Raw genomic sequence first — 56,551 nt, forward strand, 5'->3', positions numbered from 1 at the left:
GGCGTTGACTTTTGGCACGCTGTTGAGTTCTCAAGGAACGGTCGCTTCCTTCGTACTCACCCTCTCGGGCTTTCCTCCGGGCGCTTCCCTTCGGTGTTCCAAACTCTATCAGGGTTTTTCCGCCTCTCTGACCACCCCCCTGCGAGCATGCAGAAGGAGATCCAGAGTTAGGATCTGACAAGTTTGGGTGCTGCCGGAGCAAGGGCGCTGTTGCACACCGAGTCACCCCCAGCAGGAGTACGACTGTACACGGAGCCGTGAACGCGGTGCAAATCCGTCGGGGTGGTGGTCTAGACCACTAGCTGGTAGCTTCCATACGGAACCGCCACTTCACATGACATACGCTGCTGCTCAGTGCGCCGTCCGGGACTGCCGATGACGGCCCGTCATCAGCTTCACTCCTTGGGAGGCTTCCCATGACCACCGTGTCGTCCCCGCTCGCCGGGCGTGCCATCGGCCTGGCCGCCGTGCCGGATCCGGTCTTCTCCGGGGCCATGGTCGGCCCGGGCACCGCGATCGACCCCGTGCGTGAGGCCTCCGAAGCCGTGGCGCCCGTGGACGGCGTCATCGTCTCCCTGCACCCGCACGCGTTCGTCGTGGTCGACGACAGCGGCCACGGTGTGCTCACCCACCTCGGTATCGACACGGTCCAGCTCAACGGCGAGGGCTTCGAGCTGCTCGTCAACAAGGGCGACACCGTGACCCGCGGTCAGGCCGTCGTGCGCTGGAACCCCGCTGCCGTGGAGGCCGCCGGCAAGTCCCCCGTGTGCCCGGTCGTCGCGCTCGAAGCCACTGCCGAGTCCCTCGCCGATCTCCGTGACAGCGGTGACGTGAAGGCTGGCGACACCCTTTTCTCCTGGAACTGACAGCAGGGCCGCCGTGCGGCGGCGAACAGGACGACCATCGCGGCGGCGGGGCCCGCCGCACTAGCGGAGACGGTGAGATGGAGACAACGCTGCGAGGCGTCGGCGTGAGCCACGGGGTGGCGATCGGCGAGGTTCGGCACATGGGCACGGCGGTCCTGGAGCCGCCCGCGAAGCAGATCCCGGCCGAGGAGGCTGAGCGGGAGCAGGGGCGTGCCCGCCAGGCCGTGGACGCCGTCGCCGCCGACCTGATGGCGCGCGGCAACCTGGCGGGGGGCGAGGCCCAGGCCGTGCTGGAAGCGCAGGCCATGATGGCTCAGGACCCGGAGCTGATGGCGGACGTGGACCGGCGGATCGCCGTCGGCAGCACCGCCGAGCGCGCCGTGTACGACGCCTTCGCGGCGTACCGGGAGCTGCTGGCCGGCGCCGGGGAGTACCTCGCCGGGCGCGTGGCCGACCTCGATGACGTGCGGAATCGTATCGTCGCCCGGCTGCTGGGCGTTCCGATGCCGGGCGTGCCGGACAGCGACCAGCCCTATGTGCTCGTGGCCCGGGACCTGGCTCCGGCGGACACGGCGCTGCTGGATCCGTCCCTGGTTCTCGGTTTCGTGACCGAGGAAGGCGGTCCGACCAGTCACAGCGCCATCCTGGCGCGGGCGCTGGGCGTGCCCGCCGTGGTGGCCCTGCCGGGCGCCGGTGAGCTGGCCGAGGGCGCGGTGATCGCTGTCGACGGCAGCACCGGCGCTGTGTTCGTGAACCCCACCGAGGAGAAGAAGGCGGAGCTGGAGGCCGCGGCTGCCGAGCGCAAGGCGGCGCTGGCCGCTTCGACGGGTCCCGGTGTGACCGCGGACGGCCACAAGATGCCGCTGCTGGCCAACGTGGGTGGGCCGGCGGACGTGCCCGCGGCCGTGGAGGCCGGGGCCGAGGGCGTCGGTCTGTTCCGTACCGAGTTCCTCTTCCTGGACGACAGCAAGAACGCTCCTTCCGAGGAGAAGCAGGTGGAGGCCTACCGGCAGGTGCTGGAGGCGTTCCCCGAGGGTCGTGTGGTGGTGCGTGTACTGGACGCGGGCGCGGACAAGCCGCTCGACTTCCTGACGCCCGCCGACGAGCCGAACCCGGCGCTGGGCGTGCGGGGGCTGCGGACGCTGCTCGACCACCCCGACGTGCTGCGCACCCAGCTGACGGCGCTGGCGAAGGCAGCCGAGGGGCTGCCCGTCTACCTTGAGGTCATGGCGCCCATGGTGGCGGACCGCCAGGACGCGAAGGCCTTCGCGGACGCCTGCCGGGAGGCGGGGCTGCGGGCCAAGTTCGGTGCGATGGTCGAGATTCCGTCGGCCGCGCTGCGGGCGCGTTCGATCCTGCAGGAGGTCGAGTTCCTCTCGTTGGGGACCAACGACCTCGCCCAGTACACGTTCGCGGCCGACCGGCAGGTGGGTGCGGTGTCGCGTCTGCAGGACCCGTGGCAGCCGGCGCTGCTCGACCTGGTCGCGCTGTCCGCCGAGGCGGCCAAGGCCGAGGGCAAGAGCTGCGGGGTGTGCGGTGAGGCCGCGTCCGATCCGCTGCTGGCGTGTGTGCTGACCGGTCTGGGTGTCACCTCCCTGTCCATGGGTTCGGCGTCGATTCCGTACGTGCGGGCCACGCTGGCGAAGTACACGCTGGCGCAGTGCGAGCGGGCCGCGGCCGCGGCGCGTGCGGCGGACAGCGCCGAGGAGGCGCGCGGCGCGGCTCAGGCGGTGCTGTCCGGCGAGTAGGCCGCAGCGGCGCCCGGGGGGTGCCGGGTCTCAGGGGCGTCCTGCCTTCGGGTGGGACGCCCCTGGCGTTTTCGTACCCCGGCCGGCCTCAGTGGCGGTGGTCCTGTGTCGTGGTCTCCTCTCCGAGGGCGGGGGGCTCGCCGTAGTCGACGCCGGACTCGGGTGGGATGGGATCGCCGGATTCGACGTCGGTGCAGTAGGCGTCGAACACTTCCGACGCCGTCAGCGGTTCCAGGGCGCCGCCGCGCAGTCGCCAGCCGTAGACGCGGTCGGCCGTGCCGGCGGCGCTGGTGCGCATGACGAGCCCTCCGGGGCTGCGGGTCGCGAGGCCAAGGGCGAGGACGCTGGTGAATTCCAGGGCCTCGGCCTCGTCCAAGCGGGTCGCGCCGTGGGGGTCCTGGTCGCCGTGCAGGACGGAGACGAGGGTGTCCGGTGGTCCGGCGACGGTGCAGACGAGGTGGTGGTCGCCGGGTGGTGCGGTGTCGAGGATGCGGACCAGGAGTTCGGAGGCGCGGGTGAAAGCTGCCCTGCCGATGTCCTCGCCGCAGGTCGGGCAGGGGCCGAGGCGGGTCAGGAGCGTGGTGGCGTACTCCCAGGTGGCCTGGCGGACGGCTTCGTCGACGAGGGCGGGCAGGAGGGCGGCGAGTGGGCGGCCGTCGTAGGGGATGGTGGGGCCGGTGGCCGCGAGTTCCGCGGTGAACCGGCCGCGGCTGGCCGGGGCGTCGGGGTCGAGGCCGGTGTCGGCGCAGTACGCGGCGTAGTCCTCGGGGTCGAACAGGGCGAGGGTGGTGTGGGTGCCCTGGGCGGCGCGGGCCTTGAGCACGGCTTCCAGTTGCCTGAGGTAGGCCGCGTGGTCGTCGAAGGTGAAGCTGCGGTAGCGCCGCATGGCGCGGAAGTCGTGGTCGTCGGTGAGTACGCCGATGGTGCCGGCGATCTCGCGGCGCAGGACGCGTCGCATGGTCTGGTGGTCGGTGTGCGCCATGATTCCCCCAATGCGCAGTCGATCAGTGCTCACTCACCGTAACCGGCGGCACTGACAACGGCAGTGCCGCCGGTGGTCGCGGACCGGGTGGCGGGGGTGTTTGGGCAGGTCCGGCGCGTGTGACCGCTCGGGGGGCGGGTTGCGGAGGGTGATGCTCCGCTGGGGTCAGGCGCGCTTGCGGGCGAGTTCCTCGTAGAAGCCGAGCAGGGCGAGGTTGTCGATGGAGCCCGGGTTGACCGCCTTTTCCAGGGGGGTGCCCTGGAGCAGGCGCTTGACCGGGACCTCGATGCGTTTGCCGGTGAGGGTGTGCGGGATGCCGGGCACCTCGATGATCTCGTCGGGGATGTGGCGCGGTGAGAGCTGTTCGCGGATGGCCTGCTTGACGCGGTTCAGGAGCGCCTCGTCCAGGGCGGCGCCCGGCGCGAGGTGCACGAACAGCGGCATCCAGTAGCCGCCGTCGGGTTGTTCGATGCCGATGACGAGGGATTCCCTGATCTCGGGCAGGCGCTCGACGACCTCGTAGATGTCGGCCGAGCCCATGCGGACGCCCTGCCGGTTGAGGGTGGAGTCGGAGCGGCCGTGGATGATCACGGTGCCGCGTGAGGTGAGGGTGATCCAGTCGCCGTGGCGCCAGACGCCGGGGTAGGTGTCGAAGTAGCTGTCGTGGTAGCGGCGGCCGTCGGGGTCGTTCCAGAAGTGGATCGGCATGGACGGCATGGGGTTGGTGACGACCAGCTCGCCGACCTCGTCCACCAGGGGTTTGCCGCTCGGGTCCCAGGACTGCAGGTCGGTGCCGAGGCCGGGGGCCTGGAGTTCGCCGGTGTACACCGGGAGGGTGGGTACGGCGCCGGCGAAGCAGGAGCAGACGTCCGTGCCGCCGCTGACGGAGGCGATCCACAGGTCGTCGCGCACTTCGTCGTGCAGCCAGCGGAAGCCGTCCGGCGGCAGCGGGGAACCGGTGGTGGCGACGCACTTGACCGTGGAGAGGTCGTGGTCGCGGGCGGGGTGGACGCCGGCCTTGCGGCAGGCCATGACGTAGGCTGCGGAGGTGCCGTAGAGGGTGGCGCCGGTGCGTTCGGCGACCCGCCACTGGGCGCCGGTGTCCGGATAGCCGGGGCTGCCGTCGTACAGGACGATCGTGGTGCCCGTGAGCAGGCCGGAGACGAGGAAGTTCCACATCATCCAGCCGGTCGAGGTGTACCAGAAGAAACGGTCCTCTGGGCCGAGGTCGCAGTGCAGGCCCAGCTGCTTGAGGTGTTCCACCAGGATGCCGCCCTGCGACTGGACGATGGCCTTGGGCAGGCCGGTCGTGCCGGAGGAGTACAGCACCCACAGCGGGTGGTCGAACGGGACCTGCTCGAAGACCGGCTCGGCGTCCCCCGCCGTCAGTGCCGACCATTCCAGGGCGCCCTCGGGGGCCTCGGTGTCCAGCAGCGGGATGTGGACGACGGCGCGCAGAGTGGGCAGCTCGCGGCGCAGTTCGGCGACGGTCTCGCGGCGGTCGTGCTCCTTGCCGCCGTAGCGGTAGCCGTCGACGGTGAACAGGACGACGGGTTCGACCTGCTGGAAGCGGTCGAGGACGCTGCGGGCGCCGAAGTCGGGGGCGCACGAGGTCCAGACGGCGCCCACGGCGGCCGTGGCGAGGAGGGCGACGACGGCCTGGGGGATGTTCGGGAGGTAGCCGCTGACGCGGTCGCCGGGGTGTACGCCGAGGGCGCGGAGTTCGGCGGCGAGGGAGCCCACCTGGCGGCGCAGTTCGGACCAGGTGACCGGGCGCGGTTCGTGCGTCTCGTCCACGTGGAGGAGGGCGGGTTCGTCCGCGCGGTCGGCCGCGGCGCGCAGGGCGTGTTCGGCGTAGTTGAGGGTGGCTCCGGGGAACCACTGGGCGCCGGGCATGGCGCGGTCGCCGAGCACGCGCGCGTAGGGGGTCGAAAACCGCACGTCGAACCACTCCGTGACGGCTTTCCAGAAGGTCTCCAGCTGGTCGACGGACCACCGGTGCAGGGCCGGGTACCCGCCTTCGGCCGGGGCGCCGTGGTGTTCGGCGGCCCATGCCTGGAACCGGGTGATGCGGGCCTGGGCGATCCGCTGGGGATCGGGCTGCCAGAGCGGCTGGGGGTTCGCGGTCGACATGGGTGCGGCTCCCGGACTGTGCGCGTCGTGTGCGTCGGTCCGCGCACGGGCTGGGGTGTGCGCGTGACGCGGCTGACAGGGACGATGCCATGTGATCGACTTCTACACCAGGGTGCGCCCCACATAGTCCATGTCATGAAGATGTGGCGAGGGCACGGGTGAACGGCAGTTGAACGACACGCGCGCGTGGGGCGCGCAGTGGCAGGGTGAGCAGCATGGACGGTCGTGACCTGGTGCGTTCGGTGAGTGTGGTCGGTTCGGGGCGGGCGGCCTACGGGTTGCGTACCGTGCGGGCGGCGTGGCGCAGGCGGCGTATCGACGCCGCCGGGCTGCCGCGGCGGGGGCCCGAGCGGGCCCGGGTGCCGGGTCGGGTGGAGGGTGTGGAGCCGGGTCCCGGGGGTGGTCTGATCCGGTTCAGCCGTTCCGAGCTGCGGATCGTCGTGGCGGCGAACGGGGCGGTCTTCTGGGGGTGGGACGGGGCGGGTCCGCAGCCGTCGTACGCGCTCGCGGGGAGCGGCCCGGAGCCGGATCAGCGGGCGGTGCTGGAGCCGGACAAGGACGGCGGCTGGCGGGTGGTGGCCGAGCGCGTGACGGTCGTCGTGTCGCGGCACGGCGCGATCGACGTGTGCACGCCGGGCGGGGTGACGCTGCGGCGGCAGCTTCCGCCGCGCTGGTGGGAGCCGGTCGGCGGGGGCGTGGCGCGGTGGATGCAGCGGTCCGAGGTGGCGGCGGACGCCCGGTTCTTCGGTCTGGGCGGGCGCGCGTCCGGGCCCCGGCTGAGGGACGGCTGGTACCGGCTGTGGAACACCGATCCGGGCCGGGCGTTCGGGCCCGGCGAGGATCCGCTGTACGTGACGATGCCGGTGCAGCTGGTGGTGGCGGACGCCGGCACGCATCTGGTGTTCCACGACACCACGTGGGACGGCACGGTCGTCCTGCGGGAGGGCGAGGAGGGCGCCGGGTCCGGGCACGACCGGGCGGGGAGCTGCGAGGTGCGGATGGACGGTGGTCCGCTGCGCTGCTGGGTGATGGTGGGTACGCCCGCGCGCGTGCTGCTGACGTGGGCCGCGCTGACGGGCGCGCCCGCGCTGCCGCCCGCGTGGGCGCTGGGGCACCATCACGCGCGGTGGGGCTTCGGCAGCGAGCAGGAGGTGCGCCGGATCGTCGCGGGCTACCAGGATCGCGGGTTGCCGCTGGACGCCGTGCACCTCGGCATCGATCACCACGACGACCACCGGGTGTTCACGGTCGACCAGGAGCGTTTCCCCAAGCTGCCGGTGCTGGCGGAGGAGTTGCGCCGGGACGGGATCCGGCTGGTGTCGATCGTCGACCCCGCGGTGCGGGCGGAGCCGGGCGACGCCGTGTACGAGAGCGGTGCGGCCGTGGACGCGTTCGTGCGGGACGGGCAGGGCCGCACGGTCGGGGGTGTCGCGTGGGCCGGCGATTCGGTGTTCCCGGATTTCTCGCGCGCGCGCGTGCGCGCGTGGTGGGGCGGGCTGTACGAGGAGCGGCTGGGGCAGGGCTTCGCCGGGTTCTGGCACGACATGAACGAGCCGACGTCGTTCGGCGCCTTCGGTGAGCCCACGCTGCCGCGTTCGGCGCGGCACTCCTTGGAGGGGCGCGGCGGCGACCATCGGGAGGCGCACAACGTGTACGCGCTGTGCATGGCCCGGGCCGCCTACGAGGGGCTGCGCGGCCTTTCGCCCGAGGAGCGGCCCTTCCTGTTCTCCCGTTCGGGCTGGGCGGGGCTGCAGCGGTACGGGGGCGCGTGGTCGGGGGACGTGGCGACGGGCTGGCCGGGGCTGCGGGCGTCGCTGTCGCTGGTGCTGGGGCTGGGGCTGTGCGGGGTGCCGTACTCGGGCCCGGATGTGGGCGGGTTCGACGGCACTCCCTCGCCGGAGCTGTATCTGCGGTGGTTCCAGCTGGGCGCGTACCTGCCGCTGTTCCGCACGCACGCGGGTCTGCGGGCGGGGCGCCGCGAGCCGTGGGAGTTCGGTGCCGAGGTGCTGGAGCACGCGCGCGTGGCGCTGCTGGAACGCCGGCGGCTGCTGCCGTACTTCCTGACGCTGGCGCATCTGGCCCGGCGCACCGGCGCGCCCTATGTCCGGCCGCTGTGGTGGGGGGCGCCGGAGGACCGGGCGCTGCGCGACTGCGAGGACACGTTTCTGCTGGGTGACGGCCTCCTGGTGGCGCCCGTTCTGGAGCCGGGTGCCGAGCGGCGCGCGGTGCGGCTGCCGAGGGGCCGCTGGTACGACACGGTGACGGAGGAGGCCTACGAGGGGCCGGCCCAGGTGGTCCTGGAGGCTCCCCTGTCCCGGATACCGGTGCTGGCGCGCGCGGGAGCGGTGATTCCGGTGCGGGGTGCCGACGGTGGGCTGGAGCTGGAGGTGTGGGCGCCCGCGCGCGGGCGCACGGGGGGTGGCCTGGTGGTGCCGGACGCGGGCGACGGCTGGGAGGAACCGGAGATCGAACGCTACGTCGCCCGTCGGCAGGGCGGCCGGGTGGTGGTCACCCGGGACCGGGAGGACGGCGTGACCGAGCCGCCCTGTCCGGTGCGCGTGCGGGGGCTGGGGTGAGCCGTCCGGCTCACACGTAGCGGCCCTCGAACCATGCCTTGACGGCCACGGTGTGCAGCGGGAAGGCGAGTTCCTCGGGCCTGCGCAGCAGCTGCCAGCCGTCGGACTCGTCCGTGGGAGCGGACGGGGGCAGGCCGTCGGCAGGGCGTTCCGGCAGCAGCCCGAACAGCAGCAGGTGTCCGTCGGGTGAGCTCATGGCGTCCACGAGCCGCACGTCGCGGGAGGCCGCGTCGATGCCGGTCTCTTCCTTGAGTTCGCGTACGACGGCCAGCTTCCAGTCCTCGCGGTCGTCGACGTACCCGCCGGGCAGGGCCGTGCCTCCGCGCGCGGGGGCGACGGTCCGGGTGATGACGACCAGGGCCGTGCCCTTGGTGTCGTACACAGGCTGGAGCGCGATCGCCACCGGCAGCGGGTTGCGGTAGGCGACGGTCCGGCAGGCCGGACAGGTGCGCGGCCATCCGGAAACGCCCTCTCCATAGGGCGCTCCGCAGCTCGAACAGTGGGAGTTCGGCGCGGAATTGGCAGTCGGGTGCTGAGTTTCGGACACGCGCGGACTGTATCCGATCAGAGGAGGGGCGTGTTCCGGCAGCGGCCGCCAGGAACGGACGAACCAGGAAGGGTGGCCGGAATCACCCCCGTCGATCCCGGCCACCCTTCCTGTACCACGACGCCGTGCGGGGCCGTTCGGTTCACAGGAACGCCCTGCCCATTTCCGGTGGCCCGTGGCACACTCCTGACGGCTCGTCAGATCGCGTACGCGAGGAGGGCTCGTGCCGTACACACGCAAGCCGGTGGTCGCCGGCTGGTTCACCGGTGTGGCTGATGAGTTCCGCCTCCTGGGCACCCGCTGCGCGGCCTGCGCCTCGGTCTTCTTCCCGCGCGAGGACCTCCACTGCCGCAACCCGCACTGTGCGGGCGGCGCCCTGGAGGAGATCCCCCTGTCACCCAGGGGGCGGATCTGGTCGTACACCGACAGCCGGTACCGTCCGCCGTCACCCTATGTGAGCAACCGGGAACTTCCGTGGGAGCCGTACGCGTTGATCGCGGTGGAGCTGGAGGCCGAGCGGATCGTGGTGCTGGGCCAGGCGGCTCCCGGGGTCGCCGTCGCCGATCTGGCGGTGGGGATGGAGGTGGAGGTCGTACCCGGCGTGCTCAACGAGGACGAGGACACGGGAACGGCCTGGACGATCTGGCACTGGCGGCCGACGGGGGTGGCGGCATGACGCGGGACGTGGCGGTGCTCGGCGCGGGCATGCACCCGTGGGGGAAGTGGGGCCGTGGCTTCGTGGAGTACGGGACGGCGGCGGCCCGCGCGGCGCTCGCGGACGCCGGCCTCGAATGGCGGGACGTCGATTCCGTCGTGGGCGCGGACACGGTGCGCGGCGGGTATCCGGGACATGTCGCGGGAGCCACGTTCGCCAAGGCCCTGGGCTGGCAGGGCGCCAGGGTGACCAGCGTGTACGCGGCGTGCGCGTCCGGGTCCCAGGCCCTCGCCGTGGCGCGGGCGCAGATCCTCGCCGGTCTCGCGGACGTCGTCCTCGTGGTGGGTGCGGACGCCGCGCCCAAGGGATTCTTCCGGCCGGCGGGCGGGGACCGCCCCGACGATCCGGACTGGCTGCGGTTCCGCCTGCTCGGCGCGACGAACCCGGCCTACTTCGGGCTGTACGCGCGCCGGCGGATGGCGGTCCACGGGGACACCCTGGAGGACTTCGCGCGGGTCAAGGTGAAGAACGCCGCGCTGGGAGCAGTCAACCCGAACGCCCGGTACCGCAAGCGGGTCACCGCCGAGGAGGTGGCCGCCTCCGCCGTGGTCGCGGATCCGCTGCGGCTGCTGGACATCTGCGCCACCTCCGACGGCGGGGCCGCACTGGTGCTGTCCAGCACGGACTTCGCGCGCCGGCGCGGTGTCGCCCGTCCGGTGCGGATCCGGGCGGTGTCCACGGTGACCCCCCGCTTCCCGAACACGGTGCTGGACCTGCCGGACCTCGCCACGGACTCCGCGGTCGCGGTGGCTCCCCCGGCGGAAACCTTCCGGGCGTCCGTCGCCAGAGCCGCCTACGAGGAGGCGGGCATCGGCCCCGAGGACCTGTCCCTGGCCGAGGTGTACGACCTGTCCACCGCGCTGGAGCTGCAGTGGTACGAGGATCTGGGACTGTGCGGCGAGGGCGAGGGAGCGAAGTTGCTCCGGGAGGGTGCGACCGCCCTCGGCGGCCGGATACCCGTGAACACCAGCGGCGGTCTCGCCTCCTTCGGTGAGGCGGTGCCGGCCCAGGCCATCGCCCAGGTCTGCGAGCTGACCCAGCAGTTGAGAGGCCTGGCAGGTGACCGGCAGGTGACCGGCGCGCGGGTGGGCATCACCGCCAACCAGGGGCTGTTCGGACACGGTTCCTCGGTGGTCGCCGTGCGGTGAGCGGAGCCGGACCGGTGACCACGCGGGGTGGAGGCGCTGGACTTCCACGCTGAGTGATCACCCGGGAATCCTGTGTGAACGTCTCATGAACTGCGCCTGGGCGTGCGCGGGCAGCGCCATCATGCTCCCGTGCACTCCTGGACGGATACTCTCCGCTTCGCCTTCCAGCCGGTGGTCAACCTGAGGACGGGCGCGGTCGCCGCACTGGAGACACTCGCCCGCCCGGAGGCCGGCGACGTGCTGGCCGAGGCCCGCCGGGATCCCGAGGTGGACGCCAGGCTGGCCGTGCTGGCGCTCCGCGCGGCGGCCCGCAAGGAGACGCTGCTGCCGCTGCACCTGAACGTGTTCGCGGCCACGCTCGCCGACCTCGGCGGCCTCACACCGCTGCACGACGCGGTGCGCGCGGCGGGCCGCATGACCTGGGAGGTGACAGTGGACATCGTCCCGCCCTGCACCCACGTGCCCCAGCGGGCCTTGCTGGAGGCGGTGGCCTCGCTCCGCGAGCAAGGTTTCCGGATCAGCGCGGACGGCATCGGCGACGGAGACGTACCGCTCAGGCTGCTCACCGACCTCTCCCCCGACCTGGTCAAGCTCGACGCCTCGCTGCTGGCCCGGCCGGCCGCGATGCGGGCGATGCGGACGCTGTGCGAGGAGCTGGGCGCCCTGGTCGCGGTGGAGGGCGTGGAGACGGAACTCCAGTGCGCCGGGGCCATGTCAGCCGGCGCGCAGCTGGCCCAGGGCGAGCTGTTCGCGCCCCCGGCCCGGATCCCGGCAGCGGATGTGTACGTTCCGCCACCGGCTCCCGGTACCGTCACCGCGCCCCGCTCGGGGCCGTCGGTGCGGGAATTCGTGCGGCCCGCCGCCTTGCTGCCGCGGACCGCCTCGGCCGGGCAGGTACGGGCGCTGCTGACCGGTTCGCCGGACGTCTCGGGGGTGCTGTTGGTGGACCCGGTCGGCCGGCCCGTCCGGTCGGTGCACCGCTCACGCTTCCTGCTGTCGATGTCGGGTCGCTACGGACACGCCCTGTACGCCGACCGACCGGCCTTCATACTGGGCGACGCGCCCCGCACGGTCGGCGTCGACGCGACGGCCTGGGAGGTGCTGGACGTGGTCGCGGTCGGAGGCCGGGACCGGACCTCCGACGACGTCGCGGTGGTCGACGCACACGGCCGGTGCGTAGGCGTCGTACGGCTGGCGGACCTGGTGCGGGCGCTGGCCGAGAGCCGGGTCGAGGAGGCCGCCGCGCTGAACCCGCTGACCCGGCTGCCCGGTTCGGACGCGATCCTGGGTGAGGTCGACCGGCGGATCTCCGAGGGGCGGCCCTTCGCGCTCAGCTGGCTCGACATCGATCACTTCAAACAGGTCAACGACGGTGCCGGGTTCGCCGCGGGCGACGAACTGATCCGCGCGGTGGGCCGCGCGCTCCAGCAGGCGGTCGCGGGACACGCGCGCGTGGGGCACATCGGCGGCGACGACTTCCTGGTGCTGGCCGACGAGGTCGCGCTGGATCCCTTGGTGGCCGCCGTGCTGGACGTCCCCTGGGCGGCGGCCGGGCGGCCGGTCACCCTCTCCCTGGCGACCGTCGTCTGCGGCCCCGGCAGCGTGGCCGACCGCCACCAGGCCGCCGCCCACCTCGCCCCGCTGAAGAAGGCCGCCAAGGCACTAGCCGGCGCGAGTTGGGTGCTGGGGCGCGCCGGGTCACCGGGCCACGAGGTGCGGCGCGGCGGGCAGGCCACGGCACCCGCCGGATACGCGGCCGCGGACCCACGGTGGTGAACGGCCTCTTCGTATAAGGCCGGTGCGCCGAACCCGCAGCGCTCGGGCGGGAAAGGGCCGGTGTCACCGTTGCCGCCGGCAACCTTGACGCCCCCGGAACGCCGGTGAACACTTCCCGGTGTCAGGCGACATCGTCGTACTTTTCTCGCGTATCCCGCCCCGGGCCAGGCCGACGTCCGCGCGGAAGGCGTGGGTGCTCCGTACCGGGCCACGGCCCGTACCCCGGTCGGCGGGGGTACGGGCCGTGCCTGCCGGTCAGCCGAGGACGGCCTGGCGGTGGTCGGCCGCGTACTCCATCGCGTGCTGGACGACTCCGACGAGCACGTCCTTGACCGACTGCCGGTCGCGGGCGTCGCACAGCAGGACGGGCACGTCGTCGTCCAGGTCGAGGGCCTGGCGGACGGACTCGGCGGGGTAGCGTGCGGCTCCCTCGAAGCAGTTGACGGCGACCAGGAAGGGGATGGAACGCCGTTCGAAGTAGTCGACGGCGGCGAAGCAGTCCTCCAGGCGGCGCGTGTCGGCGAGGACGACGGCACCGAGCGCCCCCTCGGACAGCTCGTCCCACATGAACCAGAACCGTTCCTGCCCGGGCGTGCCGAACAGGTACAGCACCAGGTCCTCGCGCAGGGTGATGCGGCCGAAGTCCATGGCCACCGTGGTGGTGTGCTTGCCCTCCACACCGCTGATGTCGTCCACGGGACGCCCGGCCTCGGTGAGCAGTTCCTCGGTGCGCAGCGGCCTGATCTCGCTGACCGCGCCGACGAGGGTCGTCTTGCCCACGCCGAAGCCGCCGGCCACGAGGATCTTGAGCGTGACGGGCTCGACCGGAGGCTTGCCGCGCTCAGAGCGCCCGAAGATCATCGATCTCTTCTCCTGCTTGATGGGGTGCGGGCGACGGACGGCCGTAGCCGCCGCCACCGGGGGTTTCGATGACGAGTACGTCGCCGGGCCCGACGTCGGCCGAGCCGCTCGCGCCGAGGTCGGTGACCGTGCCGTCGGCCCGCTCCACCCGGTTGGCGCCGAGCGCTCCGGGGGCGCCGCCGGCCATGCCGTAGGGGGGCACGCGACGGTGCTGGGAGAGCGTGGAGACGGTCATCGGTTCGAGGAACCGGATGCGGCGGACGGCTCCGTCACCGCCGCGCCACCGGCCGGCGCCGCCGCTGCCCGGCCGGACGGCGAACTCCTCGAGGCGGACCGGAAGCCGCCACTCCAGGACCTCCGGGTCGGTGAGCCGGGAGTTGGTCATGTGGGTCTGGACCACATCGGCGCCGGGGAAACCGTCACCGGCGCCGGATCCGGAGGCGACGGTTTCGTAGTACTGGTGCCGTCCGTTGCCGAAGCTGACGTTGTTCATGGTGCCCGAGCCTTCGGCCTGGACGCCGAGCGCCGCGTAGAGCGCGCCGGTGATGGCCTGCGAGGTCTCCACGTTGCCCGCGACGACGGCGGCGGGCGGCTCGGGAGCGAGCATCGACCCGGCCGGCACGATGATGTCCAGGGGGCGCAGGCACCCGTCGTTGAGCGGGATGTCGTCGGCGACGAGCGTACGGAAGACGTACAGGACGGCCGCGTCGACCACCGCCAGGGGCGCGTTGAGGTTGGTGGGGAGCTGCGCGGAGGTGCCGGTGAAGTCGATGGTCGCCCGGCGCTCGGTGCGGTCGACACGGACGCGGACCCGGATGACGGCACCGGAGTCGGTCTCGTAGGCGTACTCACCGTCGTCCAGGGCGTCGATGACGCGGCGCACGGCCTCCTCCGCGTTGTCCTGGACGTGCCGCATGTAGGCCTGGACGACGTCGAGACCGAACTCCTCGATCATGCGGCGGACCTCGTCGACGCCCTTCTGGTTGGCGGCGATCTGGGCGCGCAGGTCGGCAAGGTTCATGCGTGGGTTGCGGGACGGGTAGGGCGCCTCGGTGAGCAGCTGGCGGGTCTCCTCCTCGCGGAAGCGGCCGTTCTCGGCGAGCAGCCAGTTGTCGAAGAGGACGCCCTCCTCCTCGATGGTGCGGCTGTGGGCGGGCATGGAGCCGGGGGCGATGCCGCCGATCTCCGCGTGGTGACCGCGCGAGGCGACGTGGAAGAGGATCCGCGGCTCACTGTGCGTGTCCGTGGTCCGGTCGGTGTCGAAGACGGGGGTGATCACGGTGATGTCCGGCAGATGCGTGCCGCCGTGGTAGGGGTCGTTGACCGCGTAGGTGTCGCCCGGTCGCAGGGCGGAGCCGCGACGGCGGATGACCTCCTTCACGCTGGTGCCCATGGAGCCCAGGTGGACGGGGATGTGGGGGGCGTTGGCCACCAGGTTCCCGTCCGGGTCGAACAGGGCGCAGGAGAAGTCCAGCCGCTCCTTGATGTTGACGGACTGGGCCGTGGACTCCAGGCGTGCGCCCATCTGTTCGGCGATGGACATGAAGAGGTTGTTGAAGACCTCCAGGAGAACCGGATCGACTTCCGTGTCGAGTCCGGAACTCTGCGTGATCGCCGTGCGTTCCATGAGCAGATGCCCGTCATCGGTCGCGGCGGCCCGCCAGCCGTCGTCGACGACGGTCGTCGCGCCGGCCTCGGTGATGATCGCGGGGCCGGTGACGGTCTGGCCGGGAGGAAGGGCCTCCCGGCGGTGGAGGGGTGCGTCGCGCCAGACGCCGCCGGTGTGGAGGCGGACGGTGCCGGGCGTTTCGGAGCGGCCCTCGTACGGGGCGAGCGCGGAGAGATCGGGGGGTGCGGTGATGCCGGTGGCTTCCACGGAGAGGGCTTCCACGACGACGGGCCGGTCGAGTGTGAAGGAGTACGTGGCGCGATGACGTTCTTCGAAGGCGTGCCGCATGGCGTCGGGCTCGTCCAGCTCGACGGTGAGGGTGGTGTCGGTGCCGTCGTAGCGGAGCTGGGCACGGCGGGTGACCTGGATGCGGTCCTCCGCGACGTCCTCGGCGACGAGTTCGGCGCGGGCGGCGGTCTCCAGGTCGTCGGCCGTCTTGCGGATGCCGGGCATGGCGGCGGCTTCCAGGGGCGCCTCCACGGACTGTTCGCGCATGGCCGTGGTGTCGGCGAGTCCGATGCCGAGCGCAGAGAGCACACCGGCCATGGGGGGTACGAGGACGGTGCGGATCCCGAGCGCGTCGGCGACCCCGCACGCGTGCTGGCCGCCCGCGCCGCCGAAGGTGGTCAGCGCGTAGCGGGTGACGTCGTGCCCCTTCTGCACGGAGATCCGCTTCACGGCGTTGGCGATGTCGGCGACGGCGATCTGCAGGTAGCCCTCGGCCACCTGCTCGGGGGTGCGGTCGTCGCCGGTGCGTTCGTGGATCTCACGCGCGAGGGCGGTGAACCGGTCACGGACGAGGGCGGCGTCCAGTGGCTGGTCGCCCTCCGGCCCGAACACGCGGGGAAAGTGGGCGGGTGGGATCCGGCCGAGTATCACGTTGGCGTCGGTGACGGTGAGCGGGCCGCCGGCGCGGTAGCAGGCCGGCCCGGGGTCGGCGCCGGCCGAGTCCGGGCCGACGCGGTAGCGAGTGCCGTCGAAGTGCAGGACGGATCCGCCGCCGGCGGCGACGGTGTGGATGTCCAGCATGGGCGCGCGCAGCCGGACGCCCGCGATCTGTGTGGTGAAGACGCGCTCGTACGCGCCGGCGAAGTGCGAGACGTCGGTGGAGGTGCCGCCCATGTCGAACCCGATGACGCGGTCGAAGCCGGCGCGCTGGGACATGCGGGCCATGCCGACGATGCCGCCGGCCGGTCCGGAGAGGATGGCGTCCTTGCCGCGGAACTGCGCGGCCTCCGTCAGTCCGCCGTTGGACTGCATGAACATCAGCCGCACGTCGTGCAGTTCGTCGGCGATGTGCCGCACGTACCGGCGCAGCACGGGCGAGAGATAGGCGTCCACGACGGCGGTGTCCCCGCGCGGGACGAGTCTCATCAGCGGGCTGACCTCGCTGGACAGCGAGATCTGCGGAAACCCGATCCGGGCGGCGAGTTCACCGACGGCGCGTTCGTGGCCAGGGTGGAGGTGGCTGTGCAGGCAGACGACGGCGACCGCGCGGATCCCGTCGTCGTAGGCCTCCTGGAGCGGGCCGGCCAGGGCGTCCAGGTCGGGGGCGCGCAGGACGGTGCCGTCGGCGGCGACGCGTTCGTCCACCTCCACGACGCGTTCGTGGAGCGGCTCGGGCAGCAAGATCCGGCGGGCGAAGATGCGGGGGCGGTTCTGGTAGGCGATGCGCAGCGCGTCGCGGAAGCCGCGGGTGACGACGAGGAGGGTGCGCTCGCCCTTGCGTTCCAGCAGGGCGTTGGTGGCTACCGTGGTGCCCATGCGGACGGCTTCGACGGGCTCCTGGGAGGAGCCGAGCAATTCTCGTACGCCCGCGACGGCGGCGTCCGCGACGGTGGTCCCCCCGCTGGGGCGAGGCCGCGAGCCGGGGCGGGCGGGGCTGTCGGACAGGACCTTGTGGGTGAGCAGCCGGCCGTCCGGGCGACGCGCGACGATGTCGGTGAAGGTGCCGCCCCGATCGACCCAGAACTGCCAGCCAGTCATGTCGCTACCCGCTTCCGCGCCGGTCAGAGCGCCCGGAGGCCGTTGATCACGTCGCGCAGAATACTCTCGTCGGGGAGCTCGGCCGGGGGGACCGGCCGGGTCACATGGACGAGTTCCGCGTGCACGAGGTCGCCGATGAGGACGCGGACGACACCGACCGGAAGATCGAGTTCCGCGGCGAGTTCGGCGACCGACTGCGGAGTGCCCCGGCAGAGTCCGACGATCTCCACGTGTTCGGGCGACAGCGTCGGGTCCGTCTCCGGGTCGCCGGTGTCGGGCTCCGCGACCACCACCGCGATCAGATCGAGGCGGTGCTGCCCCGCACTGGAGGTGCGGCCGCGCGTCATGGCGTACGGACGGACGACCGGCCCGGCCTCGTCGTCGAACCAGTGGTTTCCTGTGCGACCGTCTGCGCTCATGCCATCCCACTACCCGCCTGCGGGCAGGTCGGTGCGCGGGGCGGTGCCCAGATGCACGCCGACCCGCTTGACCAGGAGCGTCATCTCGTAGGCGACCTGTCCGATGTCGGAGTCGGCGTCCGAGAGGACGGCGAGGCAGCTGCCGTCCCCGGCGGCGGTGACGAACAGGAAGGCGTCGTCCAGCTCGACCACCGTCTGCCGGACGCTGCCCGCCTCGAAATGCCGGCCGACGCCCTTGGCGAGGCTGTGGAAGCCGGACGCCACGGCGGCCAGATGCTCACTGTCCTCCCTGGTCAGGTCCTTGGACACCCCGGTCGGCAGTCCGTCGCCGGACAGGATGACGGCCTTGCGGATGCTGGCGACCCGGTCGACCAGGTCGTCCAGGAGCCAGTTCAGCTCGCCGTTGTTCGTCGCCGTGTGGCCGGTCGCCTTCGGTGCGGTCATCGACCGTTCCCCTTTGTTCCTTGTTCCGTGCCGTTCCGGGCCCCGTCGCCCTCGGCGTTCTCCTCCCGGCCGCGCTGCCAGCCGCGCTGGAGCGAGGCCATCCGGTTGCGGACCTCCTCGGCATCGCGGTCGTCGGGCGCCGCCGTGCGCTCGGTGCGCCGGCTGGTGTCGTGCTTGAGCTGGGGGGCCAGGTTCGCCTGGCGTACCCGCCGGGGCAGCGGACCGGTACCCGGTTCGGGGGCCGTGCCACCGGCGGGCTCGGGGGCCGTGCCACCGGCGGGCTTGGTGGCGGCGGCGCGGGGTGGTGCCGTGTCCGCCGGGCCGGCGGCGCCGGGCGCCCCGGGCCGGGTGCGTGTGCGCCTGGGCAGCGCCGGGGCTTCTGGCGTCGCGTCGGCGCCCTCGGCCGGGGTCGCGGCGCGGTCCTCGGCCCGGTCGGTGAGGCCGGCGGGGCGTCGGGAGGCGCTCCCGCGGCGGCGGGCGGGCAGCGGGGCCGGCCCGTCCGTGTCGGAGCGGCGCGGCCCGGCGGCGGGCCCGGGGTCCGGTTCGACGCGGCGGGGCCGCTGGTCGCCGACGGGCTTGCCGTGCGAGCTGACCAGCTTGGGGGTCTGCCGCCGTGGCAGGGGCACGGGCCCGCGGTCGCCGGTCTCGGCGCGCGGCAGCCGCCCGGCCGGCCCGGTGGCGTCCTGCTCGTCGTTCTCCGGGCGGGGCCGGCGGGAGCGGAACAGGCCGCCGCGCTCGCTGTCCTCGTCCGGGAGGGCGCCGGGGAAGTCGTCCAGCGCGTCGAGGTCGACCGGCGCCTCCAGCTCGACGGGGCCGTCCAGCAGGGAGGTCGGCAGGCCGGGCAGCTGCAGCGGGGCCGGGGACCGCCCGCCGGCACGGCCCGCGGCCTCGATGCCCTTCGCCGGGCGGTCCCGGTCGAGCCGGAAACCGATGCCGTTGGTGTCCGGGACGTCGTCGCTCAGCAGCGCGTCGGGGATGAACACGACCGCGGTGGTGCCGCCGTACGGCGACGGCTGGAGGGAGACCCGGACGTTCTGGCGCTGGGCGAGGCGGCTGACCACGAACAGGCCGAGCCGGTCGGTGTCGGACAGTTCGAACTCGGGGGTCTCGGCGAGGCGCAGGTTGGCCTCCAGGAGCGCTTCGGCCGTCATGCCGAGACCCCGGTCGTGGATCTCCAGGGTGAAGCCGTTGGCGACACGTTCGCCGAAGACCTGGACGGCGGTGTGCGGCGGCGAGAAGACGGTGGCGTTCTCCAGGAGTTCGGCCACGAGATGGGTGAGGTCGGCGACGGCGGGCCCGGTGACGGCGACCCGCGGCAGACGCCGGACCTCGATGCGCTCGTAGTCCTCGACCTCGGCGACGGCGGCACGGACGATGTCCATCAGCTGTACGGGCCGGCGCCACTGCCGGGAGGGCGCGGCACCGGAGAGGATCACCAGGCCCTCGGCGTGCCGGCGCATGCGGGTGGTGAGGTGGTCCAGGCGGAACAGGTCGGCGAGTTCGTCGGTGTCCTCGGTCCGGCGCTCCATGCTGTCCAGCAGCGTCAGCTGCTTGTGCAGCAGCACCTGGCTGCGGCGGGCGAGGTTGACGAAGACCTCGGAGACACCGGCCCTCAGCTCGGCCTGTTTGACGGCGGCCTCGACCGCGGCGCGCTGGAGGGTGTTGAGGGCCTGGCCGACCTCGCCGATCTCGTTCTTGTCGTACTCCAGGCGCGGAACCTCGGTCTCGACGTCGACCTGTTCGCCCGCGGACAGCCGGCGCATCACGCTGGGCAGCCGGACGCCGGACGCCTCGTGCGCCTCCAGGCGCAGCTGGCGCAGGTCGCGGATGAGGGCGCGGCCGACCCGGATGGAGAGCACGACGGACAGCAGCAGCGCGACCAGGCCGAGGACGCCCGCGACGGCCGCCTCGGCGATGACCTCCACGGCGACGGGGCGCGTACGGTCCTGGAAGCGGTCGCCCACCTGGTCGTCCAGGGTGCCGAGTTCCTTCAGGACGGATCCCGCGGCCGAGTCCCAGCTCTGGGCGGTGACACCGCGGGGGGTGCCGGACTCCATGGCGGTGACGGAGCGTTCGGCCGCCCGCAGGGGGGCGGTGGTGGCGTTGTTCCAGAAGTGGTCGTAGCGTTCGCGCTCCCCCGTGGGCAGCAGCGGCAGGCTGATGTCGTACAGCAGGGTGCGCTGGGCGACGAGGTCGGAGATCTCGCGGGTCTCCTCGCGGGTGAGCCGGCCGACGACGAGGGAGGAGCCGAGCAGGGCGTCCTCGCGGGAGAGGAGTTCGCGGGCCCGGGCGATGTTGACCAGGGCGCGGGCCTGCTTGTCGACCTCCAGGTCGTCGATGCCGTCGAGGGACTCGAGGAGCATGTAGCAGGGGTCGACGAGGCGGTTGTACTGGGAGAACGCCTGGGCGCGGGTGACGGTGCCCTGCTCGACGCCTCGGCGCAGCGAGCCGAGGCCGTTCAGGGCGTCCAGCACGGCCGTCAGGTGGTCACCGTCGCCCCCGTCCATCCCTGACCGGATGTCATCGTCCTTGGCGTTCGCACGGAAGGTGGCGATCGCGTGGTCGGTGGCGGCGCGGGTGCGGTGCAGTGCCGAGAGGACCTCGGAGGCCCGCGGGTCGGCGAGGTAGACGAGGGTCTGACGGCGCTCCTGCTGCAGGACGCGGACGGTATCCTCGGCGGGGTAGCCGATGTCCTGGACGACGTCGGTCACGCGGAACAGCCGGGCGACCTCGCGGCCCGTGAGCACCGTGGTGAAGCCCCAGACAGCGGTCAGGGCCACCAGCGGCACGAGAAGCAGCGCCACGATCTTCCGGCGGATCGACTTCCCGCGAAAGCGCATGGCCTCCCCCAGCTCGACCCCCGCCGGCCGGGGGTGTGCATGAACGTCTACAAACGGCGCGAGCCTACTACCGCCTCACAGTTAACTCGAAGACATGTCCGGAGGGTGAACTTCCACTCCGGCGGCGAGACATGGCGAGTTGTCCGGGCATTGCGGGAGATTGCCACCGCGTTGCGGGCGCCGGCACCCCGCCCGGCGGAGGCGTCACGGACACCGGTTGGCTGGAAATATTCGCCGGTTGGGAATCTTCGCGGGTTCTCGTGCGTCCTTCTCTATGGGACATGGGGGCGGAACGGGCCACAGGTGCCGTATCCCGCACCCCGGCGGCGTAAAGCAGCGCAAGCCGGGCAGCCACTGGGGAGTCGGGGTCTTCGGATGCCGGGGCGATCGGTCTGCCGGCGGTGGGGAGTGACACGGTGATGGGCACGGCGGAGCGGCGCAAGGCGCCCGAGGAGAGCGTGGCGGAACGCTCGCAGGCAGGACGGGGCCGGAAGGTGCCGGATCACGGGATTCCGGTGCCCGGGCGGGGCGGAGTGTCCGTCGGTGACGAACTGCGGCAGGGCTACCAGCCGTTGTGGGTGGAGGAGCCCGCGCGGCGGCACCCGATGCCCGACCCGGTGCGTACGGCGGCGGTGCGGGCGGTCCTCGTCATAGCGGTGACGCTGATTCAGGCGATGGTCGCGTTCCTGTGCACGCTGGCCGGGTCCTGGCTGGCGTTCCCCATGGTGATCAGCAGCGTGGTGAGCACGGTGGCGGCCACCTGGGCCGTGGTCGACGTGTGGGTGACCCGCCAGGTGTGGCGCCAGCGGTACGGCGTGGTCTCCGAGCCGAGCAGCACGGCCCGGGCCCTGCGGCGCGAGCGGCGGGCCCGCCGACGCCAGGAACGGGCGAGCCTGCGGGAGCAGGAGCGGATACGCCGCCGGGGCGGCGCCGGGCAGTTGTCGCACTCCTGACACCGGCGGCAGCTGTCGCCTGACGAGCCGGCGCGCGGGATGCGGACCGCCGGGGGCCGGCCGGCAGGAACCCCAGCTCGCCGGGCCCGCCTGGCCGCGCACCACCGGCACCGAGGGCTACGCCGGCTTCTTGTACATCCTCGTCGCCGTGATCTCGCTGCGTACCGTCTCTCCGGCCTGTGGCTGCTGGGGCAGTCCGGGCCGGAGGTGTTCCTCCACGCTGATGTACTTCAGGCCCGCCCGCAGGTCGGCGTCGTTGCGCAGGCGGATGACCAGGGGGAACTCGGCGAGCGCGGTGGTGTCGAACAGGCCGGTGGTGTACAGCAGCTGGACGCCCAGCGCGTCGGAGACGGCCCGCTGGAGCTCCAGCAGGTAGGTCGCGTTGGCGCGGCCGATGGGGTTGTCCAGGAACAGCGTGCCGGCGTGGCGGTGCTTGTCCCGGCCCCGGTCGTTCGAGCGCAGGGCGGCCATCGTGCAGTACAACGCGATGGCGGCGGTGAGCAGCTGGCCGCCCGAGAACACGTCGCCCATCTGCCCGGCGGGGACGCGTTCGGCGCGCAGGACGGCGTCGGGCTTGAGGATCTCGACGGCCACGCCCTTCGGCTGGAGGGCTGCCGCGACGCCCCGCAGCAGCAGGGACATGCCGTCGCGGCGCAGGTCGGAGTTCTTCTTGACGGCCGCGCGTGTGGCCTCGTCGATGACCTCGCCGAGCCGTTCGGTGAGGGTGGCGTGGTCAGGCTCGTCGAAGCGGATGCGCAGGAACTCCTGCCCCGACCACTCGCCGAGTCCCTCCGGCAGCCGGGAGAGCCGCTGGGCGGAGCGGAGCGTCGCCAGGGCCGACTCCACGAGTCCGCGCAGCCGGTCCACGATCGAGTCGCGGTTGCGCTCCAGCTGGGCCAGCTCGTCCGTGAGGACCCGCAGTCGGGGCGCGAACGCGTCCGCCCACTTCTGGGCGTGCTCGGGCAGCGCGGAGGCGGGAAGTTCGCGGATCTGCTGCCGGGCCGGGGTGCGTACCTGCTCGTAGCGTGTGGAGTTGGCGTGCCGGACCAGGACGTCGCTGGTCTCGCGCACGGCCGCCTCGGCGGCGGACAGGTCGGCGGCGCAGCCGCGCAGCGAGCGGCGGGCCTCGGCGGCGGAGTGCCGGGCCTCCTCCAGGGTGCCGGGGTACGGCTCCGGTTCCTCCGGCTCCTCCTCGGCGGTGTGTTCGCGCAGCAGGTCGCGGAGCATCGCGGCGATCTCGTCGAAGCCGCCGGCCGCGTCCTCGGCGGCGCGGTGGGCGTCCAGCAGTTCGGCGTGCGCCTCGCGGGCCTCGGCCAGCGCCTCGGTGCGGGCGGCGAGTTCGGCCGTGGCGGTGCGCAGCAGCGCCTGGGCGTGTTCGGCGTCGCGCGGAGCGAGTTCCTCGGGCAGCCCGGTGTGCGTCTCGCCGTCCTCGGGCGCGTGTCGTTCCGCCTCGCCGCGCAGCCGGCCGAGTTGCTCGCTCGCGGTCGACATGCGGGTCTCCAGGAGCTGCACCAGCTCCTCCGCGCGCGCGGCGGCGGCCTGCCGGGACGGCCCGTCGGAGCCGTCGGGTGACTGGAGCAGCTGCTCGGCGCGGGTGCGGACCTTGTTGCTGAGCCGGTCCAGTTCGGCGCGGGCGGCGCTCTCGTCGCTCTCCGCGCGGGCCTGCTCGGCGCGCAGGTCGGCGCCGACGCCGACCTTCTCGTACAGCTGTGAGGCGGCCCGGTAGGCCTCGCGGAGGGCGGGCAGGGACGCCTTCGGGGTGCCGTCGTCCTCGTCGGGTACGTCGTCGGGGGCTCCGGCGATCTCGGAGCGCTCGGCACGCAGGGCGCGCGCGGTGCGGCGGGCGTCGTCGGCGGCCCGCTGGGCGGCGCGGCGGTCCTCGTCGGCGGCGCGGGCGCGTTCCAGGCAGGACTGGGCGCGGGCCTCCGACTCGGCGGCCTCGTCGGCGAGTTCGCGGAGTCTGACCTGCCAGCCGGCGCGCTCGCGGAGCCGGAAGGCGAGGCCGGCGAGGGCGTCGGCGGCGCGCCGGGCCTTCTGCGCGGCCTCCTGCCGTTCGTCGCGGAGCTGGGTGGCTTCGGCGGCGGCCTCCTCGGTCTCCACGCGCGCGGTGCGGGCTTCGGCGAGTTCCGCCTCGGCCTCCTGGGCGAAGGCGCGGGCCTCCTCGGCGGCCCGGGCCAGCTCGGTGAGGCGTCCGGCGGGGCAGCCGGTGCGCCAGGAGGCGAGGCGCGCGGCGAGTTCGCGGTCCTTGCCGAGGCGGGCGGCGAGGGCGCGGATCTCCTCGTCACGCTCGGTGGCCCGCGTGCGCAGCGCCTGGCGTTCCTCGTCGGCGGCGTGTTCGTCGTGCATGGCCGGGTTCGGCGGCACGAGGAACACGTCACCGGCGGCGCTGCCGACGGCGGGGGGCGGGGCGAGCAGCGCGGCGGCGGTGCCGACGGCGACGGCGGAGCGGGGCAGCAGGGCGGCGTCGCCGAGGGCCTCGCGGGCCCGGGCGTGCGTGTCCGGGTCGGTGATGATCACACCGTCGACCAGTTCGGGGCGGGCGGCGAGCACGCGCGCGTGGTCGGCGGGGTCGACGGCCTGCGCGAGGTAGCGCCAGCCGGGCAGGGCCGGGATGCCGTGCTCGCCGAGGAACTCGACGGTGGCCAGCACGTCGGGGCCGGGCGGCAGCAGTCCGCCGTCGCCGAGGGCGCCGAGGATGCGGGCGTCGTCGGCGGCGGCCGTCCGCAGGTCGAACAGGTGCCGTTCGGCGGTCGACACGGCCTCGTCGAGGAGCTCGCGCAACTCGTCGGCGAAGCCGTCGAGTTCCTCGGGGGTGAGGACGCCCTGGGCCGTGTTCGCGGCCGGTGCGCGGGTGCTGTCGGGCTCCTCGGTGCGGGGCGCGGGTACCCGGGCCGTGCCGGGCGCGCCCGGCAGGCTCAGCAGTTCCGCGAGCCGCTCCTCGGCGGCAAGCGCCTCCGCGAGGCGCCGCTCGGCTTGGTGAGCGCGCTCGGCGGCGGTCGCCGCGTCCGCCGCGCGGGCCGCGGTCAGCTCCGCGCGGGACTCGGCGGAGGCGGCCTCGCGCGCGTGCTCGGTGGCCCTGCGGGCGGCCTCGCGGGCCGCGTCCCAGGCGGCGACGGCGCTCTTCTCGGCGTCGCTGGCGGCGAGCGCGGCCCGCGCGGGGTCGGCGTCCGGGGCGCTGTCGTCCAGCCAGCCGGCGCGGACGGCCTCGGCGGTCTCCTGCTCGACCTCGGCGAGCCGCTGGCGCAGGTGCCCGGTCTCGCTGCGGGCCCGCTGCGCCTCGGTGGCGGCGGCGGTGGAGTCGCGGTAGGCGTGGTCGCTGACCTCCTGGAGGGCGGCGGAGCGCTCCTCCTCCTCGTTGGCGAGGGCTTCGGCGTTCTCGGCGGCGGCGTGCAGGGCGCGTACGAGGTCCACGGCGGCCTTGGCCCGGGCGGCGAGCGCGGGCGCCGCGTCCCGTTCGGCCTCCTGGATGGCGGCGGACACGCGCGCGACGCGGTCGGCGGCGGCGCGGTGGCGCAGCACGGTCTCGGCGGCCTGCCAGGCGGAGTGCAGGGTGCGGGCGTCGGCCAGCTCGCGTTTCTGCGCGGCGGCGGACTTCTCGGCGGCGGCCAGCGCCAGCGAGGCGTGCCGGTAGGCGAGTTCGGCGGCGACGAGGGAGCTGCGCTCGCGGGCGCCCTCGGAGTGTGTGACGGCGTACGCGGCGGCCGTCACCCGCTGGGTGAGGTCGGCGGCCCGGATCCGCTCCCGCACGGCCCGCGCGGACAGCCGCCGGGCCAGGGTGCGGGTGCGGCGCTCGGCGCCCACGTGGACGTCACGCGCGCGTGCCCGCGCCTCGGCGGCCTCCACGATGCGGCCGAGCAGGTCGACGGAGCCGGCGGTGAAGTCCCGTTCGGCGATCAGCTCGGCGCGCCGGCCGAGCTTGCTGCCGAAGCCGCTGACGAGGTCGGCGAGGCCGTCGGTGTCGCGGGTGTCGGTGACCGCGCGCAGCAGCAGGTCGGTGAAGTCGGAGTCCTTCTTGACCGCGAAGAGGCCGGCCGCCTCGCCCTCGTCGGCGTTCATCTCGCGCTGGTAGCGGAAGAGTTCGGGGTCGAGGCCGAGGTCGCCGAGGTGCTCGGTCCAGCGCTCGTGGGTCTCCTCCCAGTGCGCCTCCAGGTGCGGGTAGGCCTTGCCGGCCTCCATGAGGGCGTCCCGGAAGCCCTTCATGGTGCGGCGGCGGCCGTGCGCGCCGGAGGTGCCCTCGGCGGGCGGCCGTACGGCGGTGGACTCGGCCACGGGAAGGCTGTCCAGGCTGAGGCCCGGGCCGGGCCGGAACGAGTACCAGGCCTCGGCGAACTTGCGCGGGTCGTTGGAGACCTGCCGCCCGCGCCACTCGCTGACCTTGCCGACGACCACGCACTCGCCGGTCAGCACGTGCTGCCACTCCAGGGCCACGTGGCCGCAGTCGTCGGCGAGCAGGAACTTGCGCAGCACGCCGGAGCTGGCGCCGCCGAGGGTGTTGCGGTGGCCCGGCAGCATCACCGAGAAGATCAGCTTGAGCAGGACGGACTTGCCGCCGCCGTTCTCCAGGAAGAGCACGCCGGCGGGCGCGGGCCGGCGCGGCGGGCCGGACGGCTCCTCCTCGAAGAACTCCGCCTGCGTGGGCGCCGGGTCGGGCACGGGCTCGCCGACGCCCCGCAGGTCCAGCACGGTGTCGGCGTAGCGCGCACCGGCGGGACCGATGGAGTAGAGGCGGACCCGGGACAGCTCGTACATGGCGGACTCTCGTAAGTCTGGTGAAAGGTGCGGTGGTTCGGGGGTTCCTGGAGCTACGGGGCTCCGGGTGTCAGGCGTGGAAGGGCAGTCCGGCGTCGGCGACCAGGTCCAGGTCCTCGGTGTCCTCGGCGGGCAGCAGGGTGGCCGTGCCGTCGGTGACCGGGACGACGCCCAGCTCCAGCAGCTCGGCCATCGCGGCGGCGCCGGCCATGTCGCGGACCTGGAGCTGGTAGCGGGCGGTGGTGCGGTACGTGCCGCCGCTGTCGTCGCCGGTGCGCTGGAGGAAGCCGGAGTCGGTGAGGAAGGCCAGGGCCTTCGCCACGATGCCGGTGGTGGAGGCGGCCGGCCGGCGGGCGTCCTTGGTGGCGCCGGTGGCGCTGCGTCTGGCCCAGATCCGCCAGGCGGCCTCCAGGCCGGGCGCGTCGGTCGCCGGGTCGGTGTTCTCGCCCTGTTCCTCGGCGCGCTCCTCCAGGCGGCGGCAGGCCTGCCGTACGAAGGCGTCGACGCCGTTGACGGTGACCCGGCCGATGTAGGAGTCGTCGGCGAGGTCCTCGGGGCGCGGGAACGCCAGCGCGGCGACCGCGAGATGGGCGAGTCCGTGCAGGAAGCGGTCGGCGGAGTCGGCGGCGGTGCGACGCGCGTAGTCCCCCATGCGGACGGCGAAGACGGAGTCCTCGGCGGCGGTCACGGCCATGCCCGCGCGCGGGGACACCTCCAGCACGACGAGCCCGAGGCCGGCGGCGACGGCGTCCGCGAGCCGGGCGAACGCCGGGTCCTCGCGGTGGCGGCGCAGCAGGTCGGCGTACTCCTGGTCGCGCGCGGGCGCCAGCTTGGGCTGCAGTCCGAAGGCGACGAGCCGCGCCGCGTCGGCGGCGTCGGCGGGGGTGACGGCGGAACCCGCGGGTGCGGCGGCGGGCTCGGATTCACTCCGGTCGACGTGCTCGGTCACGGGTGGGGCTCCTTGTCGTGCGGGGTCGCGCTCATGCTGCTTCCGTCCGGTCCGCGGCCATGCCGGCCGCGTCCAGCAGGGCGGTTCCCACGATCAGGTCCGCCCCGCCGAACTCGGGGTCGTCCAGTTCGGTGCCGTCGTCCACCGCGAACAGCAGCTTCTCCTCGCCCTGCCGGTAGGCGGTGCCGACGGCCGGGCTGGCCGCGTGGACGGCCAGCAGCGCCACCAGGTACGCCAGGTCCGGGTCGCCGGTCCGCCGCGCCTCGGCGAGCAGCCCGGACAGTCTGCGCGGGGCGTCCGCCGGGAGGTCCAGCAGCTCCGTCGCGACCGCCAGCTGCTCCTCGCTGAACCGGCTGTCGTCCGGCGTGGCGATCAGGTCGGGTTCGGGCATCTCGGCGCCCAGGTGCTCCCGCTCGACGGGCGGGGTCAGCAGTATGTCGACGAGGTCCCCGACCCGGACGGACACCGGTGTGCGCAGTCCGGTGCCGCGCGCGAAGAAGGCGTCCGTGACCCGGATCGCCTGCTCCAGTGGCAGCGGCAGGAGAGGGGCGAGGAGGTGGCCGTAGAGGTCCGTCCCGGACGTGGTGGCCGGTGTGGCGAAGGCCTGCCGGTCCTGTTCGGCGCGGAACAGCGGGCCCGCCTCCAGCAGGCGGGACTGGAGCTGGGTGTGGCGCCGGATGCAGTCCTTGACGATGTCGACCAGTTCGGCGGCGCGCCGCTTGTGCTCGGGCTCCTCGGTCTCGTCGCGGGCCTTGCGGATGTTGGTGAGGATGGCGTTCTCGTGGCGGTACCGCTCGGCGACGTGGTCCAGGGCCTCGGTGATCATGTCGGGGACGGCGTTGAGCCAGTCGACCGCGCGGACGTTACGCCGGGTGGCCTCCAGGGCGCGGCGGAGCGTCTCGGAGTACTGCACCGTGCGGTAGCGGGCCTGCTCGGCGGCGAGCTGGGCGTCGGCGAGCCGGCCGCGGTTGATCAGCACCTCCAGCTTGACCTCGGCGGCGATCTGGGCGCTGGTGACGTCGGTGTCGAGGGCGCCGACCAGGACGTTGACCGCCTCGTCGGTGGTCCGCAGGTACACCGTGCCGCCGGGGCCGGGGACCTCCTCGATCAGCTTGAAGTCGTAGTCGCGCCGGACGTACGTGCCGTCCGCCGCGAAGGTGCCGTACACCGCGCGGAAGCCGCGGTCCACGCTGCCGACGTTGATCAGGTTCTCCAGGACCCAGCGAGCCACGCGCTCGTGCTCGGCGGTGGGCCGGTGCGGGGCCTGGGCGGCGATACGCAGGATCAGCCGGGCCACGATCTGCTCGTGGTCGGCGCCGGTGTCGAAGTCCATGTTCAGCGTGACCAGGTCGATGGCGGCCAGGGCCACCTCGGCCATCCCGTACACCGAGTACTCGCCGGCCAGGTTGGCCTTGCGCGCGTCCAGGTCGTGCAGCGGCGCGGTGCAGGCGAGGGCGCGCAGCCGACGCGCCAGCCCCTCGTCGGCGGCCGGGCCCGGAGCCGGGCGCGGCCCCGCGCTGAGCTGGGGCGGAACACGGTCCGTCGATGCAGGCGAAGTCACGGTGCACAGACTAGGTCCTGGGTCTGACATCGGCCCAAACGGCTCGTAAGGCGCCGCCCGTCCCGAGGCTCAGGAGGCGCCCGCCGCGTCCTCGCCGACCCTGCGCCGGTACACCTCGACCACCCGCTCCAGCGAGTCCGCGAGGTAGGTCTCCAGCAGCCGTTCCGCGCCGCGCCGGTCCCCGGCCTGCAGGGCGTGCAGGATCCGGCCGTTACGGGCGAGGTACGGCTCGTGCAGACGGCGCGGGTCGTCCACGACGTGGAAGGCGAGGCGGAGTTCGGCGAAGACGCCGCGCATCAGCTCGTCGGTGCGTTCGCTGCCGGCGAGGGCGACCAGCTCCCGGTGGAAGTGGATATTGGCCGTAGCCACCTCTTTCCAGTCGTCGTCGGCGGCCGCCGTCCGCCCGTCCTCGACCGCCGCGACCAGGCCGCCGAGCCGGTACGGCGGTGCGCCCAGCCCGCGTACGACGGCGCACTCGACCAGGCTGCGGGTGCGGTAGATGTCCTCCACGTCCTCGACGGTCAGGACGCGAACGAACACTCCGCGGTTGAGTTCGTGGATCAGCAGGCGCTCGTGGGTGAGCAGCCGGAACGCCTCGCGCAGGGTGTTGCGGGAGACGCCGAGCGCGCCGCCGATGCCGTCCTCCGACAGGCGGGTGCCGGGAGGGAAGTAGCCCTCGGAGATGCGACTTCTGAGGATGTCCGCCACCCGCTCCGCGGTGCTGGTACGGCCCAGGAGGACACGGTCGCCGGCCAGTCCCGTCAGCTGCTCTGCCATGCCCGGAATTCAATCGCAGCCACCGGGACGAGACAACGTGGGTATTGAAGGATCGTTGAACGATCCTCTACCGTGCTCCGCACGGCTCACCCGCGCGAGGACCGGAGGCACGGCGACACCATGACCGTGAACACCGCGATCGATCTGAACGCCGACCTCGGCGAGGGCTTCGGCCGCTGGCGGCTGACCGAGGACGAACAACTGCTGTCCGTCGTCACCAGCGCCAACGTGGCCTGCGGCTTCCACGCCGGGGACGCGGCGACCATGCGCCGGGTGTGCGCGCAGGCGGTCGAGCGCGGGGTGACGATCGGGGCGCAGGTCTCCTACCGGGATCTGGCCGGTTTCGGGCGGCGCGCGATGGACGTGCCGCCCGCCGAGCTGGCGGCCGAGGTGGCCTACCAGATCGGCGCCCTGGAGGTGTTCGCGCGGGCGGCGGGATCGCGCGTGGCGTACGTCAAGCCGCACGGCGCGCTCTACAACCGGGTCGTGCACGACGAGGAGCAGGCCCGGGCGGTGGTCGACGGGGTGCGGCTGGCGGACGCCTCGCTGCCGGTGCTGGGGCTGCCCGGCTCACGGCTGCTGGCCGTGGCCGCCGAGGCGGGGCTGCCGGCGGTCGCGGAGGCCTTCGCGGACCGCGCGTACACCGACGAGGGCACGCTGGTGCCGCGCGGCCGGCCCGGCGCCGTGGTGACCGACCCGGACGCCGTCGTGGAGCGCTCGGTGGGCCTCGCCCGCTCCGGCGCGGTGACCACGCACTCCGGCGCACGAATCCAGGTGCGCGCCCGCTCGCTGTGCCTGCACGGCGACACGCCGGGCGCGGTCGGCCTGGCCCGGCGGGTGCGCGAGCGGCTGCTGGCCTCGGGGGTGCGGCTGGAGACGTTCGCGTGAGGGCGCTCGCCGTGGGCGCCGACGCGCTGCTGGTCGAGGTGGGCTCCGATGAGGAGGCGCAGGCCCTGCACACGGAGTTGCTGCGGCGCCGCGCGGAGGGCACGCTGCGCGTCCGGGAGATCGTCCCGGCGGCCCGTACGGTCCTGCTCGACGGGCTGGCCGACCCGGCCCGCTGGGCGGTGGAACTGAGCACCGCGCGGATACCGGCGGTGCCGGCACGCGCGCGCGAGCTGATCGAACTGCCCGTGCGCTACGACGGCCCGGACCTGGCGGCGGTCGCCGAGCGCTGGGGGGTGACCGCGCGGGAGGCGGCCCGCCTGCACGCCGGCACCGAGTTCACCGTGGCGTTCTGCGGTTTCGCCCCCGGCTTCGGCTACCTCACCGGGCTTGCGGACCGGTACCACGTCCCGCGCCGCGCGACCCCGCGCACGGCTGTCCCGGCCGGTGCCGTGGCGCTGGCCGGGCCGTACACGGGCGTGTACCCGCGTTCCTCACCGGGCGGCTGGCAGCTGATCGGCACGACGGAGGCGGTGCTGTGGGACCACGCGCGCGTACCGGCCGCGCTGCTGACCCCGGGGACACGCGTGCGGTTCGTACCCGTGGAGGACACGTGACCGGTCCTGTCGTACCGGTGGAGGAGGCATGACCGGGCGTGCGTTGGTCGTGGTGCGCGCCGGGGCGCTGACCACCGTGCAGGACACCGGGCGGCCGGGGTACGCGCATCTCGGCGTGCCCCGTTCCGGCGCGCTCGACCCGCCCGCCGCGGCGCTGGCGAACCGGCTCGTCGGCAATCCGCCGGACGCCGCCGTCCTGGAGACCACCCTCGACGGCTGCGCGGTGCGCCCGCGTTCAGCGGTGACCGCGGCGGTCGCGGGCGCGCCGTGCCCCGTGACGGTGGGCGGCCGCCCGGCCGCGTGGGGTGCGCCGGTCGTCGTGCCGGCTGGCGACCTGCTGGAGGTGGGCGCGGCCACGGCCGGTGTCCGCAGTTACCTCGCGGTCGGTGGCGGGATCGCCGTGGAGCCGGTCCTCGGCAGCCGCGCCACCGACCTGCTGTCCGGACTGGGTCCGCCCCCGCCGGCGGACGGCACGGTGCTGCCGCTGGGCGCCCCGGCCGGCCCTCCCGCGCGCGTGGACGGCGTGCCGCAGCCGGGTCCGCCGGCCGAGTTGGTCCTCCGGGTGACGTGGGGCCCGCGCGACGACTGGTTCACGGCGCGGGCGGCGCGGGACCTGGCCACGCGCGCGTACCGGGTGTCCGCGGCGGCGAACCGCATCGGCCTGCGCACCGAGGGGCCGGCGCTGGAGCGGGCTCGGGCCGGTGAACTGCCCAGCGAGGGCATGGTCCTGGGCGCGGTGCAGGTGCCGCCGGACGGGCGCCCGGTGATCTTCCTCGCGGACCATCCGACCACCGGCGGCTACCCGGTGATCGCGGTGGTCCACGCCGCCGACCTGCCGGCCGCCGCGCAGGCGCCCCCGGGCACCCCGATCCGCTTCGTACCGGTACGGCGCCGCTGACCCCGGCGGCCCCCACGCACGCGGACCACCCCGAGCCCGGACACGACACCCGCACCGGGACCGCCGTACCGCCACCACCGGCACGCCACGTCCCCGAGCCACAGTGGCCTCCCTCCGCCCGCCACCACCCCGAGCCCGGACACGGCACCCGCACCGGCACCGCCGTACCGCCACCACCGGCACGCCACCACCCCGAGCCACAGTGGCCTCCCTCCGCCCGCCACCACCCCGAGCCCGGACACGGCACCCCCGCCGAGACCGCCGTACCGCCACCGCTCCCGTCACGCCGCGCTCTTCGGGACGGCGGGCATGATGCCGGGCCGGCGCAGCACCTCCGTGTCGTGGGCCGCCAGGAAAGCCTCCACGGCCGTTGCCCAGCCGAAGCACTCCGCACGCGCGCGTGCCGCTTCGCGCCGCGTGTTCTCGCCGCGTTCCAGGAGGAGTTCGACGGCGTCCGCGAACGCCTCCGGGCCGCCGGCGGCGGTGGCCCCGGCGGACCCGATGACCTCGGGCAGCGCGGACGCCGCGCTCGCCACCACCGGCGTGCCGCAGGCCATGGCCTCCAGCGCGGCCAGTCCGAAGGTCTCGGCCGGGCCGGGCGCGAGGCACACGTCGGCGGTCGCCTGGAGCGCGCCCAGGGCGGCCCGGTCGCCGACGTGCCCGAGGAAGGTCACCGGGAGCCCGCGATCCCTCGCGCGCTGCTCCAGCCGGGCCCGCAGCGGCCCGTCCCCGGCCACCACCAGCACCGCCCGCCGCCCGCGCCGCAGCAGCGCGTCGAGGGCGTCCAGGGCCGTTCCGGGGCGCTTCTCCACGGACAGCCGGGAGGCCATCACGAGCAGTGCCTGGTCCCCGCGCGTGTAGCGGGCCCGCAGCCCGGGGTCGCGCAGCCCGGGGTGGCACCCCGTCAGGTCGACGCCCAGCGGGGCCCGTACGACGTTGCGCGCGCCGATGCGCACGAACTCGCGCTCGGCGAACTCGGTGGTGCACACCACACGCGCGTAGCTGTGCGCGGTGCGGGTGTTGAGGGAGTCGGCGGCGCGCCGGGAGAGGTGCTCGGGCAGGCCCCAGGTGCGCAGGACACCGTCGGTGGTCTCGTGGGAGACCATCACCGCGGGCACGCGCGCGCGGCGGGCCCAGCGGCCGGTCCAGCGCAGGGTGGTCCGGTCGGAGACCTCCAGGCGGTCCGGGGCCAGCTCCGCGAGGAGGGCGGCCACGCGCCGCTTGTCGGTGAGGACGCGGTAGCCGCCGGTGCCGGGCAGCAGCGGGCCGGGCAGGGTGATGACCCGGCCCTGTTCGGTGTCGCGGTCGGTGTACTGGGCGCCGGGCACGATCAGGACCGGTTCGTGGCCCGCGGCCCGGAAGCCCTTGCCGAGTTCCCGCAGGGCGGTGCGCAGACCGCCGGAGGCGGGGGCGACGAAGTTGGCGAGCCGGACGATGCGCAGGGGCCGCCCGGTCATGCCGGCACCGCCGTTCTGCGGGCCGCGAGGACGTCGTCGTAGTGGGCGAGCAACTGGTCGCCGACGGCGGCCCAGGTGCGGCCCTCGACGGTCGCGCGGGCCGTCGCGCCGTACGCGGCCCGCCGCACCGGATCGGCGGCCAGGGCGCCGACGGCGTCCCGCACGGCGGTGGCGTCGCCCGGTGGGACGAGCAGGCCGGTGCAGCCGTGGTCGACGAGGTCGAGGGGGCCGCCGGCGGCCGGCGCGACCATCGGGACACCGCTGGCCATGGCCTCCTGGACGGTCTGGCAGAACGTCTCGAAGGGGCCGGTGTGCACGAACAGGTCGAGGGAGGCGAAGATCCGGGCCAGCTCGTCGCCGGTGCGGCGGCCCAGGAAGGCGGCGCCGGGCAGGGCCTCGGTCAGGTGTGCCTGGCTGGGTCCGTCGCCGACGACCACGACCCGCACGCCGGGCAGCCCGCACACCCCGGAGAGAAGGTCGACGCGCTTCTCGGGGGCGAGCCGGCCGACGTACCCGACGATCAGTTCGCCGTCCGGGGCGAGGGCGCGGCGCAGCGCCTCGTCACGCCGCTGTGGCCGAAAACGTACGGCGTCCACGCCACGCCGCCACAGCCGGACCCGCGGTACGCCGTGCTGCTCCAGGTCGGACTGTGCGGCGCTGGACGGGGCCAGGGTGCGGTCGGCGGCGGCATGCACAGAGCGGATCCGCCGCCAGGCCGCGGCCTCCCCGGCACCCGTGTAGGTGCGGGCGTACCCGGCGAGGTCGGTCTGGTAGACGGCGACGGCGGGGAGCCCGAGCCGGGCGGCGGCCGCCATGCCGCGCACGCCGAGGACGAACGGGCCGGCCAGGTGGACCACGTCGGGGCGGTGCGCGACGAGGGCGGCGGCGAGGCGGCGGCTGGGCAGGGCGACGCGGACCTGGGGGTAGCCGGGGAGCGGGAGCGAGGGGACCCGGACGACCGGGCACGGGGCGTCCGTGTCCGGGCCGCTGCCGGGCGCGGGGGCGGGGGCGACGACAAGCGGGTGGTGACCGCGATCCACAAGGTGCCGGGCGGTCTGGAGCGCGCAGTGGGCCACGCCGTTCACATCGGGGGGAAAGGATTCGGTCACGATGACGACACGCATACGGGTGTTGTCGCCGTGCCGGACGTGCCCGCGTCGACTTCGATCTTTCGGCACGGGGAACGTCCCATGAGCGTTGGATGCGCACCCGAGCGGGTCGGCCCCCGGCTCCCGGGTGGGCGGCACCCGGCACCCGAGTGGGGCGGCCCCGGGCACCCGGCTGGTCGGGCACTGGGCACCCGCGTGGGTCGGGCACCGCGCACCGAGCGGGTCAGCCGGCCGTCATGGCCGCCTGACCCGCCGGTCACCCGGTGTTCACCCGGCGGGCGGTCGTCCGCCGGGGCCGAGCGGTGCCGGGGGGGGTCAGCCGAGGGTGGCGTCGGGTCCGAAGCGGCTGCGCACCGCGGTCTGTACCTCGGCCTCCTCGGCCGGATCGGCGGCCAGGCGGCGCAGGCGCTCCACGACCCGGGCGTCACCGGTCTCGGCGTGCCGGGCGGCGAGTTCGCGGGTGGTCTCCTCGCAGTCCCACAGGCATTCGACGGCGAAGCCGGTGGCGAAGGAGGGGTCGGTGGCGGCCAGCGCGCGGGCGGCGCGGCCTCGTAGGTGCGAGGAGGCCGTCTCGCGGTAGACGTGGCGCAGGACGGGGGCCGCGCAGGCGATGCCGAGGCGTCCGGCGCCGTCGACCAGTGTCCCCAGGGCGGGCGTGTCCGGGCCCTCGCCGCGCACGGCCTCGCGGAGGGCGCCGAGGACGAGGTCGCGGTCCGGGGTGGCGCCGCGGGCGGCGAGCATGCGGCCGGCGGCGGCGCCGAGCGCGTCGGGGCGCTGGGCCCAGCGGCGCGCACGGTCGACGGCGGCGACGCTGCGCATCCGTTCGTAGGCGTCGACGGCGGCCTCCACGACGAGCGCCGTACCGTCCGTGACCGCCGCCTCGATCAGGTCGAGGGCTTCCGGGTCGTGTCCGTCGGCGAGGAAGCGCAGTGCGGTGCAGCGTGCCGCGTCGGTGCCGGTGCGGGCGGCCTCGACGATCTCGGGCCGGTCCTCGGGGCCGGCGACGGCGACCAGGCAGCGGGCGGCGGGCACATGGAGGGCGGCGCCGCGGTCCATGCCCTGCTGGGCCCATTCGAAGACGGCGCGCACACTCCATCCCGGGCGGGGTCCGGTGGGCCGCATCTGCCGCTGCCAGCGGTCGAAGCAGCCGGCCTCCTGGGCGGCACGCACGCGCGTGGCGATCGATGTGCGCGGGTCCTCGGCCCACAGCCGCCAGGGCCGTGGCTCGAAGGCGTCGCGTACGGCGGTGGCCAGCTCGGCCTCACCCTCGGGGTCGGTGCCGAAGCGGGCCAGGACGGGGACGGCGAGGGCGCGCAGGCCCGCGTCGTCGTCCCTGAGGGCCAGCTCGTCCAGGGCCCAGGCCCAGTTGGAGCCGTGTGCGGCGTACCTGCGCAGCAGCTCCAGGGCGTCCCGCCGGCCGTAGGAGGCGAGGTGGCCGAGGACGGCCAGGGCCAGGCCGGTGCGGGACTCGTCGGTGTCGAGCACGTCCTCGGCGTGGAAGAGGTGCGCCTCCACGGCGTCCAGCTCGCCGTTCAGGTCGAGGAAGAGCCGGGCGTAGTAGAGGGAGCGGTTCTCCAGCTGCCAGTCGTGGCGGGGGTCGCGCAGGACACAGTGGTTCAGTGCCGCGAGCGCTTCGCGGCGCGGGGCCGTGAGCGCGTGCAGCGTGCCGTCGCCACGGCCGCGCTGGAGCAGCCCGAGCAGCGTACCGCTGGGCGCTATGACCGGATCGAACATGGGAAACAGCCTCACATCAAGCGTCGACGCAACCGGAAAACACGCATTACCTGGCCGCGTGACACAACGTCGGAGCGCCCGCCGTCTCTTGCTTGCTGTAGACCATCTCTCTCTGCCTCTCGTCGGTGGCCCATGCGGACCGCATCACGGCCCGCGCGGTGCGGCAACACCCGCCCAGTCATCGCGTCCGTGATTCACGTCGTCATGATGACCCGCGGTGTGTGCTGCCGCGACCGTATTTCCGGCGGCCCTGTACCGCCTCCCCCGTTTTCCGTGTCGTACCTGGTCAGTGCGTCGACGTCAGTGGACGCCGAACAGTTGCAGCAGCTCCGTCTTGGCGAACATCCGGGCCGTGTCGACGGCCGACGGCGTCCCGGCGGAAGGGTCCGCTCCGCCCTCCAGGAGGGCCTTGATCACGTCCGTCTCGCCCTTGAAGACGGCGCCCGCGAGCGGGGTCTGGCCCCGGTCGTTGATCTGGTCCGCCGCCGCGCCGCGGGCGAGCAGCGCACGCACCGCGTCGGCGTGGCCGTGGTATGCGGCGAGCATCACGAGGGAGTCGCCGCGGTCGTTGGTGAGGTTGGCCGGAACACCCGCGTCGACGTACGCCACGAGCGCCTCGGTCTGCCCCTGCCGGGCCAGATCGAAGATCTTGGTCGCCAGCTCCACGACCTCGGGGTCGAGGGCTTCGCTCATCGGCCGGACCACCTCTCCTTGCTGCTGCGGGGACTGCTTCGTACGAGTGAATCGCCAGCGTACTGGCTTCCGCGGCACATGACCCGATGTGCCCGAGGTAAAGATCAGCAGCAGCTCCCGCCCCGGGCGACCGACCTGGTCAACGGGGTGCCGAACGGACCCTCCGAGTGGAGGAAATCAACCGATTTTCATCCAGTTGCACCTTTAATCGTATGGATACATCCTGTGATCCTGGAAGAACTCATGGTGACTGTCCCCCACCTTCGACACCAGGAGGCCCCAAATGATCCTCTCCCTCTCAGGCGTGCTGCTGCTCGGCATCGTCGTCTTCCTGTTCTTCCGCAAGGACGGACTGAAGGGCTCGCACGCCACGGTGTCGGCCCTGTTCGGCTTCTACCTGTCGACCACGGGCATCGCCCCGAGCATCAAAGCCGGAGGAGAGAGCCTGGCCAGCCTCCTGGGCGGCATCAAGTTCTGACCCCGCCAGTCCCGCCCGCACCCACCCACAGGAGTCAGCAGTGGCCCGGCGCCCTCTCCCCCGCATTCTGAGCAAGGACAGCGCCCAGATCGCCCGGACGCAGATCGCCCGGAGCAGGGAACTGGCCCGGACGGCGGCCGACAGCGCCACCGACGTCCTCCACCCGCTGATCACCGTCACGCGCGGACTGCGCCTGCTGGCCTCGGCCGGCGGGCGCAGGTGGACGGACACCCCCAGGGACAAGCGCGGGCCGCTGCTGTTCTTCGTGGCTTCCCTGGTCCTGCTCGTGGCCCTGATGCCGTACGGGCCGCTGCTCGCCGTCATCGCCCTGATGGCGGCGGCGGCCTGGCACGGCAGGGACCGCACCCCGCCGGCACCCGACGGGCCCGACGAGTCACAGACCCAGCGGCTCCAGGCGCTGTACGAGGCCCTGGTGCCTTACTTCTGCGGCGCCGACGACCCCGCGCCGCTGTACGCGCACGGCGGCGAGTGGGAGAAGGCCTTCGCCGTGCACGAGTTCGACGACGCCGGGCGCGTCGCCCACCTCGTGATCCGCTACCCCGCCTACTTCCCGGACGGCGAGCCGGAGGCCCGCGCGCGGATCGAGCAGCTGCTCACCGCGAAGGCCGGGCGCAGCCGGGAGTACCACTTCGGGTGGGACGAGGCGGGCAACCAGCTCACCGTGACCGCCCTCGCCCCGCTGCCCGCCGACGTCCCCGCCCAGCGCTTCGTCACCGCGCCCGGCGAGACCGTCCTTGGCTTCACCGACCCCAGCGAGGTCCCGCGCACGCTCCCCCTCTCCTACGGCGAGGAGCAGATCGACATCCCGCCGGTCGTCTGGCGCACCGGCGTCCGCTCCACCGAGCCGCACCTGCTGGCCCTCGGCCACCCCGGCAGCGGTACGTCCACCCTGCTGCGGTCCATCGCCCTGCAGACCCTGCAGTACGGCGATGTGCTGATCGTCGACGGCGGCGGCACCGGCGAGTACGCCTGCCTGACCGGGCGGGCCGGGGTGCTGGCCGTGGAGTGCGCGCTGCCCGGGGCGCTGGCCAGCCTGGAGTGGGCCGCGCGGGAGACCGAGCGGCGGCTCATCGCGATCAACCTGGCGCGGCAGGCGGGCGACCCGCCGCCCGCGGACACCCGGCGGCCGCTGTGGCTCGTGCTGGACCGGCCGAGCGTCTTCGCGCACCTGGCCGCGGCGGACGGCCGCAAGGACCCGCAGGCGCTGCTCGCCGTGCCCCTGCGGCACGGGCGCGCGGCGAACGTGACCGTGGTCGTGGCCGAGCAGTTCGACAGCGCGGAGGTGCTGACCGACGCGGTACGGCAGCACACGCGCGCGCGTGTCGTACTCGGGCCTGCCGCGCCGGAGGAGGTGGCGGCGGCGCTCGGGATGCCGCCGCTCACCACGCCGATGACGCAGGTGCCGCCCGGGCGCGGGTACGCCCGGCTGGGGTCCGGCCCGGTGCACCGGCTCCAGGTGCCGCGTACGCCCGACCCCTACGACGACGCCACGAGCGATGCCGACCGGCAGGCGGTGCTGGAGCTGCTGCCACCGCGGACCGCCGCCGTGGAGGCGGAGCCGGCGGACCTCACCGCGTCGGCCGACCTCACGAAGCCGGCGGATCTCGGCAAGCCGGCGGCACAGGGCGCACCGGTGACCGCGGAGCCCGTACCGGCCGAGGGCTGACAGGCGCCCCGGGCCGCGGCCGAGCGCCTGTGGGCCGGCGGTGGCAGCGGCCGGTCACGCCCCCAGACCGCTCTGGTCATCGCTCTACGCCACGAACGTGCGCGGCGCCTCCGTGCCGCCCGACGCCCCGGACTCCACCAGGCGGGCCGCGGCGGCGAGCCGTACCGCCGCCTCCTCGGCCACCGCTCCCCCGACGGTGAACGGAAGCCGGACGTACCCCTCGAAGGCGCCGTCGACGCCGAAGCGGGGCCCGGACGGCACGCGGACGCCGGTCCGCTCGCCCGCCTCCGCGAGCCGGGAGCCGGAGAGACCGCCGGCGCGCACCCAGAGGGTCAGCCCGCCGCGCGGCACCTCGAACTCCCAGTCGGGCAGTTCCCGGCGTACCGCCGCCACCAGCGCGTCCCGGTTCTCCCGGGCCTGGGCGCGGCGCAGCTCGACCGCCTGTGCCCAGCCGCCGGTGCTGAAGAGCCAGTTCACGGCCAGCTGCTCCAGCACCGGCGTGCCCATGTCGGCGTACGCCCGCGCGGCGACCAGGCTGCGGATGACGTCCGGCGCCGCCCGCACCCAGCCGATGCGCATCCCGGCCCAGAACGCCTTGCTGGCCGAGCCGACCGTGATCACCGTGGAGCCGGCCGGGTCGAACCCGCACACCGGCCGGGGCATGCCGCCGTCCCGGAACTCCTCGTCGAGCCACAGCTCGGACATCGTCTCGTCGGCGATGAGCACCGCGCCGGCCGAGCGGGCCGCGTCCACCAGCCGGCGCCGCTGGTCCTCGTCGGCGAGCGCTCCGGTGGGGTTGTGGAAGTCGGCGACCACATAGGCGATGCGCGGCGCGGCCTCGCGCAGGACCTGGCGCCAGCGGTCCACGTCCCAGCCGGACAGGCCCTCGGCCATGGCGACGGGGACCAGCCGGGCACCCGCCTCGCGCATCAGCTGGAGGATGTTGGCGTACGACGGCGACTCCACGGCGATCCGCTCGCCGCGGCCCCCGAAGAGATGGCAGATCGCGTCGATGGCGCCCATCGCGCCGGTCGTCACCATGATCTGCTCCGGCATGGTGGGGATCCCGCGCGCCGTGTAGCGCTCGGCGATCATCGCGCGCAGGGCGGGAAGACCGGCCGGATAGTCGCCGTGGGTGTGGGCGTACGGCGGCAGTTCCTCCAGGGCGCCCCGCACGGCCCGGGTGAGCCACGGCTCGGGCGCCGGGAGCGAGGCGCAGCCCAGGTCGATCACCGAGCCGAGGGCCTCCGGGGGCAGGGGCTCCAGGCCGCGGGCCGGGATCGGGTTGCCGGCCGGTACCGCGGTCCAGCTGCCGGCTCCGCGCCGGGACTCCAGGAAGCCCTCGCCGCGCAGCGCCTCGTAGGCCGCGGCGACGGTGGTGCGGCTGACGGAGAGGGCCAGGGCCAGCTCGCGTTCCGCCGGGAGCCGCGCGGCCACCGGGACGCGGCCCTCCAGCACCAGCAGCCGGACGCCGTCGGCCAGGGCGCGGTACGCGGGCGGGCGGCGGGTGCCGGGGCCGGCCGGGCGGTCCTGCTGGGAGTTGAGGAGCCGGGCGAGCTGCGCGGCCCCCACGGCCGAGGTCCACTGCGCCATGAAGATCAGTCCACCTTCCCCGGATTGGCCATGGATGGCGATCCATCCCAAGCCACAGAGTGTCATGCATCAGGCCACCGCCACCACCCAGGGGGACTTCCGTGTCCACTGCCGACACACCCATCGCTGACACGCCCACTACTGACACGCCCACCACTGGCACGCCCACTGCCGGCACACCCCCCACCGACCGGTCCGCACCCGGCACCCCCGCACCGGGCCCCACCGCACCCGGCCGCCATCTCGCCCGGCGGCTGGTGCAGCTGTACTGCGGACTCGCGCTCTACGGCGCCAGTTCCGCGCTGCTGGTCGCGGCGGACCTCGGCCTGGAGCCCTGGAACGTGCTGCACCAGGGGCTCGCTGAGCTGACCGGCCTGAGCATCGGGCTGGTGTCGATCATCGTGGGCGCGGCGGTGCTGCTCCTGTGGATCCCGCTGCGCCAGCGGCCCGGACTCGGCACGGTCTCCAACGTCTTCGTGGTCGGCCTCGCGCTGGACGGCACCCTCGCCCTGCTCCCGGACGCCCGCTCCCTCGCCGTACGCGTCCCGCTGCTCCTCGCGGGCATCGTCCTGAACGGCGCGGCGACCGGCCTGTACATCGCGGCGCGCTTCGGGCCGGGGCCGCGCGACGGGCTGATGACGGGCCTGCACCGGCGCACCGGCCGGTCGATCCGGCTGATGCGGACGGTCGTCGAGGTGGCGGTGGTGGTCACCGGTTTCCTGCTCGGCGGCACCATCGGGGTGGGCACCGTGCTCTACGCGGTGTCCATCGGCCCGCTGGCACAGGCGTTCCTGCGGCTGTTCGCCCCTGCGTCGGCACCGTCGGGCAGCACGGTCGTCGCCGGGACGACACCCGGGCGAGCGATACTTCGTCCGTGACCCTCGCGACGCCGCCCATCCGCCACCCGTACCTCGACCACCCGGGGCCGATCCCCTTCGCCCACCGGGGCGGGGCGGCCGACGGCCTGGAGAACACCGTGGCGCAGTTCCGGCGCGCGGTGGAGCTGGGCTACCGGTACATCGAGACCGACGTGCACGCCACGGCGGACGGCCGACTGGTCGCCTTCCACGACTCGACCCTGGACCGGGTCACCGACGGCGCGGGCCGGATCGCCGACCTGCCCTGGGCGCGGATACGGCACGCGCGCGTGGGCGGCCGTGAACCGGTGCCGCTGTTCGAGGAGTTGCTGGAGACGTTCCCCGAGGTGCGCTGGAACGTCGACATCAAGGCGGAGTCCGCCCTGCGGCCCCTGCTGGAGCTGATCGAGCGCACGAACGCCTGGGACCGGGTCTGCGCGGGCTCCTTCTCCGAGGCGCGCGTGCTGCGCGCCCAGCGGCTGGCCGGGCCCCGGCTGGCCACCTCGTTCGGCACCCGCGGGGTGCTGAGCCTGCGGCTGCGCTCCTGGGGGCTGCCGGCCGCGGTGCGCCGGTCGGCCGTGGCCGCGCAGGTCCCCGAGGCCCAGTCGGGCGTCCCCGTGGTCGACCAGCGTTTCGTCCGCGCCGCCCACGCGCGCGGGCTGCAGGTGCACGTGTGGACCGTCAACGAACCGGAGCGGATGCACCGGCTCCTCGACCTGGGGGTGGATGGCATCATGACCGATCACATCGACATGTTGCGCGAGGTCATGCGGGACCGCGGCGTCTGGGCCTGACCGACCGCCCGGCCGCACCGGTCCGGGCCCTCGCGGGAGCACGGGGAAGCGAGGGCACGGGTGAGCACCGACACCGTGCGCACGGCACAGGACGAGGCCGCCGGCCTCCGGCGCGAGCAACGCGGCTGGTACGTCTACGACTGGGCGTGCTCGGTCTACTCGACCAGCGTCCTGACGGTGTTCCTGGGCCCCTACCTCACCTCGGTCGCCGAGCGGGCCGCGGACGGCGACGGCTGTGTGCACCCGCTGGGCGTCCCGGTCAGCGCGGGCTCCTTCTTCGCCTACTCGGTCTCCCTCTCGGTGATCGTGGCCGTGGTCCTGATGCCGCTGGCGGGCAGCGCGGCCGACCGCACCGGCCGCAGGAAGCCGCTGCTCGCGGCGGCGGCCTACACCGGCGCGGCGGCGACCACGGGGATGTTCTTCCTGGACGGCGACCGGTATCTGCTCGGTGGAGTGCTGCTGGTGGTGGCCAACGCGGCGCAGTCCGTCGGGATGATGCTCTACAACTCCTACCTGCCGCAGATCGCGCCGCCGGACCAGCGGGACGCGGTCTCCTCCCGGGGCTGGGCCTTCGGCTACGCGGCGGGCTCCCTGGTCCTCGTCGCCGACCTGGTGCTCTACTCGGCGCACGACTCCTTCGGCCTGTCCGAGACGGCCGCGGTCCGCGTCTGTCTGGCCTCGGCCGGGCTGTGGTGGGGCGCCTTCACGCTCGTACCGCTGCGCAGGCTGCGCGACCGGCACGCGCGCGTGGCACACGCGCACGCGACGGCACCGGGGCTACGGCAGCTCGCGGCGACGGTCCGGGACATGCGCCGGCATCCGCTGACCCTGGCGTTCCTGCTGGCCTACCTCGTCTACAACGACGGCATCCAGACGGTGATCACCCAGGCCTCGGTGTACGGCTCGCGGGAGCTGCGGCTCGGCCAGTCGACGCTGATCGTGGCCGTGCTGCTGGTGCAGGTGCTGGCCGTGGCGGGCGCGCTGGCGATGGGCCGGCTGGCCCGGGTGTACGGCGCGCGGCGCACGATCCTCGGCTCGCTGGTGGCGTGGACGCTCACGCTGGCGGCGGGCTGGTTCCTGCCCGCGCGGGCGCCGGTGTGGTTCTTCCTGCTGGCCGCCGGGATCGGCCTGGTCCTCGGCGGGAGTCAGGCGCTGTCCCGGTCGCTGTTCTCCCACCTCGTGCCCCCGGGCAAGGAGGCGGAGTACTTCTCCGCGTACGAGATGAGCGACCGCGGGATGAGCTGGCTCGGCCCGCTGCTGTTCGGCGTGACCTACCAGCTGACCGGGAGCTACCGGTCGGCCATCTTCTCGCTGGTGGCCTTCTTCGTCGTCGGTTTCGTCCTGCTCGCCCGGGTCCCGGTGCGGCGTGCGATCGGCGAAGCGGGGAACCCGGTTCCGGAAAGGATCTAGCGCCGATTTAGCACTCGGCGTGAAAGGGCGGTAGTGTACGCGTTTGGCCTGCCAGGCGTACCGTTACTGCGCGTCAAAGATGCCGAAACGCTGGGTGACATCCGCTAGCAGATGTGACAAACCGGGCGCCTGTGGGTAGAACAAGGGGCGGCTACGACGGCGACGCACGACCCGGAACGGGACTCGGAACGGGAATCTTTACCGCCGACCGGACGTTGACCGGATGACGACGACAGCGACACCTGTCCTGTGGGCGACAAGCCCGGGAGGCACGATTCATGAGTGAGCGAGCTCTTCGCGGTACGCGCCTCGTGGTGACCAGCTACGAGACGGACCGCGGCATCGACCTGGCCCCGCGCCAGGCCGTGGAGTACGCATGTGAGAAGGGGCACCGGTTCGAGATGCCCTTCTCTGTGGAGGCGGAGATCCCGCCGGAGTGGGAGTGCAAGGTCTGCGGTGCCCAGGCACTCCTGGTGGACGGTGACGGCCCTGAGGAGAAGAAGGCCAAGCCCGCGCGTACCCATTGGGACATGCTGATGGAGCGGCGCACCCGTGAGGAACTCGAAGAGGTCCTTGAGGAGCGTCTGGCTGTTCTGCGTTCGGGGGCGATGAACATCGCGGTCCACCCCAGGGACAGCCGCAAGAGCGCCTAGTCGCCCGGCCCTATCGGGCCCGGCTGCTTCATACAGCGCGAAACGCACAACGACCGCGGGCGTCGTACATGATCTCATGTACGACGCCCGCGGTCGTGCGCGCGGGGTGCGGACGCTCGGCCGCGCCGCGTCAGCGCGTCAGCGGCGGGCGGGGACCCTGCGGGGTGTCGTACGGGTCGTCGTGCCTGATGACCTCGCCCTGCACCACCCTGCCGTCGGGCCGGTGCATGCGGACCTGCTGGAAGGCGTCGCCCAGGGTGCCCGGGGCAGCCTTGCGCAGACCGCGCTCCAGGGCGCTCTCCGCCATGCGACTCACCGCCTTCTGCACCGGCGGGAGCAGCAAGAGCAGCCCGGCCGCGTCCGAGAGCAGGCCGGGGATCATCAGCAGCAGGCCGCCGAGCATCGTCAGGCCGTTGCCGCCGCCGCGGGCCGGCGAGCCGCCCTGGCGCAGTGCCTCGTTCAGGTTCCGGAAGGCGCGGCGGCCCGCCCGCTTGATGACCACGGAACCGGCCACGAAACCCGCGACCAGCAGCAGGAACACGGTGAGCCCGCCGGCCGCGCCGGCGACCAGGGTCAGCAGCCAGATCTCCAGCACCAGCCACACGACGAGGCCCAGCGGCAGATACCTGCGCAGCCGGGAGCGCCGGCGGCGGGTGGACGGGGAGGTCGGAGTGCCAGTCGTCATGCTCCCAGTGTGCCTGGGCGCGGCTCAGCACCGGATAAGGGAGCGCTCAGCCGGAGCCGGGACCCGGTGTGCTAGGCGTGCTTGTCCTTGCCGGTGAGCTTGCCCAGGCGGTCCCCGACGCCCCAGGCGGTGACCCGCCACAGCGCCTCGACCACGATGTCCCGGCTCATCTTGGAGTCGCCGAGCGCGCGCTCGACGAAGGTGATGGGGACCTCGACGACGTGGTAGCCGGCCTTCACGGCACGACGGGCCAGGTCGACCTGGAAGCAGTAGCCCTGCGAGGCGACCTCGCCGAGGCCGAGCCCTTCCAGGGTCTCGCGGCGGAAGGCCCGGAAGCCGCCGGTGACGTCCCGGATCGGCACGTCGAGCATGAGCCGCGAGTAGGTGGAACCGCCGCGCGAGAGGAACTCCCGGGACTTGGGCCAGTTCACCACCCGGCCGCCTGGCACCCAGCGGGAGCCGAGGACCAGGTCGGCGCCCTTGAGCGCGGTGAGCAGCCGGGGCAGTTCCTCGGGCTGGTGGGAGCCGTCGGCGTCCATCTCGACCAGCACGCCGTAGTCCCGCTCCAGGCCCCAGCGGAAGCCCGCGAGGTAGGCGGCGCCGAGACCCTCCTTGCCCTTGCGGTGCAGGACGTGGACGTGGTCGTCCTCGGCGGTCAGCTCGTCGGCGAGCTTGCCGGTGCCGTCGGGACTGTTGTCGTCCGCGATCAGTACGTGCGCCTCGGGGACGGCCTTGCGCACCCGGCCGACGATGGACTTGATGTTCTCCGCCTCGTTGTAGGTCGGGATGATCACCAAGGCCGTGCCGAGCGGACCGAACTGCCTCCCCTGGGCCTTGGCCGCGAGGGTCCCGTCGCCGTCGTTCACTGCTGCCCCTTCATGTCGTACGCAGGAGTCCACCATAGTGGTCACGGCCTGGGAGGACAGGACGGCGCGAGTTTCTTGTGGTGTCGATTCCACAAGAAGGGGGTAAGACTGATCTTTTCGGCACCGCCTGCCACGGCGGATGGGGGCCCGGCGCCCTTCGGGCCGACCTGGGACCCGCTGGCTGCGGATCGACCGAAAGCCGTTGTCTACTGAACGCCCGGGCCCCACCCGGGTCACACCTGGCCGACCAGCCTGAACGTTCCCTCTTCGGCGCGGGCGCTGGGCCTGGCTCCCAGCGACGGTGCCCCGGTGCGGCACACCGTCCCTGACCCAGCGGCGCTGCGGCGAGTCGGCTGAACGTCCGCCGGACGGGCGTCCGGTGGTGGACTCGGCCGAACCTACCGGCCCCTGGCCGCCGACTGTCAACAGCCCCCTGACCTGGAAAGACAGCACAGGAACCACGGTCGGTGGGGAGGATGCGCAGGTCGGGCGGCGGGACCGCGGCGGCGGCCGGCCGCCGCGCCACCCCGGGAGATCACTCGCCCGGCCGTACGAACACCGTCCGCCCGCCCACCACGGTGCGCAGGCAGACCGGCAGGTCACGGCCCGGGGTGAGATCGGGCAGCCCGGGAGTGCCGGAGCGGGGGTCGGTGGACCAGCGGGCGACCCGGTCGTCGGGGGCCTGGACGATCAGCTCGTCGGTGCGCCAGACGGCGTAGTCGGCGGGCGCGCCCGGCACCAGGACGCCCGCGTCGTCGCGGCCGACGGCCCGCCAGCCGCCCCGCGTGTGGGCGGTGAACGCGGCGCGGACGGAGATCCGGTGCTCAGGCGTGTGGTGGAAGGCGGCGGCGCGGACCGTGCCCCACGGGTCGAGCGGGGTGACCGGGCTGTCGGAGCCGAAGGCGAGCGGCACCCCGGCGCGGAGCAGCGCGGCGAACGGGTTGAGGGTGCGGGCCCGCCGGGCGCCCAGACGCCGGGCGTACATGCCGTCCTCGCCGCCCCACAGCGCGTCGAAGGCGGGCTGGACGGAGGCGATCAGGCCCAGTTCGGCGAAGCCGGCGACGGTTTCGGGGGTGAGCATCTCGGCGTGCTCGACGCGGTGCCGGGCGGCGCGGACGCGGGCGAGGCCGAGCTTGCCGGCGGCGGCGCGGACGCCGTCGACCACGGTGGCCACGGCGGCGTCGCCGATGGCGTGGAAGCCGGCCTGCAGGCCGGTCTCGGTGCAGGCCACGACATGCGCGGCGACGGCGTCCGCGTCCAGGTGGGCGGTGCCGGCGTGGCCGGCGTCGGCGTACGGCTCGTGCAGGCAGGCGGTGTGCGAGCCGAGGGCGCCGTCGGCGAACAGGTCGCCCGCGGCGCCGGCCGCGCCCAGCTCGCGGGCCTTGGCGGTGTCCTGCTCGGCCCAGTAGCCGACCACCCGGGGGCCCGGCAGCTCGGCGGCGAGCCGCAGCAGGCCGGTGAAGTCGTCCTCGGAGGAGATGTGCGGGCCGCCGCACTCGTGCAGGGTGCCGATGCCGAGGGAGGCGGCGTGCGCCAGGGCGGTGCGCTGGGCCTCGGCGCGCTGGGCGGACGTGACGGCGGCGAGGGCGGCCTCGCGGACGGCGTGGTGGGCGTCCCCGGTGAGCGGGGCGTCCTCGCGCGGGACGGCGCCGGGGACCAGGTCCAGCAGGGCGGTGGTGACGACCGCGGAGTGCACGTCGATGCGGGTCAGGTACAGGGGGCGTCCACCGGTGGCCTCGTCCAGTTCGGTGCGGGCCGGCGGGCGGCCGCCGGGCCAGCGGGCGGCGTCCCAGCCGTGGCCCAGCAGGACCCGGTCGTCCGGGCGGGCGGCGGCGAACTCGCGGATCCGGGCGAGGGCCGCCTCCAGGGAGGGGGCGTCGGACAGGTCCAGGCCGGTCAGGGCGAGGCCGGTGGCGGTGGTGTGCACATGGGCGTCGGTGAAGGCCGGGGTGACGAGGGCGCCGTCGAGGTCGACCACCTCGTCCACGCCGTCGGCGAAGGCGTCGGCGGCACCCTCGGAGCCGACCCAGGCGACCTGGCCGCGCTCCACCACCATCGCGGTGGCGAAGGGGTCGGCGGGGCTGTGCACCTCGCCGCGGCGGAGCAGGACGGTCTGGGCTGGCTCGGCGGTGCGGTTGCTCATGACCGACAGTTTCTCCCGGCGCCGGGCGGCAGCCACACCTGGGGCACCTTCCGGAGGGGCCGGCGCCGGGGCGGGAGCCGTACCCGGGTCGCCTCTGGAGGGGCCGGTACGGCGGGTGGTGGTCAGATCTTGGGGGGCCGGGCCTCGTACGGTGTCGAGAGGACCACCGTCGTCCGCGTCGAGACCCCGGCCAGCGAGCGCACCCGGGCCAGCAGTTCCTCGAGTTCGTGCGGGGTGGAGACACGGACCTTGAGGATGTAGTTCTCGTCGCCGGCCACACTGTGGCAGGCCTCGATCTCGGGGACGCCGGCGAGGCGGTCCGCGATGTCGTCGGGGGCGCTGGGGTCGAACGGCTTCACCGAGATGAACGCGGTCATCGGCAGCCCGACGGCCTCGGGGTCGACCACCGCGGCGTAACCGCGGATGACGCCACGCTGCTCCAGCCGGCGCACCCGCTGGTGCACGGCCGACGTGGACAGGCCCGTGGCCTTGCCCAGGTCTGTGTAGCTCATCCGCCCGTCCTTGACGAGCAGCTGCACGATCTGACGGTCCAGCTCCTCCATGCCGCCACAACCTACAGGGCGGGTGATCTCCACGGATACCTCGGAGGCGCAGGTCACTCCCTGTTCCGTGGAAAAAGCACCGGGACGGGCATCTGCCCTGCGCATGTGACGAACGCCACACCCCTCGAACAGGCTCCGTGATGTTCTCGTGATTACCGCCGAGACCGGACGGGAAGTGCTTGCTGTGGTCGAGGCCGCAGTGCCTTCACGGCCCAGCCTTAGGGGGAGAATCCCATGCAGAGCACCCACCGTCCTGGTAGGTCCGCGTCCACACACCGGCAGCCGGTCGCCGAGCCCGAGCCGGAGGGCGTCGAACCCGACGCCTTCGACGACGAACCGGACGCCTACGACACCTTCGAGATGTACCGGGTGATCTGCCCGGACTGCGCGCAGCCGATCGCGCTGCTGGCGGACGAGGAGGTCCTGCCGGAGCACGCGCTGTGCGCCTCGCCGTGGAACCCGTTCGGGCTCACGGTGTGCGCGGGTACGGGCCGTGCGGCGGCCGACGCCCGTCCCGCGGACGAGTCGTTCGAACCGCAGGAGCAGGACACGGCCCTGCTGCTGACGCTCCCCCAGGGTCTCGACTGGCGGACGCAGCCGTTCTCGCACGTCGGCGGCCCGGGCTCGCGCCCGATGCGCATGCCGGTGATGCGCCGCCAGGCCGCCTGAGCCGCCTCACCACTTCCCGTAGGTGCCCTGCACCATGGCCCGCAGGCTGTCGTGGTGCAGGATCAGCGTGTCCGGGTCCGCCGGGAGGCCGGCCTCCCCGAAGTGCACCCGGCGGTAGGCGATCCGCAGCATGACGATCGCGTGCCGCAGGGCGGCGTACAGCAGGTGGAAGTCCATGTCCCGCGGGGTGTGCCCGGTCAGGCGGGCGTAGCGGGCCTCGACCCGGTCGCGGCGCAGCAGGCCGGGCAGCCCGGGCCGGCCCGCGCCGGTCGTGAGGTCCTGGAAGAACCGGTGCAGGTAGATCGTCCAGCCGAGGTCCACCTCGCGCGGGGCGGGCGCCGCCATCTCCCAGTCCAGTACGGCGACGGGCTCGAAGCCGTCGTAGACGACGTTCCCGATGCGGGCGTCCCCCCAGGTGAGGACGGGTTCGCCGGGCTCGCTCGGCCACAGTTCGGCGAGCCGGTCGAACGCGGCCTCGACGAGGGGTGAGCGGGCAAGACCGTCCACCACCCAGGCGTAGTAGGCGCGTTGGGCGGCCACGTGCCGGTCCAGGGCGTCGCCCGGTCCGGGCGGGTCGGGGAACGGGGCCTCGGACAGCGGCAGCTGGTCGTGCAGCCGGGCCAGCAGCCCGATGGTGGCCGCTTCCAGGTGCTCGCGTTCGGCGTCGCTCGCCGCGTGCAGCCAGCTGCCGTCGTAGGTGTACGGCATGACGTCCGGCGGCACGCGCCCGGTCACCCGTTCCATGACGAAGAACGGCGCCCCGAGCGGGGCCGGGTCCTCCTCCAGCCACAGCACCCGGGGTACGGGCACGTCCGTGCGCCCGGCCACGAGCTCCAGGATGCGGTACTGGCGGGCCATGTCGTACTCCGGGAAGACGGTGTACGCCGCCGGGTCGGCCGCCATCCGCAGCGCGCAGGAGCGTACCGGCGGCCGCGGATGGTCGATGTCGAACAGCAGGGTCTCGCTCGACATGCCGTTGGAGGCGGGGACGGTGACGCCGGTGGCCCGGGCTCCCGGGAGCCGGGTGCGGAGCCAGGCGGTGAGGCGCCGGGTCAGTTCCGCGGGGTCCCGTGTGGTGGTGCGCGGACGAGGTGCCGTGGCCATGGGCGAAGCCCCCTTACGGCGCTGTGGAGGTGAAGTCCGTGAACCCGCTCGGGTCGTGCCGGCCGAACGAGCCGTGCTCGAAGATGCCGTACCCGGTCCGCCCCTCCATGCGGAAGCGCGCGGAGTGGTCGGTGACGCCGTAGGCGGCGAGCGGGTGCGGTGCCGTCATGTCGTAGGTACGGCGGTCCACCCAGCCGCTGCCGCGCCAGGTGCCGTGCTGCCAGTCGTCGGCCGGTGGATAGCCCGCGCCGACGGCGAGCGGTGAGGAGGCGAGGATCTCCACCTCCAGTTCCCGCGGTTCGCGCGCGTCACCGAGGTGGACGACGGCGTGCTCGGGGTGCCGGGTGCCGGAGCGGTAGCCGATCTCCGCCCGGGGCCAGCCGAGTTGGCGGTCGCGGTGGCCGGGGCGGACGACGGTGGCGTCGTTGAGTGAGCGGTAACCGTCGGCGTCCTCCTGCACGACGACCATCAGGAAGCGGTCCTCGAAGCGGACCGGGCACCAGATCCAGTGGAAGCCCTCGGTGGGCTGGTCGGCGGCGAGCCGGCCGCCGTCCTCGCCGGGTATCGGGCGCACGCCCCAGCTGCGGTCCCGGGTGCCGGTCCAGTCCTCCGCCGAGACGGCGAACTCGGTGCCGGCCGCCCGGATCACGCCGTCGACCCGCCCGGCCTGGACGAAGCGGCGCCCTTCCAGGGTGAGCCGGTCGCCCCGGCGCTGGAGGTGGTGCGGCTCCCACAGGGCCGGGAAGGCGGCGGTCCAGGTGAGGTCGTACGCCAGGTGGTCGTCGGTGCAGACCAGGCGCAGGCGCTCCAGCGGCCGTACCACCTCGACGCGCAGCGGGCCGACGGCGAGCCGGGTCCGGTCCTCACCGAGGGCGTCCGAGGCGCGCACGGCGTGCAGGGTGTCGCCGGTGCGGAGGGTGGCGTAGGCGTCGGTCACGCCCAGGTTGGGGTAGACGCCGAGGCCGAGGATGAGCAGGGCGCGGCCGGTGTGGTCGAAGACGTGGAAGATGCAGCGGTCGTAGGCGTTCCGGTCGCCGGTGGCCACGTGCTTCATGGAGAGCGGCACCTGGTGCACCGGGTACTCGTCGAGCGGTACGGGACGGTCGTCGGCCACGGACACCCCCTGGACGATGGTCAGCTGACGGTACGTCAGCTGACCGCAGGTGGCCAGAGGGGGTACCGGACGGGCCCTGAACTGACGCTCGACCCTGTCGGGCGGTGACCTGTCCGGCCGTTGCCGCGTTGTCCGGGTATGACCCTCACGTACGCGACGGCCGGGCTCCAGCGCCGCGTTTTCGTCCCGCGCCCGGCAGAATCGGTTCCGCCGCCGGCGCCGCAGGACCCGCCGATCTACCGCGACCTGCTGCGGACCTGGGCCGACCGGGGCCGCACCCTGCCGGGCCGCCACGACCCGGAGTGGGTGCGGCTGGCCGCCCCCACGGTCCGCACGGGCCAGTTCAGCGACCTTCTGGTCCCGCCAGGTGACGGGCGATGACCATCCGCTGGATCTGGTTGGTGCCCTCGACGATCTGCAGGACCTTGGCCTCGCGCATATAGCGTTCGGCCGGGAAGTCGGCGGTGTAGCCGTAGCCGCCGAGTATCTGTACAGCGTCCGTGGTGACCTTCATGGCCGCGTCGGTGCAGTGCAGCTTGGCCATGGCGGCCTGCTTGGCGAACGGCCGGCCGGCGTCGCGCAGCCGGGCCGCCGCGAGGTACAGCGCGCGGCCCGCCTCGATCTGGGTGGCCATGTCGGCGAGCATGAAGCGCAGGCCCTGGAAGTCGGCGATGGCCCGGCCGAACTGGCGGCGCTGGGTCGCGTAGCGGACCGCCTCGTCCAGCGCGGCCTGGGCGAGGCCGACGGCGCAGGCGGCGATGCCGAGCCGGCCGGAGTCGAGTGCCGCCAGGGCGATGGAGAAGCCCTGGCCCTCCTCGCCGATGCGCCGGTCGTCCGGGACGCGGACGCCGTCGAGGTGCACCTGGGCGGTGGGCGAGCCCTTCATGCCCATCTTCTTCTCGGGGGCCGCGCCGCTCAGGCCGGGCGCGTCGCCGGGCACGAGGAAGGCGGTGATCCCGCGCGGGCCGTCCTCGCCGGTGCGGGCCATCACGGTGTAGAAGTCGGCGATGCCGCCGTGCGTGATCCACGCCTTGGTCCCGTCGATCACCCAGTCGTCGCCGTCCCGGACGGCCTTGGTGCGCAGGGAGGCCGCGTCGGAGCCGGAGGACGGCTCGGACAGGCAGTAGGCGCCGAGCAGGCCGCCGCCCAGCATCGCCGGCAGGTGCTCGACCTGCTGCTGCTTGGTGCCGTAGGTGGCGAGGGCGTAGGACGCGAGCGTGTGGACGCTGACGCCGAGACCGACGGTGAGCCGGGCCGCGGCCAACTCTTCGAGGACCTGGAGGTACACCTCGTACGGCTGGTCGCCGCCGCCGTACTCCGAGTCGTACGGCAGGCCCAGCAGGCCGGACTCGGAGAGCAGGGTGAAGATCTCGCGCGGGAAGCGGCCCGCGTCCTCCTCCTCGGCGGCCTTGGGCGCGATCTCGCGCTGGGCGATGTCCCGGACGAGGGCGAGCAGATCCCTCGCCTCTTCCGTGGGCAGTTGACGCTCCACCGGCTGCGGGTCGCGGTCGGACATGGCGTCGGCTCCTCCCTGTTCGGGCACCGGCGGACCGGCCCGGGGTTGGGGGGCGGCTCCGCCTGATCGTTGCGCTGGGCCGAAGACACCGGCTCCCGGGTTGCGGAAGCTGCTGACCTGCGGCATGCGCTGTGAGTATGCCCGATCGGGGACCTCCCGTCACCAGTTAACGACCGCTTACTTCAGCCGTCCAGTCCGGGGGTCCGGCGGGGTCCGAACCGGCCGGAAACGATCGGCCCGGCGGTCAGCCGTCCCGGCGGGCCGGCGGCGGTGCCGGATGGGCGGGGTCCAGTTCCTCGACGGCGCGCAGGGCCCCGCCGAGCGTCCTCACCAGCAGCTCGCGCATGGCGTCCCGGGACAGCCGGGGACGGGCGATCCAGTCCAGGGTGGCGCCCTCCACGCCGCACACCCAGGACAGCAGGCCCATCCGGGCCAGCGGGGAGACGTCGGCGCGGCCGTAGGCGCCCTCGGCGATCGCGGCGATGATCGCCTCGCGTACGCCGTCCCGGATCGCGTGCACCTCGGTGTCGAAGCCGACGCCGCCGCTGACGATGGTGCGGTAGGCGGCCTGGTGGTGTTCGGCGTAGCGCAGATAGCCGTCGATGGTGCGGTGCGCGCGGTCCACGGCGGGCAGCCGGAGGCTGTCGGCGGCGGAGGTGACCAGGTCGGTGACGGCGTCCTGGATGATCGCCAGATAGTAGCCGCGCTTGGACCGGAAGTAGTAGTAGATCAGCCCCTTGGCGACCCCCGCCTGGCGGGCGATGTCGTCCATGGACAGCGCGTCGTAGGACGTGTCGGCGAACAACCTCCGCCCGATGGCGATGAGTTCGGCGCGGCGCGCCACGGAGCGCTCGGTGCCGCGCACCTGGGTGGCGGCACGCTGGTGCGGCAAGTTCACGGTCGACCCTGGACTAGGCGCGGCGGGACATCCGCAGTATGTCAGAACAAGTCGCACACGTGAGCGGTCGATTCAGAGCAGGCCGAGCTGGGTGACGAGCATGGCGAACACCGCGACGAGGACCCAGCCCAGGGTGTGTTCGAGGATCTTCGGCCCGTCTTCCCCGGGGCCTCCGGTGCGGACGCGGGTGGCGGTGGCCGGGTGTGCGGTCATGGTGGTCCTCGCAGAGGTCGGACGTGTACGACGGAAGTCCCCACCCCTCGCGTCCACCATGCCACCCGCGCCCGGGAGTGCGGCGATGAGCTTGGTCACAGGCCGCGCGGCACCGCCCTCAGCGCACGCCCACCGCGGCGAGCGCCCTGCGCTGGTGCGGGGTCGGATGGGCCGGGAAGTAGAGGTAGCAGACCCCGCCGGTGCCGGAGACGACCTTGCCGGAGGCGTTGTACCGCTTGGTGCGCAGCCAGATGTTCTCCCACTCGCGCCGCTGGTAGACGCGCCGTACCGCCGCGTCGTCCGGGGATGCCGGGTCATTGGCGATCACGTCCCCGTCGGCGGTGAAGCCGATGACGGTCATCAGGTGCCCGGAGGTGCCGTAACCGGCCCCCGTCAGCTCCTCCTTGAGGAACGACTGGGACGTGATGGCCGGGATGCCGGCCGCGATCAGCGTCTCCAGGTCGGCGAGGGAGGCGAGCCGGGTGACGATGCCCTGCAGCCCCTCGAAGGTGGCCGCGTAGGCGGCGTTGAAGGGCCAGTTGCCGCAGCCCTCGTACTGGTGGTCGTAGGTGAAGCGGGCCGCGTTGCACACCTGCGGGTCGGCGTAGGAGGGGTCGACCCAGGACAGCTGCTCGGGGGTGAGCCGGCCGCCCCAGTACTCGATGATCATCTGCGAGGAGGTGGGGCTGCACCAGGCCTCGCCGCCGTTGTCGTACTCGGGGTACTGGCCCTTGTGGATCTCCTGCGAATAGCGCGGGACGGCCAGTTCCTGGGCGAGGCCGGGGGTGGAGGCCGGGACGGTGAAGCGGTCGGGGATGTCGGAGCCCATCGCGCCGAGCCGCCAGACGGTCGGCGTGAGACGGGTGCCGGGCCGGCGGTACAGGGTCAGGCGCAGCCGGTACGACGTCAGGCGCAGGCCGGTGCTCGCGTCGTCGACGGCGAAGGTGTCGGTCCAGACACTGCTCCTGCCGTCGGTCTGGCCGTCCACCGAGGTCCGCTTGATGTCCTGGTCGCCGGCCGCCCAGCGGCCCATCACGTACCAGGGCGTCTCGGTGCCGTCGGAGTACGTGCCCTGCAGTTCGACCTGGAGCCAGGTGCCGGCGGGGGTGTGCGCGTTCCAGGAGGCGACGACCTCGGTGGCGGGCACGGTGAGCCGGTGCACCGGGCCGGTCCAGGTGGCGTACTCCCAGGTGGCGGTGGTGCCGGTGTGCGGGTCGGTGTAGTCGGTGCGCCCGGCGGGGGCGCCGATCACGACGCCGGGACGACGGCCGGACACCGCCCGGGTGCCCTGGGCGGTGCCGGCGCGCCAGTCCCCGTACGTCGTCCAGGCGTGGTAGTCGATCGGACGGCCCTCCGCCCGGTCGGGGCCGTCGGCGGCCGGGCGCGGTGCGGCGGCGGCAGCGGGGGCCGCCGTGCCGGTCACCGCGGCGGCGACGGCCACGGCCAGAACGGTTCTGCGGGACGGCTCTTGGGCTCTGCTCATGGGCGCGACGACCCCCAGGGTGTCCGAGGCGGGCTGGTCCGGTGCGCCAACTATGAACGAGGCCGGATGGCGCTGCCAGCACTTCCGCGTATGCCGCGCCACGAATATTGGTGTGGGCCACTGGAAGGACGGATCCGGCCTCGCACACCCGCACCCGCGCCCGGTCAGACCAGGTCCATCGCCGCCACTTCGTCCGGCCGCCCGTAGCTCACCGGCCCCTGGAAGCGGCGGCGGGCGGTGGCGAACCACCACACCGTGGCCACCAGCAGGACGGCGGCGAGCGCGATCGGCGCGTAGTTGAAGGAGTCGACGGTGATCGGGGAGGCCTGCGGCAGCATGAACAGGACGCTGCTCAGCAGGATCCAGACCACCGCCAGCCAGCCGACCGGCCTGCCCCAGCGGCCCAGGTGCCAGGGCCCGGGCTGGAAGGCGTCACCGAGCCGCAGCCGCAGGAAGATCGGCACGGCGTAGGCCAGGAAGAGCCCGACCACGTTGACGCTGACGATGGCGGTGAACGCCGTGTGCGACCACCAGCCCGGCACCACCAGGGCCAGCGAGCAGCCGACCGCGAACCACACGGCCTTCACCGGGGTGCGGGTGCGCTGCGAGACCGAGTGCCACCAGCGGGAGCCGGGCATGGCGCCGTCGCGCGAGAAGGCGAAGATCTGCCGCGTGTTGCTGGTGAGGTTGGCCAGACCGCAGAAGAGCATCGCGCCGATGACGATGAGCAGCA

Annotated in this window: 46 protein-coding genes (1 of these 46 cut by a window edge); 18 read left to right on the top strand and 28 right to left on the bottom strand. The window is 73.7% G+C overall.

The window, feature by feature from the left end; translation table 11 throughout:
• Positions 1-416 precede the first annotated feature (416 nt).
• Both ACZ3ZD_RS34115 and ptsP read left to right on the top strand, forming a co-directional pair.
• Positions 417-866, top strand: a complete 450-nt coding sequence (locus ACZ3ZD_RS34115; RefSeq protein WP_467406282.1) for a PTS sugar transporter subunit IIA — start codon at positions 417-419, stop codon at positions 864-866.
• Between the two features lie 77 nt (positions 867-943).
• On the top strand, positions 944-2,614 hold the full coding sequence (ptsP, locus tag ACZ3ZD_RS34120; protein ID WP_467406285.1) for a phosphoenolpyruvate--protein phosphotransferase: 1,671 nt from the start codon (positions 944-946) through the stop codon (positions 2,612-2,614).
• Positions 2,615-2,702: 88 nt separating this feature from the next.
• Here ptsP and ACZ3ZD_RS34125 read toward each other — a convergent pair whose 3' ends face one another.
• A complete protein-coding gene (locus ACZ3ZD_RS34125) occupies positions 2,703-3,596 on the bottom strand; it encodes a hypothetical protein (RefSeq protein WP_467406287.1) in 894 nt (297 codons plus the stop codon).
• Positions 3,597-3,761: 165 nt separating this feature from the next.
• The gene (locus ACZ3ZD_RS34130) at positions 3,762-5,729 is read right to left on the bottom strand and encodes an acetoacetate--CoA ligase (protein WP_467406289.1); all 1,968 of its coding nucleotides are present in this window, start codon (positions 5,727-5,729) and stop codon (positions 3,762-3,764) included.
• 215 nt (positions 5,730-5,944) lie between these two features.
• Here ACZ3ZD_RS34130 and ACZ3ZD_RS34135 point away from each other — a divergent pair, with 215 nt between their 5' ends.
• Positions 5,945-8,305, top strand: coding sequence for a glycoside hydrolase family 31 protein (locus ACZ3ZD_RS34135; RefSeq protein WP_467406292.1), 2,361 nt, complete (start codon positions 5,945-5,947; stop codon positions 8,303-8,305).
• A 10-nt stretch (positions 8,306-8,315) separates the two neighbouring features.
• Here ACZ3ZD_RS34135 and ACZ3ZD_RS34140 read toward each other — a convergent pair whose 3' ends face one another.
• A complete protein-coding gene (locus ACZ3ZD_RS34140; RefSeq protein ID WP_467406294.1) occupies positions 8,316-8,852 on the bottom strand; it encodes an NUDIX domain-containing protein in 537 nt (178 codons plus the stop codon).
• A 244-nt stretch (positions 8,853-9,096) separates the two neighbouring features.
• Here ACZ3ZD_RS34140 and ACZ3ZD_RS34145 point away from each other — a divergent pair, with 244 nt between their 5' ends.
• The 3 genes from ACZ3ZD_RS34145 to ACZ3ZD_RS34155 all read left to right on the top strand — a co-directional run bounded on the left by ACZ3ZD_RS34145 (position 9,097) and on the right by ACZ3ZD_RS34155 (position 12,491).
• Positions 9,097-9,528 (top strand): Zn-ribbon domain-containing OB-fold protein, encoded by a 432-nt coding sequence (locus ACZ3ZD_RS34145; RefSeq protein WP_467406533.1) that lies wholly within the window; start codon positions 9,097-9,099, stop codon positions 9,526-9,528.
• Positions 9,525-10,715, top strand: coding sequence for a lipid-transfer protein (locus ACZ3ZD_RS34150; protein WP_467406297.1), 1,191 nt, complete (start codon positions 9,525-9,527; stop codon positions 10,713-10,715). The genes ACZ3ZD_RS34145 and ACZ3ZD_RS34150 overlap by 4 nt, the downstream gene beginning before the upstream one ends.
• A 129-nt stretch (positions 10,716-10,844) precedes the next feature.
• The gene (locus ACZ3ZD_RS34155) at positions 10,845-12,491 is read left to right on the top strand and encodes an EAL domain-containing protein (protein ID WP_467406299.1); all 1,647 of its coding nucleotides are present in this window, start codon (positions 10,845-10,847) and stop codon (positions 12,489-12,491) included.
• Between the two features lie 255 nt (positions 12,492-12,746).
• Here the strand turns inward: ACZ3ZD_RS34155 and ACZ3ZD_RS34160 are convergent, their stop codons facing one another.
• From ACZ3ZD_RS34160 to ACZ3ZD_RS34180, 5 genes are read right to left on the bottom strand one after another with little or no spacing between them, the layout of a single operon-like run.
• The gene (locus tag ACZ3ZD_RS34160; protein WP_467406302.1) at positions 12,747-13,352 is read right to left on the bottom strand and encodes a GTP-binding protein; all 606 of its coding nucleotides are present in this window, start codon (positions 13,350-13,352) and stop codon (positions 12,747-12,749) included.
• Positions 13,333-17,007, bottom strand: a complete 3,675-nt coding sequence (locus ACZ3ZD_RS34165) for a hydantoinase B/oxoprolinase family protein (protein WP_467406304.1) — start codon at positions 17,005-17,007, stop codon at positions 13,333-13,335. Before ACZ3ZD_RS34165 ends, ACZ3ZD_RS34160 begins: the two co-directional genes overlap by 20 nt.
• Before the next feature lie 23 nt (positions 17,008-17,030).
• Positions 17,031-17,426 (bottom strand): DUF742 domain-containing protein, encoded by a 396-nt coding sequence (locus ACZ3ZD_RS34170; protein ID WP_467406306.1) that lies wholly within the window; start codon positions 17,424-17,426, stop codon positions 17,031-17,033.
• A 9-nt stretch (positions 17,427-17,435) separates the two neighbouring features.
• On the bottom strand, positions 17,436-17,870 hold the full coding sequence (locus ACZ3ZD_RS34175; RefSeq protein WP_467406310.1) for a roadblock/LC7 domain-containing protein: 435 nt from the start codon (positions 17,868-17,870) through the stop codon (positions 17,436-17,438).
• Positions 17,867-20,710 (bottom strand): sensor histidine kinase, encoded by a 2,844-nt coding sequence (locus tag ACZ3ZD_RS34180; protein WP_467406313.1) that lies wholly within the window; start codon positions 20,708-20,710, stop codon positions 17,867-17,869. The genes ACZ3ZD_RS34175 and ACZ3ZD_RS34180 overlap by 4 nt, the downstream gene beginning before the upstream one ends.
• A 419-nt stretch (positions 20,711-21,129) precedes the next feature.
• Between ACZ3ZD_RS34180 and ACZ3ZD_RS34185 the strand changes: the two genes are divergently transcribed.
• On the top strand, positions 21,130-21,663 hold the full coding sequence (locus tag ACZ3ZD_RS34185) for a hypothetical protein (RefSeq protein ID WP_467406318.1): 534 nt from the start codon (positions 21,130-21,132) through the stop codon (positions 21,661-21,663).
• 117 nt (positions 21,664-21,780) lie between these two features.
• Here ACZ3ZD_RS34185 and ACZ3ZD_RS34190 read toward each other — a convergent pair whose 3' ends face one another.
• From ACZ3ZD_RS34190 to ACZ3ZD_RS34205, 4 genes are all read right to left on the bottom strand, one after another.
• Entirely contained in the window at positions 21,781-26,412 is a 4,632-nt protein-coding gene (locus tag ACZ3ZD_RS34190; RefSeq protein ID WP_467406319.1) for a hypothetical protein, read from the bottom strand.
• 70 nt (positions 26,413-26,482) lie between these two features.
• A complete protein-coding gene (locus tag ACZ3ZD_RS34195; RefSeq protein ID WP_467406323.1) occupies positions 26,483-27,361 on the bottom strand; it encodes a hypothetical protein in 879 nt (292 codons plus the stop codon).
• 31 nt (positions 27,362-27,392) lie between these two features.
• Complete coding sequence (locus ACZ3ZD_RS34200; protein ID WP_467406326.1) at positions 27,393-28,922, bottom strand: hypothetical protein; 1,530 nt, start codon at positions 28,920-28,922, stop codon at positions 27,393-27,395.
• Between the two features lie 69 nt (positions 28,923-28,991).
• A complete protein-coding gene (locus ACZ3ZD_RS34205; protein ID WP_467406328.1) occupies positions 28,992-29,699 on the bottom strand; it encodes a GntR family transcriptional regulator in 708 nt (235 codons plus the stop codon).
• Positions 29,700-29,819: 120 nt separating this feature from the next.
• Here ACZ3ZD_RS34205 and ACZ3ZD_RS34210 point away from each other — a divergent pair, with 120 nt between their 5' ends.
• The 3 genes from ACZ3ZD_RS34210 to ACZ3ZD_RS34220 are packed head-to-tail and all read left to right on the top strand — an operon-like array spanning position 29,820 to position 32,099.
• Positions 29,820-30,587, top strand: a complete 768-nt coding sequence (locus ACZ3ZD_RS34210) for a LamB/YcsF family protein (protein WP_467406538.1) — start codon at positions 29,820-29,822, stop codon at positions 30,585-30,587.
• Positions 30,584-31,201 (top strand): 5-oxoprolinase subunit B family protein, encoded by a 618-nt coding sequence (locus ACZ3ZD_RS34215; RefSeq protein WP_467406331.1) that lies wholly within the window; start codon positions 30,584-30,586, stop codon positions 31,199-31,201. The genes ACZ3ZD_RS34210 and ACZ3ZD_RS34215 overlap by 4 nt, the downstream gene beginning before the upstream one ends.
• Before the next feature lie 28 nt (positions 31,202-31,229).
• Complete coding sequence (locus ACZ3ZD_RS34220; protein ID WP_467406333.1) at positions 31,230-32,099, top strand: 5-oxoprolinase subunit C family protein; 870 nt, start codon at positions 31,230-31,232, stop codon at positions 32,097-32,099.
• Positions 32,100-32,380: 281 nt separating this feature from the next.
• Here the strand turns inward: ACZ3ZD_RS34220 and ACZ3ZD_RS34225 are convergent, their stop codons facing one another.
• The 4 genes from ACZ3ZD_RS34225 to ACZ3ZD_RS34240 all read right to left on the bottom strand — a co-directional run bounded on the left by ACZ3ZD_RS34225 (position 32,381) and on the right by ACZ3ZD_RS34240 (position 37,092).
• A complete protein-coding gene (locus tag ACZ3ZD_RS34225; RefSeq protein ID WP_467406336.1) occupies positions 32,381-33,556 on the bottom strand; it encodes a glycosyltransferase in 1,176 nt (391 codons plus the stop codon).
• On the bottom strand, positions 33,553-34,680 hold the full coding sequence (locus ACZ3ZD_RS34230; protein WP_467406338.1) for a glycosyltransferase family 4 protein: 1,128 nt from the start codon (positions 34,678-34,680) through the stop codon (positions 33,553-33,555). Before ACZ3ZD_RS34230 ends, ACZ3ZD_RS34225 begins: the two co-directional genes overlap by 4 nt.
• A gap of 300 nt (positions 34,681-34,980) precedes the next feature.
• Positions 34,981-36,399 (bottom strand): HEAT repeat domain-containing protein, encoded by a 1,419-nt coding sequence (locus ACZ3ZD_RS34235; protein WP_467406342.1) that lies wholly within the window; start codon positions 36,397-36,399, stop codon positions 34,981-34,983.
• Between the two features lie 300 nt (positions 36,400-36,699).
• Entirely contained in the window at positions 36,700-37,092 is a 393-nt protein-coding gene (locus tag ACZ3ZD_RS34240) for an ankyrin repeat domain-containing protein (protein ID WP_467406344.1), read from the bottom strand.
• 283 nt (positions 37,093-37,375) lie between these two features.
• On the opposite strand from ACZ3ZD_RS34240, the gene ACZ3ZD_RS34245 reads away from it, so the two are divergent.
• Both ACZ3ZD_RS34245 and ACZ3ZD_RS34250 read left to right on the top strand, forming a co-directional pair.
• Positions 37,376-37,570: a hypothetical protein gene (locus ACZ3ZD_RS34245; RefSeq protein ID WP_030620070.1), complete on the top strand. Its 195-nt coding sequence runs from the start codon at positions 37,376-37,378 to the stop codon at positions 37,568-37,570.
• 40 nt (positions 37,571-37,610) lie between these two features.
• Positions 37,611-39,257, top strand: a complete 1,647-nt coding sequence (locus ACZ3ZD_RS34250) for a hypothetical protein (RefSeq protein WP_467406349.1) — start codon at positions 37,611-37,613, stop codon at positions 39,255-39,257.
• A gap of 84 nt (positions 39,258-39,341) precedes the next feature.
• Here the strand turns inward: ACZ3ZD_RS34250 and ACZ3ZD_RS34255 are convergent, their stop codons facing one another.
• On the bottom strand, positions 39,342-40,850 hold the full coding sequence (locus tag ACZ3ZD_RS34255) for an SCO1417 family PLP biosynthesis transcription factor (RefSeq protein ID WP_467406353.1): 1,509 nt from the start codon (positions 40,848-40,850) through the stop codon (positions 39,342-39,344).
• A gap of 254 nt (positions 40,851-41,104) precedes the next feature.
• Here ACZ3ZD_RS34255 and yczE point away from each other — a divergent pair, with 254 nt between their 5' ends.
• From yczE to ACZ3ZD_RS34275, 4 genes are all read left to right on the top strand, one after another.
• Complete coding sequence (yczE, locus tag ACZ3ZD_RS34260) at positions 41,105-41,728, top strand: membrane protein YczE (RefSeq protein ID WP_467406541.1); 624 nt, start codon at positions 41,105-41,107, stop codon at positions 41,726-41,728.
• Entirely contained in the window at positions 41,725-42,501 is a 777-nt protein-coding gene (locus ACZ3ZD_RS34265) for a glycerophosphodiester phosphodiesterase (RefSeq protein WP_467406355.1), read from the top strand. Before yczE ends, ACZ3ZD_RS34265 begins: the two co-directional genes overlap by 4 nt.
• 60 nt (positions 42,502-42,561) lie before the next feature.
• Positions 42,562-43,911, top strand: coding sequence for an MFS transporter (locus ACZ3ZD_RS34270; protein WP_467406358.1), 1,350 nt, complete (start codon positions 42,562-42,564; stop codon positions 43,909-43,911).
• 278 nt (positions 43,912-44,189) lie between these two features.
• Positions 44,190-44,564: an RNA polymerase-binding protein RbpA gene (locus tag ACZ3ZD_RS34275; RefSeq protein ID WP_003977404.1), complete on the top strand. Its 375-nt coding sequence runs from the start codon at positions 44,190-44,192 to the stop codon at positions 44,562-44,564.
• Positions 44,565-44,694: 130 nt separating this feature from the next.
• Here ACZ3ZD_RS34275 and fxsA read toward each other — a convergent pair whose 3' ends face one another.
• The 4 genes from fxsA to ACZ3ZD_RS34295 all read right to left on the bottom strand — a co-directional run bounded on the left by fxsA (position 44,695) and on the right by ACZ3ZD_RS34295 (position 48,821).
• Entirely contained in the window at positions 44,695-45,249 is a 555-nt protein-coding gene (gene fxsA / locus ACZ3ZD_RS34280) for an FxsA family membrane protein (protein ID WP_467406360.1), read from the bottom strand.
• Between the two features lie 71 nt (positions 45,250-45,320).
• A complete protein-coding gene (locus ACZ3ZD_RS34285) occupies positions 45,321-46,115 on the bottom strand; it encodes a polyprenol monophosphomannose synthase (protein ID WP_467406362.1) in 795 nt (264 codons plus the stop codon).
• 535 nt (positions 46,116-46,650) lie between these two features.
• On the bottom strand, positions 46,651-48,258 hold the full coding sequence (locus ACZ3ZD_RS34290; protein WP_467406365.1) for an amidohydrolase: 1,608 nt from the start codon (positions 48,256-48,258) through the stop codon (positions 46,651-46,653).
• Positions 48,259-48,380: 122 nt separating this feature from the next.
• Positions 48,381-48,821: an Lrp/AsnC family transcriptional regulator gene (locus tag ACZ3ZD_RS34295; RefSeq protein ID WP_467406369.1), complete on the bottom strand. Its 441-nt coding sequence runs from the start codon at positions 48,819-48,821 to the stop codon at positions 48,381-48,383.
• 234 nt (positions 48,822-49,055) lie between these two features.
• Here ACZ3ZD_RS34295 and ACZ3ZD_RS34300 point away from each other — a divergent pair, with 234 nt between their 5' ends.
• Entirely contained in the window at positions 49,056-49,490 is a 435-nt protein-coding gene (locus ACZ3ZD_RS34300; protein ID WP_467406371.1) for a hypothetical protein, read from the top strand.
• Between the two features lie 6 nt (positions 49,491-49,496).
• On the opposite strand, the gene ACZ3ZD_RS34305 is transcribed toward ACZ3ZD_RS34300, so the two are convergent.
• Positions 49,497-50,594 (bottom strand): phosphotransferase family protein, encoded by a 1,098-nt coding sequence (locus ACZ3ZD_RS34305; RefSeq protein ID WP_467406374.1) that lies wholly within the window; start codon positions 50,592-50,594, stop codon positions 49,497-49,499.
• A gap of 13 nt (positions 50,595-50,607) precedes the next feature.
• Positions 50,608-51,708: an Rv3169 family protein gene (locus ACZ3ZD_RS34310; protein WP_467406376.1), complete on the bottom strand. Its 1,101-nt coding sequence runs from the start codon at positions 51,706-51,708 to the stop codon at positions 50,608-50,610.
• A 138-nt stretch (positions 51,709-51,846) separates the two neighbouring features.
• Between ACZ3ZD_RS34310 and ACZ3ZD_RS34315 the strand changes: the two genes are divergently transcribed.
• Complete coding sequence (locus tag ACZ3ZD_RS34315) at positions 51,847-52,089, top strand: hypothetical protein (RefSeq protein WP_467406379.1); 243 nt, start codon at positions 51,847-51,849, stop codon at positions 52,087-52,089.
• Here ACZ3ZD_RS34315 and ACZ3ZD_RS34320 read toward each other — a convergent pair.
• The 5 genes from ACZ3ZD_RS34320 to ACZ3ZD_RS34340 all read right to left on the bottom strand — a co-directional run.
• Positions 52,052-53,224, bottom strand: a complete 1,173-nt coding sequence (locus ACZ3ZD_RS34320) for an acyl-CoA dehydrogenase family protein (RefSeq protein WP_467406382.1) — start codon at positions 53,222-53,224, stop codon at positions 52,052-52,054. The two genes, ACZ3ZD_RS34315 and ACZ3ZD_RS34320, sit on opposite strands and share 38 nt — an antisense overlap.
• Positions 53,225-53,468: 244 nt before the next feature.
• On the bottom strand, positions 53,469-54,122 hold the full coding sequence (locus ACZ3ZD_RS34325) for a TetR/AcrR family transcriptional regulator (protein ID WP_467406384.1): 654 nt from the start codon (positions 54,120-54,122) through the stop codon (positions 53,469-53,471).
• A 72-nt stretch (positions 54,123-54,194) separates the two neighbouring features.
• Entirely contained in the window at positions 54,195-54,335 is a 141-nt protein-coding gene (locus ACZ3ZD_RS34330) for an SCO1431 family membrane protein (protein WP_467406390.1), read from the bottom strand.
• 118 nt (positions 54,336-54,453) lie between these two features.
• The gene (locus ACZ3ZD_RS34335) at positions 54,454-55,818 is read right to left on the bottom strand and encodes a peptidase C39 family protein (RefSeq protein ID WP_467406393.1); all 1,365 of its coding nucleotides are present in this window, start codon (positions 55,816-55,818) and stop codon (positions 54,454-54,456) included.
• 164 nt (positions 55,819-55,982) lie between these two features.
• Positions 55,983-56,551, bottom strand: partial view of an amino acid permease gene (locus ACZ3ZD_RS34340; RefSeq protein ID WP_467406397.1) — the 3' portion only. 958 nt of this gene lie beyond the right edge of the window; 569 of the gene's 1,527 nt are visible here — the last part of the coding sequence; its start codon lies beyond the right edge, outside the window; the stop codon is at positions 55,983-55,985.

This window comes from Streptomyces sp. NPDC023481, assembly GCF_055560195.1.

Excerpts from the sequence above, each read along its gene's own strand:
- ACZ3ZD_RS34115 (WP_467406282.1), top strand. The coding sequence starts at position 417 with ATGACCACCGTGTCGTCCCCGCTCGCCGGGCGTGCCATCGGCCTGGCC.
- ptsP (WP_467406285.1), top strand. The coding sequence starts at position 944 with ATGGAGACAACGCTGCGAGGCGTCGGCGTGAGCCACGGGGTGGCGATC.
- ACZ3ZD_RS34125 (WP_467406287.1), bottom strand. The coding sequence starts at position 3,596 with ATGGCGCACACCGACCACCAGACCATGCGACGCGTCCTGCGCCGCGAG.
- ACZ3ZD_RS34130 (WP_467406289.1), bottom strand. The coding sequence starts at position 5,729 with ATGTCGACCGCGAACCCCCAGCCGCTCTGGCAGCCCGATCCCCAGCGG.
- ACZ3ZD_RS34135 (WP_467406292.1), top strand. The coding sequence starts at position 5,945 with ATGGACGGTCGTGACCTGGTGCGTTCGGTGAGTGTGGTCGGTTCGGGG.
- ACZ3ZD_RS34150 (WP_467406297.1), top strand. The coding sequence starts at position 9,525 with ATGACGCGGGACGTGGCGGTGCTCGGCGCGGGCATGCACCCGTGGGGG.
- ACZ3ZD_RS34160 (WP_467406302.1), bottom strand. The coding sequence starts at position 13,352 with ATGATCTTCGGGCGCTCTGAGCGCGGCAAGCCTCCGGTCGAGCCCGTC.
- ACZ3ZD_RS34165 (WP_467406304.1), bottom strand. The coding sequence starts at position 17,007 with ATGACTGGCTGGCAGTTCTGGGTCGATCGGGGCGGCACCTTCACCGAC.
- ACZ3ZD_RS34170 (WP_467406306.1), bottom strand. The coding sequence starts at position 17,426 with ATGAGCGCAGACGGTCGCACAGGAAACCACTGGTTCGACGACGAGGCC.
- ACZ3ZD_RS34175 (WP_467406310.1), bottom strand. The coding sequence starts at position 17,870 with ATGACCGCACCGAAGGCGACCGGCCACACGGCGACGAACAACGGCGAG.
- ACZ3ZD_RS34180 (WP_467406313.1), bottom strand. The coding sequence starts at position 20,710 with ATGCGCTTTCGCGGGAAGTCGATCCGCCGGAAGATCGTGGCGCTGCTT.
- ACZ3ZD_RS34185 (WP_467406318.1), top strand. The coding sequence starts at position 21,130 with ATGGGCACGGCGGAGCGGCGCAAGGCGCCCGAGGAGAGCGTGGCGGAA.
- ACZ3ZD_RS34190 (WP_467406319.1), bottom strand. The coding sequence starts at position 26,412 with ATGTACGAGCTGTCCCGGGTCCGCCTCTACTCCATCGGTCCCGCCGGT.
- ACZ3ZD_RS34205 (WP_467406328.1), bottom strand. The coding sequence starts at position 29,699 with ATGGCAGAGCAGCTGACGGGACTGGCCGGCGACCGTGTCCTCCTGGGC.
- ACZ3ZD_RS34210 (WP_467406538.1), top strand. The coding sequence starts at position 29,820 with ATGACCGTGAACACCGCGATCGATCTGAACGCCGACCTCGGCGAGGGC.
- ACZ3ZD_RS34220 (WP_467406333.1), top strand. The coding sequence starts at position 31,230 with ATGACCGGGCGTGCGTTGGTCGTGGTGCGCGCCGGGGCGCTGACCACC.
- ACZ3ZD_RS34225 (WP_467406336.1), bottom strand. The coding sequence starts at position 33,556 with ATGACCGGGCGGCCCCTGCGCATCGTCCGGCTCGCCAACTTCGTCGCC.
- ACZ3ZD_RS34230 (WP_467406338.1), bottom strand. The coding sequence starts at position 34,680 with ATGCGTGTCGTCATCGTGACCGAATCCTTTCCCCCCGATGTGAACGGC.
- ACZ3ZD_RS34235 (WP_467406342.1), bottom strand. The coding sequence starts at position 36,399 with ATGTTCGATCCGGTCATAGCGCCCAGCGGTACGCTGCTCGGGCTGCTC.
- ACZ3ZD_RS34240 (WP_467406344.1), bottom strand. The coding sequence starts at position 37,092 with ATGAGCGAAGCCCTCGACCCCGAGGTCGTGGAGCTGGCGACCAAGATC.
- ACZ3ZD_RS34245 (WP_030620070.1), top strand. The coding sequence starts at position 37,376 with ATGATCCTCTCCCTCTCAGGCGTGCTGCTGCTCGGCATCGTCGTCTTC.
- ACZ3ZD_RS34255 (WP_467406353.1), bottom strand. The coding sequence starts at position 40,850 with ATGGCGCAGTGGACCTCGGCCGTGGGGGCCGCGCAGCTCGCCCGGCTC.
- ACZ3ZD_RS34275 (WP_003977404.1), top strand. The coding sequence starts at position 44,190 with ATGAGTGAGCGAGCTCTTCGCGGTACGCGCCTCGTGGTGACCAGCTAC.
- fxsA (WP_467406360.1), bottom strand. The coding sequence starts at position 45,249 with ATGACGACTGGCACTCCGACCTCCCCGTCCACCCGCCGCCGGCGCTCC.
- ACZ3ZD_RS34290 (WP_467406365.1), bottom strand. The coding sequence starts at position 48,258 with ATGAGCAACCGCACCGCCGAGCCAGCCCAGACCGTCCTGCTCCGCCGC.
- ACZ3ZD_RS34295 (WP_467406369.1), bottom strand. The coding sequence starts at position 48,821 with ATGGAGGAGCTGGACCGTCAGATCGTGCAGCTGCTCGTCAAGGACGGG.
- ACZ3ZD_RS34300 (WP_467406371.1), top strand. The coding sequence starts at position 49,056 with ATGCAGAGCACCCACCGTCCTGGTAGGTCCGCGTCCACACACCGGCAG.
- ACZ3ZD_RS34305 (WP_467406374.1), bottom strand. The coding sequence starts at position 50,594 with ATGGCCACGGCACCTCGTCCGCGCACCACCACACGGGACCCCGCGGAA.
- ACZ3ZD_RS34315 (WP_467406379.1), top strand. The coding sequence starts at position 51,847 with ATGACCCTCACGTACGCGACGGCCGGGCTCCAGCGCCGCGTTTTCGTC.
- ACZ3ZD_RS34320 (WP_467406382.1), bottom strand. The coding sequence starts at position 53,224 with ATGTCCGACCGCGACCCGCAGCCGGTGGAGCGTCAACTGCCCACGGAA.
- ACZ3ZD_RS34330 (WP_467406390.1), bottom strand. The coding sequence starts at position 54,335 with ATGACCGCACACCCGGCCACCGCCACCCGCGTCCGCACCGGAGGCCCC.
- ACZ3ZD_RS34335 (WP_467406393.1), bottom strand. The coding sequence starts at position 55,818 with ATGAGCAGAGCCCAAGAGCCGTCCCGCAGAACCGTTCTGGCCGTGGCC.